General features: G+C 41.3%; 60 protein-coding genes, 3 pseudogenes and 1 riboswitch (2 of these 64 cut by a window edge). Of the genes and pseudogenes, 26 read left to right on the top strand and 37 right to left on the bottom strand.

What is annotated here, in order from left to right; all coding sequences use genetic code 11:
• The 3 genes from MAE_RS08420 to petC all read right to left on the bottom strand — a co-directional run.
• Nucleotides 1-981 carry the 5' portion of a mannose-1-phosphate guanylyltransferase gene (locus MAE_RS08420; protein WP_012265195.1) on the bottom strand. The gene continues 81 nt to the left of window position 1, outside the view, so 981 of the gene's 1,062 nt are visible here — the first part of the coding sequence; it begins with the start codon at nt 979-981; its stop codon lies beyond the left edge, outside the window.
• Between the two features lie 132 nt (nt 982-1,113).
• Nucleotides 1,114-2,100, bottom strand: coding sequence for a cytochrome f (gene petA, locus MAE_RS08415; RefSeq protein ID WP_012265194.1), 987 nt, complete (start codon nt 2,098-2,100; stop codon nt 1,114-1,116).
• Between the two features lie 43 nt (nt 2,101-2,143).
• The gene (gene petC / locus MAE_RS08410; RefSeq protein ID WP_002781457.1) at nt 2,144-2,683 is read right to left on the bottom strand and encodes a cytochrome b6-f complex iron-sulfur subunit; all 540 of its coding nucleotides are present in this window, start codon (nt 2,681-2,683) and stop codon (nt 2,144-2,146) included.
• Nucleotides 2,684-3,047: 364 nt separating this feature from the next.
• Between petC and MAE_RS08405 the strand changes: the two genes are divergently transcribed.
• From MAE_RS08405 to MAE_RS08370, 8 genes and pseudogenes are all read left to right on the top strand, one after another.
• On the top strand, nt 3,048-6,347 hold the full coding sequence (locus MAE_RS08405) for an HsdM family class I SAM-dependent methyltransferase (protein WP_012265192.1): 3,300 nt from the start codon (nt 3,048-3,050) through the stop codon (nt 6,345-6,347).
• 4 nt (nt 6,348-6,351) lie between these two features.
• Nucleotides 6,352-7,062 (top strand): hypothetical protein, encoded by a 711-nt coding sequence (locus MAE_RS08400; protein WP_002798333.1) that lies wholly within the window; start codon nt 6,352-6,354, stop codon nt 7,060-7,062.
• 301 nt (nt 7,063-7,363) lie between these two features.
• Nucleotides 7,364-7,477: pseudogene (locus MAE_RS08395) on the top strand (nucleotidyltransferase family protein); the annotation flags it as partial.
• 14 nt (nt 7,478-7,491) lie between these two features.
• Nucleotides 7,492-8,763 (top strand): annotated as a pseudogene (locus MAE_RS08390) (HsdM family class I SAM-dependent methyltransferase); the annotation flags it as partial.
• 277 nt (nt 8,764-9,040) lie between these two features.
• A complete protein-coding gene (locus MAE_RS08385; protein WP_012265190.1) occupies nt 9,041-9,346 on the top strand; it encodes a hypothetical protein in 306 nt (101 codons plus the stop codon).
• A gap of 239 nt (nt 9,347-9,585) precedes the next feature.
• The gene (locus MAE_RS08380; protein WP_002756830.1) at nt 9,586-9,855 is read left to right on the top strand and encodes a hypothetical protein; all 270 of its coding nucleotides are present in this window, start codon (nt 9,586-9,588) and stop codon (nt 9,853-9,855) included.
• A gap of 428 nt (nt 9,856-10,283) precedes the next feature.
• Complete coding sequence (locus MAE_RS08375) at nt 10,284-10,952, top strand: energy-coupling factor ABC transporter ATP-binding protein (protein ID WP_012265189.1); 669 nt, start codon at nt 10,284-10,286, stop codon at nt 10,950-10,952.
• A gap of 73 nt (nt 10,953-11,025) precedes the next feature.
• On the top strand, nt 11,026-11,586 hold the full coding sequence (locus MAE_RS08370; RefSeq protein WP_012265188.1) for an NYN domain-containing protein: 561 nt from the start codon (nt 11,026-11,028) through the stop codon (nt 11,584-11,586).
• 219 nt (nt 11,587-11,805) lie between these two features.
• Here MAE_RS08370 and sfsA read toward each other — a convergent pair whose 3' ends face one another.
• The gene (gene sfsA / locus MAE_RS08365; RefSeq protein WP_012265186.1) at nt 11,806-12,525 is read right to left on the bottom strand and encodes a DNA/RNA nuclease SfsA; all 720 of its coding nucleotides are present in this window, start codon (nt 12,523-12,525) and stop codon (nt 11,806-11,808) included.
• An 863-nt stretch (nt 12,526-13,388) separates the two neighbouring features.
• On the opposite strand from sfsA, the gene aroC reads away from it, so the two are divergent.
• Together aroC and MAE_RS08355 are read left to right on the top strand one after the other, a co-directional pair.
• Nucleotides 13,389-14,489: a chorismate synthase gene (gene aroC / locus MAE_RS08360; RefSeq protein ID WP_012265184.1), complete on the top strand. Its 1,101-nt coding sequence runs from the start codon at nt 13,389-13,391 to the stop codon at nt 14,487-14,489.
• 13 nt (nt 14,490-14,502) lie between these two features.
• Nucleotides 14,503-15,705: a glycosyltransferase family 4 protein gene (locus MAE_RS08355; RefSeq protein ID WP_012265183.1), complete on the top strand. Its 1,203-nt coding sequence runs from the start codon at nt 14,503-14,505 to the stop codon at nt 15,703-15,705.
• A gap of 259 nt (nt 15,706-15,964) precedes the next feature.
• Here the strand turns inward: MAE_RS08355 and MAE_RS08350 are convergent, their stop codons facing one another.
• A complete protein-coding gene (locus MAE_RS08350) occupies nt 15,965-16,555 on the bottom strand; it encodes a Uma2 family endonuclease (protein WP_012265182.1) in 591 nt (196 codons plus the stop codon).
• Nucleotides 16,556-16,631: 76 nt separating this feature from the next.
• Here MAE_RS08350 and MAE_RS08345 point away from each other — a divergent pair, with 76 nt between their 5' ends.
• The 4 genes from MAE_RS08345 (at nt 16,632) to MAE_RS08330 (ending at nt 19,352) form a co-directional block, all read left to right on the top strand.
• On the top strand, nt 16,632-16,916 hold the full coding sequence (locus MAE_RS08345) for a hypothetical protein (RefSeq protein WP_002756821.1): 285 nt from the start codon (nt 16,632-16,634) through the stop codon (nt 16,914-16,916).
• The gene (locus MAE_RS08340; RefSeq protein ID WP_002799496.1) at nt 16,913-17,332 is read left to right on the top strand and encodes a type II toxin-antitoxin system VapC family toxin; all 420 of its coding nucleotides are present in this window, start codon (nt 16,913-16,915) and stop codon (nt 17,330-17,332) included. Before MAE_RS08345 ends, MAE_RS08340 begins: the two co-directional genes overlap by 4 nt.
• Before the next feature lie 79 nt (nt 17,333-17,411).
• Nucleotides 17,412-18,968 (top strand): AAA-like domain-containing protein, encoded by a 1,557-nt coding sequence (locus MAE_RS08335; protein WP_012265180.1) that lies wholly within the window; start codon nt 17,412-17,414, stop codon nt 18,966-18,968.
• A gap of 111 nt (nt 18,969-19,079) precedes the next feature.
• A complete protein-coding gene (locus tag MAE_RS08330) occupies nt 19,080-19,352 on the top strand; it encodes an AbrB/MazE/SpoVT family DNA-binding domain-containing protein (protein ID WP_012265179.1) in 273 nt (90 codons plus the stop codon).
• Nucleotides 19,353-19,534: 182 nt separating this feature from the next.
• On the opposite strand, the pseudogene MAE_RS08325 reads toward MAE_RS08330, so the two are convergent.
• A pseudogene (locus tag MAE_RS08325) lies at nt 19,535-19,913 on the bottom strand (Uma2 family endonuclease); the annotation flags it as partial.
• A 387-nt stretch (nt 19,914-20,300) separates the two neighbouring features.
• Nucleotides 20,301-20,795, bottom strand: coding sequence for a hypothetical protein (locus MAE_RS08320; protein WP_012265177.1), 495 nt, complete (start codon nt 20,793-20,795; stop codon nt 20,301-20,303).
• A 455-nt stretch (nt 20,796-21,250) separates the two neighbouring features.
• Here MAE_RS08320 and MAE_RS08315 point away from each other — a divergent pair, with 455 nt between their 5' ends.
• Nucleotides 21,251-22,081 (top strand): hypothetical protein, encoded by an 831-nt coding sequence (locus MAE_RS08315; protein ID WP_002798321.1) that lies wholly within the window; start codon nt 21,251-21,253, stop codon nt 22,079-22,081.
• Between the two features lie 129 nt (nt 22,082-22,210).
• Here MAE_RS08315 and MAE_RS08310 read toward each other — a convergent pair whose 3' ends face one another.
• Nucleotides 22,211-22,894, bottom strand: coding sequence for a DALR anticodon-binding domain-containing protein (locus MAE_RS08310; RefSeq protein WP_012265176.1), 684 nt, complete (start codon nt 22,892-22,894; stop codon nt 22,211-22,213).
• Nucleotides 22,895-23,117: 223 nt separating this feature from the next.
• Between MAE_RS08310 and MAE_RS28930 the strand changes: the two genes are divergently transcribed.
• A complete protein-coding gene (locus tag MAE_RS28930) occupies nt 23,118-23,240 on the top strand; it encodes a type II toxin-antitoxin system HicB family antitoxin (protein ID WP_002798318.1) in 123 nt (40 codons plus the stop codon).
• Nucleotides 23,241-23,342: 102 nt separating this feature from the next.
• On the top strand, nt 23,343-23,561 hold the full coding sequence (locus tag MAE_RS08305; RefSeq protein WP_002798317.1) for a hypothetical protein: 219 nt from the start codon (nt 23,343-23,345) through the stop codon (nt 23,559-23,561).
• A 293-nt stretch (nt 23,562-23,854) separates the two neighbouring features.
• On the opposite strand, the gene MAE_RS08295 is transcribed toward MAE_RS08305, so the two are convergent.
• From MAE_RS08295 to MAE_RS08240, 12 genes are all read right to left on the bottom strand, one after another.
• Nucleotides 23,855-24,631: a type II restriction enzyme gene (locus tag MAE_RS08295; protein ID WP_012265173.1), complete on the bottom strand. Its 777-nt coding sequence runs from the start codon at nt 24,629-24,631 to the stop codon at nt 23,855-23,857.
• A gap of 29 nt (nt 24,632-24,660) precedes the next feature.
• Nucleotides 24,661-25,575, bottom strand: coding sequence for a DNA adenine methylase (locus MAE_RS08290; protein WP_012265172.1), 915 nt, complete (start codon nt 25,573-25,575; stop codon nt 24,661-24,663).
• A gap of 73 nt (nt 25,576-25,648) precedes the next feature.
• On the bottom strand, nt 25,649-26,164 hold the full coding sequence (locus MAE_RS08285; RefSeq protein ID WP_012265171.1) for an alpha/beta hydrolase: 516 nt from the start codon (nt 26,162-26,164) through the stop codon (nt 25,649-25,651).
• Nucleotides 26,165-26,331: 167 nt separating this feature from the next.
• A complete protein-coding gene (locus MAE_RS08280) occupies nt 26,332-26,721 on the bottom strand; it encodes a hypothetical protein (protein WP_002798313.1) in 390 nt (129 codons plus the stop codon).
• Between the two features lie 166 nt (nt 26,722-26,887).
• Nucleotides 26,888-27,850, bottom strand: a complete 963-nt coding sequence (locus tag MAE_RS08275; protein ID WP_012265170.1) for an orange carotenoid-binding protein — start codon at nt 27,848-27,850, stop codon at nt 26,888-26,890.
• 301 nt (nt 27,851-28,151) lie between these two features.
• Nucleotides 28,152-28,910 (bottom strand): ABC transporter ATP-binding protein, encoded by a 759-nt coding sequence (locus MAE_RS08270; RefSeq protein WP_012265169.1) that lies wholly within the window; start codon nt 28,908-28,910, stop codon nt 28,152-28,154.
• Nucleotides 28,911-28,980: 70 nt separating this feature from the next.
• Nucleotides 28,981-29,796 (bottom strand): ABC transporter permease, encoded by an 816-nt coding sequence (locus tag MAE_RS08265; RefSeq protein ID WP_012265168.1) that lies wholly within the window; start codon nt 29,794-29,796, stop codon nt 28,981-28,983.
• A gap of 205 nt (nt 29,797-30,001) precedes the next feature.
• The gene (locus MAE_RS08260; RefSeq protein ID WP_012265167.1) at nt 30,002-31,042 is read right to left on the bottom strand and encodes an ABC transporter substrate-binding protein; all 1,041 of its coding nucleotides are present in this window, start codon (nt 31,040-31,042) and stop codon (nt 30,002-30,004) included.
• 151 nt (nt 31,043-31,193) lie between these two features.
• Complete coding sequence (gene hypB / locus MAE_RS08255) at nt 31,194-31,883, bottom strand: hydrogenase nickel incorporation protein HypB (protein ID WP_012265166.1); 690 nt, start codon at nt 31,881-31,883, stop codon at nt 31,194-31,196.
• A gap of 58 nt (nt 31,884-31,941) precedes the next feature.
• Nucleotides 31,942-32,298 carry a hydrogenase maturation nickel metallochaperone HypA gene (hypA, locus tag MAE_RS08250; RefSeq protein WP_012265165.1) on the bottom strand — a complete coding sequence of 119 codons (357 nt, stop codon included), beginning with the start codon at nt 32,296-32,298 and terminating at the stop codon, nt 31,942-31,944.
• 15 nt (nt 32,299-32,313) lie between these two features.
• Nucleotides 32,314-32,670 (bottom strand): hypothetical protein, encoded by a 357-nt coding sequence (locus MAE_RS08245; protein ID WP_002791437.1) that lies wholly within the window; start codon nt 32,668-32,670, stop codon nt 32,314-32,316.
• Between the two features lie 51 nt (nt 32,671-32,721).
• The gene (locus tag MAE_RS08240) at nt 32,722-33,900 is read right to left on the bottom strand and encodes an agmatinase family protein (protein WP_002791436.1); all 1,179 of its coding nucleotides are present in this window, start codon (nt 33,898-33,900) and stop codon (nt 32,722-32,724) included.
• Between the two features lie 68 nt (nt 33,901-33,968).
• A riboswitch (guanidine-I (ykkC/yxkD leader) is annotated at nt 33,969-34,103 on the bottom strand.
• 475 nt (nt 34,104-34,578) lie between these two features.
• Between MAE_RS08240 and MAE_RS08235 the strand changes: the two genes are divergently transcribed.
• The 3 genes from MAE_RS08235 to MAE_RS08225 all read left to right on the top strand — a co-directional run bounded on the left by MAE_RS08235 (nt 34,579) and on the right by MAE_RS08225 (nt 36,026).
• Nucleotides 34,579-35,184, top strand: coding sequence for a PEP-CTERM sorting domain-containing protein (locus tag MAE_RS08235; protein WP_012265164.1), 606 nt, complete (start codon nt 34,579-34,581; stop codon nt 35,182-35,184).
• A 381-nt stretch (nt 35,185-35,565) separates the two neighbouring features.
• A complete protein-coding gene (locus MAE_RS08230; protein WP_002760925.1) occupies nt 35,566-35,775 on the top strand; it encodes a hypothetical protein in 210 nt (69 codons plus the stop codon).
• Nucleotides 35,772-36,026: a type II toxin-antitoxin system RelE family toxin gene (locus MAE_RS08225; protein WP_012265163.1), complete on the top strand. Its 255-nt coding sequence runs from the start codon at nt 35,772-35,774 to the stop codon at nt 36,024-36,026. Before MAE_RS08230 ends, MAE_RS08225 begins: the two co-directional genes overlap by 4 nt.
• A 192-nt stretch (nt 36,027-36,218) precedes the next feature.
• Here MAE_RS08225 and MAE_RS08220 read toward each other — a convergent pair whose 3' ends face one another.
• The 8 genes from MAE_RS08220 to MAE_RS08185 form a co-directional block, all read right to left on the bottom strand.
• Nucleotides 36,219-37,184: a permease gene (locus MAE_RS08220; protein WP_002798301.1), complete on the bottom strand. Its 966-nt coding sequence runs from the start codon at nt 37,182-37,184 to the stop codon at nt 36,219-36,221.
• Between the two features lie 218 nt (nt 37,185-37,402).
• The gene (locus tag MAE_RS08215; protein WP_012265162.1) at nt 37,403-38,740 is read right to left on the bottom strand and encodes an anthranilate synthase component I; all 1,338 of its coding nucleotides are present in this window, start codon (nt 38,738-38,740) and stop codon (nt 37,403-37,405) included.
• Between the two features lie 129 nt (nt 38,741-38,869).
• Nucleotides 38,870-39,247, bottom strand: coding sequence for a hypothetical protein (locus MAE_RS08210; protein ID WP_002734118.1), 378 nt, complete (start codon nt 39,245-39,247; stop codon nt 38,870-38,872).
• A gap of 36 nt (nt 39,248-39,283) precedes the next feature.
• Entirely contained in the window at nt 39,284-41,002 is a 1,719-nt protein-coding gene (locus MAE_RS08205; RefSeq protein ID WP_012265161.1) for an ABC1 kinase family protein, read from the bottom strand.
• Between the two features lie 147 nt (nt 41,003-41,149).
• Nucleotides 41,150-41,911: a HEPN domain-containing protein gene (locus MAE_RS08200; protein WP_002734385.1), complete on the bottom strand. Its 762-nt coding sequence runs from the start codon at nt 41,909-41,911 to the stop codon at nt 41,150-41,152.
• Entirely contained in the window at nt 41,895-42,959 is a 1,065-nt protein-coding gene (locus tag MAE_RS08195) for a ParA family protein (RefSeq protein WP_012265160.1), read from the bottom strand. Before MAE_RS08195 ends, MAE_RS08200 begins: the two co-directional genes overlap by 17 nt.
• A 172-nt stretch (nt 42,960-43,131) precedes the next feature.
• Nucleotides 43,132-43,815 carry a Uma2 family endonuclease gene (locus MAE_RS08190; protein ID WP_012265159.1) on the bottom strand — a complete coding sequence of 228 codons (684 nt, stop codon included), beginning with the start codon at nt 43,813-43,815 and terminating at the stop codon, nt 43,132-43,134.
• A gap of 159 nt (nt 43,816-43,974) precedes the next feature.
• Entirely contained in the window at nt 43,975-44,214 is a 240-nt protein-coding gene (locus tag MAE_RS08185; RefSeq protein WP_002733166.1) for a hypothetical protein, read from the bottom strand.
• A gap of 126 nt (nt 44,215-44,340) precedes the next feature.
• Between MAE_RS08185 and MAE_RS08180 the strand changes: the two genes are divergently transcribed.
• Nucleotides 44,341-44,607, top strand: coding sequence for a glutaredoxin family protein (locus tag MAE_RS08180; protein WP_002750529.1), 267 nt, complete (start codon nt 44,341-44,343; stop codon nt 44,605-44,607).
• A gap of 68 nt (nt 44,608-44,675) precedes the next feature.
• On the opposite strand, the gene MAE_RS33250 is transcribed toward MAE_RS08180, so the two are convergent.
• Genes MAE_RS33250 through MAE_RS08170 form a run of 3 tightly spaced genes read right to left on the bottom strand, consistent with a single transcriptional unit; the run spans nt 44,676 to nt 46,847 of the window.
• Nucleotides 44,676-44,834, bottom strand: a complete 159-nt coding sequence (locus tag MAE_RS33250; protein WP_158303503.1) for a hypothetical protein — start codon at nt 44,832-44,834, stop codon at nt 44,676-44,678.
• A gap of 3 nt (nt 44,835-44,837) precedes the next feature.
• Complete coding sequence (locus MAE_RS08175) at nt 44,838-46,019, bottom strand: serine hydrolase (RefSeq protein ID WP_012265156.1); 1,182 nt, start codon at nt 46,017-46,019, stop codon at nt 44,838-44,840.
• Nucleotides 46,020-46,046: 27 nt separating this feature from the next.
• Entirely contained in the window at nt 46,047-46,847 is an 801-nt protein-coding gene (locus tag MAE_RS08170; RefSeq protein WP_002798295.1) for an RNA methyltransferase, read from the bottom strand.
• Nucleotides 46,848-46,883: 36 nt separating this feature from the next.
• On the opposite strand from MAE_RS08170, the gene MAE_RS28925 reads away from it, so the two are divergent.
• From MAE_RS28925 to MAE_RS08155, 4 genes are all read left to right on the top strand, one after another.
• Nucleotides 46,884-47,039, top strand: coding sequence for a DUF2256 domain-containing protein (locus MAE_RS28925; protein WP_002731581.1), 156 nt, complete (start codon nt 46,884-46,886; stop codon nt 47,037-47,039).
• 168 nt (nt 47,040-47,207) lie between these two features.
• Entirely contained in the window at nt 47,208-48,356 is a 1,149-nt protein-coding gene (locus tag MAE_RS08165; RefSeq protein WP_002798294.1) for a glycosyltransferase family 4 protein, read from the top strand.
• Nucleotides 48,357-48,365: 9 nt separating this feature from the next.
• Nucleotides 48,366-49,700, top strand: a complete 1,335-nt coding sequence (locus tag MAE_RS08160) for a TrkH family potassium uptake protein (protein ID WP_041803948.1) — start codon at nt 48,366-48,368, stop codon at nt 49,698-49,700.
• A gap of 102 nt (nt 49,701-49,802) precedes the next feature.
• Nucleotides 49,803-50,492, top strand: coding sequence for a potassium channel family protein (locus MAE_RS08155; protein WP_002798291.1), 690 nt, complete (start codon nt 49,803-49,805; stop codon nt 50,490-50,492).
• Between the two features lie 105 nt (nt 50,493-50,597).
• Here MAE_RS08155 and MAE_RS08150 read toward each other — a convergent pair whose 3' ends face one another.
• The 6 genes from MAE_RS08150 to MAE_RS34025 form a co-directional block, all read right to left on the bottom strand.
• Nucleotides 50,598-52,196: a SpoIID/LytB domain-containing protein gene (locus MAE_RS08150; protein WP_012265154.1), complete on the bottom strand. Its 1,599-nt coding sequence runs from the start codon at nt 52,194-52,196 to the stop codon at nt 50,598-50,600.
• Nucleotides 52,197-52,385: 189 nt separating this feature from the next.
• A complete protein-coding gene (locus MAE_RS08145; protein ID WP_012265153.1) occupies nt 52,386-53,435 on the bottom strand; it encodes a hypothetical protein in 1,050 nt (349 codons plus the stop codon).
• A 146-nt stretch (nt 53,436-53,581) separates the two neighbouring features.
• Complete coding sequence (locus MAE_RS08140) at nt 53,582-55,588, bottom strand: PP2C family protein-serine/threonine phosphatase (protein WP_012265152.1); 2,007 nt, start codon at nt 55,586-55,588, stop codon at nt 53,582-53,584.
• Nucleotides 55,589-55,936: 348 nt separating this feature from the next.
• Nucleotides 55,937-56,392, bottom strand: a complete 456-nt coding sequence (locus MAE_RS08135; protein ID WP_012265151.1) for a GNAT family N-acetyltransferase — start codon at nt 56,390-56,392, stop codon at nt 55,937-55,939.
• A complete protein-coding gene (locus MAE_RS34030) occupies nt 56,385-56,549 on the bottom strand; it encodes a hypothetical protein (RefSeq protein ID WP_002760035.1) in 165 nt (54 codons plus the stop codon). The genes MAE_RS08135 and MAE_RS34030 overlap by 8 nt, the downstream gene beginning before the upstream one ends.
• A gap of 154 nt (nt 56,550-56,703) precedes the next feature.
• Nucleotides 56,704-56,865: an arginine synthesis PII-interacting regulator PirA gene (locus MAE_RS34025; protein ID WP_002733724.1), complete on the bottom strand. Its 162-nt coding sequence runs from the start codon at nt 56,863-56,865 to the stop codon at nt 56,704-56,706.
• Between the two features lie 134 nt (nt 56,866-56,999).
• Between MAE_RS34025 and MAE_RS08130 the strand changes: the two genes are divergently transcribed.
• On the top strand, nt 57,000-57,069 hold the beginning of the coding sequence (locus tag MAE_RS08130; RefSeq protein ID WP_012265150.1) for an SAM hydrolase/SAM-dependent halogenase family protein. The gene runs 725 nt beyond the window's last position; 70 of the gene's 795 nt are visible here — the first part of the coding sequence; the start codon lies at nt 57,000-57,002; the stop codon falls past the right edge of the window.

The following is a 57,069-nucleotide window of genomic DNA, read 5'->3' as shown; positions in this document are numbered from 1 at the left end:
AACGAGAGTTGCTTTGCCGTCGCGAACAATTACCAGATCTTTTAAACCAATAGTAACGATCACTTCTTCCTCATCACTAGCATAGATAATAGCCCCCTCCGTATCCAAACCGACATGATTTGCCAGTTCAATATTTTTGCCCTTTGCTTCTAGTAATCTTTCCAGAGCATTCCAATCTCCCAGATCATCCCAACCGAAATTAGCGGGTAAAACGTAAGCGAGTTGGGTTTTTTCCATCAAAGCATAATCGATACTTTTTTTCTCTAAATCCTCATAGGCAGCGATGCCCCGATCGATCAGAGGCTGTAAAATATTATTAGCGTGGGTTTTTAGCTCCTCTAAAACCACTTGTCCCTGAAAGATAAACATTCCGCTATTCCAGCTAAAAAGTCCCGTTTCTAGGAATTTTTCGGCCGTGGTGCGATCGGGTTTTTCCGTAAAACGACTAACTTTATAGACGGGTAAACCATTAAATTCGCCTTGATTTTCTCCCTGTTCGATATAACCGTAACCGGTGGAGGGATAATCGGGTTTAATCCCTAAAGTAACGATCGCTTTTTGGCTGACGGCCACTTCTACGGCCGCTTTTAAAGTGTTAATATAAGCCTCTTGATCACCAATATAATGATCGGCAGGAAAAAAACCGATCGCCACTTCCTTACCATAACGTTTTATCACTTCTAAGGTGGCCCAAGTCACAGCCGGGGCCGTATCCTTGCCCACCGGTTCCACTAATAGGTTACTCTCCGGTAAATCGGGCAGTTGTTCGCGGACACCATCAGCGATCGCACTAGCGGTAATTACCCAGAGATTTTCCCAACCTGCCCCTAAAGATAATAGACGATCAGCCGTTGCTTGTAAAAGACTGCGACCACTACCATCAAGACAGAGAAACTGTTTCGGACGCGCTAGACGACTGAGAGGCCAAAAACGTTCCCCTTTACCACCGGCGAGAATGACTGGAACAAGCGACTGATTCATAAAAATTGACACTTATCGGTTAAGTTGAACCGATTGTATCAGACGGCAGTGAGCGGTGAGCATTTTCCTGCCCCAAAGCTAAAAAGCGGGCAAGTAACCCGCTTTTTAGCAAAAATAACCGAAATATTGCGATTAGAAATTCATTTCGGCCGCTTGTACTGTTTCCACTTGTTTTTTCTTAATAACTAAGAGGATTTGGCAGAGCATAATACCACCGAGGAATAAAACTAATCCTTTGATCCGGCCGGGATTTTGCAGGACAACTTCCGTATCTTTTTGACCAAAACCGCCGACATTGGGGTTACTGGTTAAAAATTGTCCCACTTCGATCGCTTGACCTTCCGAGACGATTAACTCAGGACCTGCGGGAATATTTTCCACCACGGGGCCAGCTTCGGAAGTGATGGTGACTTCATAACCACCGGCTTCGGTTTTGCTGATCTGGCTAATTGTACCTGCGGTAGAAGCTTTGAAAGCGTTATTATTGCTGGGTTCACCGGTGGGGTACACTTGACCGCGACCGCGATTGGCCCCTAAATGCACAGCATATTTACCGAAGTGAATACCCTTATTTTGGCTAGGATCGGGGGCCAGGACGGGGAAAACGATCTCTTTGTATTGATCACCGGGTAAGGGGCCGACGATAACCACGTTATCTTGACCTTCTTTGTAGGATTGGAAATAGACTCCACCGAGTTTTTCCTGCATTTCTTCGGGAATGCGATCGGGGGGCGCGATTTTAAAACCATCCGGTAGCATTAAGACTGCACCGACGTTTAAACCCCCCTTCGATCCGTCTCCTAACACCTGTTGACTGGCGGGATCGTAGGGGATTTTTACTACTGCTTCAAAGACGCTATCGGGTAATACCGAGTGGGGGATTTCAATTTCGGCGGGTTTTTGGGCTAAATGGCAGTTCGCGCAGACAATCCGACCTGTTGCTTCTCTGGGGGTTTCCGGGGCGGTTTGTTGCGCCCAAAAAGGATATGCTTGGGCAGATTGGGGGTTAATGACATCGCTGGTTAGGAGTAGGGAAACGGTAGCGATCGCCACGAGGACAGCTTTCACTAGGGCCTGTCTGTGGACTTGCGGGAAGCTTAAAAAGTTGAATGTTCTCATCTCTATCGGTTGAATAATTCCAAATCTCGTCACATTGAATAATCTAGGACCACCAGGGTTCTTCACCGGTGCGGAAGTCGGTTTCCGTCCAAGTGGAGAAGACGACTTTATCATTATCGGTGACGTTGGCATGGGCGAGGGCTAAGGATAGAGGCGCTGGACCGCGAACTACTTTTCCTTCGGCATTGTACTGGGAACCGTGGCAAGGACACATGAATTTTTCTTCGCTGGCATTCCAAGGCACCACACAACCTAAGTGGGTACAGACGGCGTTAATTCCGTAGTTGGCCAGGGTTTTGTCCTCTTGGACGACTAAATAGGTGGGGTCGCCTTTTAAACCTTGGGCTAAGGTGCGATCGCCAGCGTTATGGCTGGTCAGAAATTGACTGACAATCACATCATTGCCTAGGGCATCTTTTGCGGTGACACCGCCACCCGTACCACCGGCCGAGGGGGGAATAAAATACTTAACAATCGGATACAAAGCCCCCGCCGCTACTCCGGTAATTGTACCAAAGGTCAACAGGTTCATAAATTGACGACGACCCAAATCGGGAACATCTGTACCGGAAACTTGACTCATTGCTCCTTATCTCCAAATGTAAATTTTTGTAAACTAATTCTCATCTAAGGGCGATTTTGTGCATCTCGATCAAGACGAAAACCCAGAGCTTAAAGAAGGTTTACAAGGGCTGTATTAGATTATTACAGATATTGAGTCACGGACAATTGCCACAGCAAAGCTGCCCCCAATGCGATCGCTGTTTGCTCGCTTTCAGTGCTAGAGGCAAATTATTAAAAAATTGACATAATGGCGGCTTGTCTGTTTACTTGACAGTTACGCTTCCTATCAGTCATACTATTAAAAATAGTTCAAAAAAACCAAAGATTAGGTTGTGTGACTCTAACCAACACAATCAACTATTACCAGTGATTTACTCAAGATGATGACAGCTAATTCTGCTTATGAATTGTTAGAATATGCTTATAATAAACTCGATTTTAGTCAAGGCGACTTAGTGAGTTCAAAAGCGTCATTGTCAGAAATAACTTTAGAAGAGTGGATAGAAAAAGGAGATTGGTTAGAATTAGCCCAGCAAGTTGAAGCAGAAAAAGTTTTTTTTATTAATAATAATCCTGTGATTATTTTTGCTAAATGTGATACTCAAGAAGATGAAAAAGTACGTCAAATCTTTAATAAAATATGGTGTATGGCTAGACCAAGTTACCTATTTTTAGCGAAAGAAGGTGAACTAGCTATTTACGATCTAACCAAACCACCTGCTAGAAGTATAGAAGATTGGAAGAAAAATAATAGACCGTTAGAAGTTGCCCAAAACATACTTGAAGTAACTTCAAAACTTTATCAATACAGACGGGAACAAATCGAATCAGGGAAGCTTTTTGAGGATGAGCGTTTTGAAACATCTAATCAACGTGCTGATCAATCACTGATCAAAGATTTAAAAACAGTTCGTTTAGCCTTAATCCGTGAAGGATTAAGCGAAAATAAACGTAAATATGCTCATGCTTTAATTGGTAGATCAATTTTTATTCGCTATTTGGAAGATAGAGGAATTTTAACTCAAGAGTATTTTGAAGCAATAGCACAAAACAATGCAACATGGAAAGCCTTACTTAATGCTCCTGACGATCAGTTAAATATGGAAACTGAAGCTAAACAACATTATATCAAAATATTAAGTGATAAAAGTTTTACCTATGCTTTATTTAATCGGTTGAGTCAAGATTTTAACGGAGATATGTTCCCTTCTGATGAACAAGAAGCGGAATCTGTTGAGCAACGGCATTTATCTCTCTTACAAGAATTTTTACAGGGAGATATTGATCCACAAAAAAAATTATTTTTCTGGGCTTATAAATTTGATATAATTCCTATTTCTTTAATTAGTAGTATTTATGAAGAATTTTATCATGAGTCAAATACAGAAAATATTGATAATGGGACGCATTATACACCGAGTTCATTAGTAGAATTTGTCTTGTCTAAAGTTTTAACGTCAGATTGTTTGACAACTCATCCCCGTATTCTTGATCCTTGTTGTGGTTCAGGAATCTTTTTAGTGGAAGCATTTCGGAGAATTGTGAGACATCGAGTCTATCAAAATCAGCGACAGCGATTAAGTTGGCAAGAGTTAAGAGAAATCTTAAAAAATCAGATAGCTGGCATAGAAATTAATTCAGAAGCTATCAGAATTACTGCATTTAGTCTATATCTTGCTTTATTAAATTATCAAGAGCCTCCAGACATTTTATTACAAATTAAACGAGGTGAAAAATTACCCTTTTTAATTTATCAAGCGAATGGGTTATCTGAGGATAATCACTTTAATAATTTAGTCTGCGATAATGCTTTTCAAGAATTTTCTAACTCAGAGGATGTGATATTATCTAGAAATTTTAGCAGTCAATGTGCTGATGTTGTTGTCGGTAATCCTCCTTGGGGATCTCCTAAAACGAAGGATAAAAAAGGCACAAAAGACTTAAATATCGCTTTACAATGGTGTCAAGAACGTGATTATCCAGTCGGAGATAAAGAACGTTCTCAAGCGTTTATCTGGAGAGTATTTGATTTTTTAAAAGATAATGGATGGTCAGCATTAGTGGTATCAACAGGTATTTTCTTTAAGACCCATGATAAAAGCAAAGAATTTAGACAAAAATGGTTAAACAGTGTCTTATTAAAAGAAGTTGTCAATTTTGCTCATGTTCGTGATATTTTCTTTAAATCTGGTAATAAAAACCAATCTAGTGCCTCAATTTCTCCTTTTGCTTCAATTATTTTTCAGAAAGTCAATCAGACAGAGTTAACCTTAAAAGATCAAGTTGTCACTTATTGGTCTGCTAAAAAAACAGCTATGATTAAAAATGTGCAAGCTGTTATTTTGAGTGTTATGGATCGTCGTGGTATCAGACAAAGTGAACTATTTTATAATGATTCTTTATGGAAAATTTATTATTGGGGAAATCATCAAGATGCTGGTTTAATTAAAGGGATACAATTATCGCAAACTTTAAAAGAATTACATGACTCTAGGAATAGTGGTCAAGGATTTTCAGAAGGGAAAAAGGATCAAAAAGATTGCCAGTTACCGAGATTACTTCCCACAGATAAATTTGAAAGATATGGTTTAATTTCTCCTTCTTGGTTTGAACAAGCACCTAAACAAGCAGCGCGCCCTAGACAACTCGCTCTATATAATGGAGAACGTCTATTAATCAAGCGTGGTATTAGTCAAAGATTAAATAAACAAGGAGAAATTATTGCCCGGTTTGAATCCGAGAAATTTTCTGTTAAAAACTCGATTAATTCTATTAAATTAATCGAACCAGAAACGTGGAAATATAAAGTTATTTTAGGGATTCTTTGGTCTTCTTTACCTCGATACTATTTCTTTTTAACTTCAAGTAACTGGGGAATCTGGCACGATGAAGTCTATACGACTCAATATTTAAGTTTGCCGATTATTTTTCCAAAGGATCAAGGTATTCGGGAAAAAGTTATCGATATTGTTGAGCAATTACAGAATTGTAATCCTATAAAGTATAGTATTGAACATCCTGAAGGAAAAACTCCAGAAAAAATAGAAGCACAACTCACTGAATTAGAATATCAATTAGATGAGGCAATATTTGATGTCTATGATCTCACCATTGCTGAACGGGATCTCATTCGTGATATGTGTGATGTAGGGATAGAGTTTTACTATAATCATATCAACAGTAAAGCAGTAAAACCTGTTGAAAGCTATCCTCAACAAAATCAAGGACTTCTCAACGATATTAATAAAAACCGTCAAACTCAAAAAGGATTAGAAGGTTATTTACAAGCCTTTTTAGATATTTGGAATCGAGAATTAGAACCTGATGGTGAATTCAGTTGGCAGATTATTCGTCCTCAATTTCAGGGGTTAGAAAATCCTATGTTAGCCGTTATTTTCTCTACACAAGAGTATGGAGAAAAACCTCAACCTGTCTCCCAATCAGAGCAAAAACAATGGATAGAAATTATTGATCAATTAGCAAGACAAGAAAACGGTTTATTAGTTCCCTATAATAGCCATCAAATTTATCTTGATGGTTTAGTTCGTTCGGTTTCTGATACAGAAATCATTATTATTAAGCGTAATGAACGAAGATTCTGGACTCGTAGCATGGCGCGTGAGGATGCGGAGGCAACAATGCTTCAAATTATTAACTTACAAGAATCTCAAGAAAGGATCTAAACTTATGACAAAACCAAGTTTATTAAAAAAAGATATATGGGGTAATCATGAAAAGAGAGTTTTAGCTATTTTTAGGCTTGCTTTAGAAATGCTTCAAAAGAACCAAGAATTACCCCAAAGTGAAGATGAACTTAATCGAAAACTATGCTTTTTTGTCCGTTATGCCAACCAACAATTAACTATTTCTAATCAAGGAATAGAATGGCCTTGTATGTATGAAGCCAATAATCAACCTGATGCTGATGATAGCATTCGAGCTAAACGAGAATATAAACGACCTGATTTTCAATGGGGAATCTGTGATACTAACGAAACAAATCCTGAAAGAATGGATAAATTTTACACTTTAGAGGCTAAAAGACTTGGTTCTCCATCAAGTTCTCAATGGATACTTAACAAAAATTATATTCTAAATGGGATTAACAGATTTATATTAGTTGAATGGGGTTATGGAAAATCCGTCAGTTCGGGAGCAATGATTGGTTATATTCAAAATATGGAATTAAGAGAAATTTTAAATGAAGTTAATGAGCATTGTTCACAACTAACCATTATAGATTTAACTTTATCGCCGGAAGGATGGCAAAATGATGTGAGTCGTCTTGACCATCAACTAGAACGTCCTGATGTGCCACCTAGTCCATTTAATTTAAGACATCTATGGGTAGATTTACGAAGTAAAAAAACTGATAACAATGACGATACCTCATCATAAAAATTTATTCAAATTCTCCATTAAACGCTCATGAATCTCATCACCCCAAAACCGAAATAAGGACAACCCTAGACGATTGACCCTTAAAAACGCATCCTCAGCATCATAAACGGCTAATTCTCACTGATTCTGACTCATTAAAATCATCAATCTCCCTTTTAAGTCAACTCTTAGAAATTGCTAAAATAGGAGTAGAAAAAGCAATAGAAACCGACGAAGAAACGGCAACCGCTTGGATAAACCAACAACTAGAAAGCTTGGGAGTAAAACTAATCCGATGAACACAAAAATAGAACTACCAATGGAACAAATTAAAGCATTTTGTCAAAAGTGGCAAGTCACCGAATTGGCATTATTTGGTTCAGTTTTACGGGAAGATTTCCGTTCAGATAGTGATATTGATATTTTAATTACCTTGGGATGTTATTAATGCGTGAGTTAAAATATATAGCTGAAACTCCACTGAATCATAGGAAGGATTACGGTCAGTTTTTTACACCTGTGTGCGTTGCTCGCCTCATGGTACAGTGGGTTTTGAAAGATAATCCAGAAACAGTATTAGACCCAGCGTTTGGCTTAGGCGTTTTTTATGATGAAGCAATAAAAACACCTTCAGGTAATCAAGTACATTTCATTGGATATGAGATTGATAGAAATATATTTGAGTTTCTCAATCGTAATGGTGACAGTCCTTATTTGAGAGTTATCAATAGTGATTACCTCGAAGCTGAAACTGAAAAATTTGACGGTATCATTTGTAATCCACCATATATGCGATTTCAGAAATTTCTTAAGCGTCATGATATATTACCAAAAATTGAAGAAAAAATAGGGAAGAAACTTATCGGTTACTCTAATATCTCTTCCCTATTCCTTGTCAAGTCTTTAAGAGAACTTAAAATCAATGGTAACTTGGCGTATATTATGCCTTTTGAATTTTTTAATACTGGCTACGGAAAAGAAATCAAAAAAAGTCTCCTTGAAAATCATTTATTGAAGCAAATAATAATCTTTGACAATGAAAAAGAAATTTTCCCAGAGGCAACGACAACTGTTTGTGTGCTTCTTTGTAAAAATGACGGAAAAAAAGAAACCATTAAAATTTTACAGATCAAAAAAAGTGATGAAATAGATAAAATATCTGATATTAGTAAATTCTATCAGTGGGAAATCGAACCATCGAATTTACCATACAACCAAAAGTGGACACCTATTATTTCATCATTGTTCACTGAACAAGTATCTCCAAATGGCTTCTGTAAGTTGTCCCTATACGGTACGTTTACGAGAGGTATTGCTACTGGCGCAAATGAATTTTTTGCGTTAAAAAAATCAAAAATTGAGCAACGGAAGTTGAGTGATAACAATATTTGTAAGTGTATTACAAAAAGCTCTCAAATCCGCAAATTAGTATTTACTGAGCATGATTTTAATATACTATACAATGAGGATAAGCCAGTCCATTGTTTAGATGTAAAAGACCACGACAACTCTGAAATACGAAATTACATAAAAGAAGGCGAAAAATTGGGATATCATGGGAGGTATCTTACAAAAACAAGGAAGACCTGGTACAAAATTGAAAATAGAAAACCAGCTCCAATTTTATTCGGTGTCTTTAGCAGGGGCAGGTTAAAAGTAATACGCAATTTCACAACAGCAATAAATTTTACCTGCTTTCATTCCTTTTATCCAAATAGGGTTTGCTGAATAATGGTAAAACCCTTTTAAAATAAGGCTTTTGACCTGTTAAAATCCGATGTTCATGCTGCGAAAATCGGATTGGGACCATCAAAAACCTTGCATTATCCTTAATTTAGTACATCAGTTGGTACAAAAAAGAGAGGGCAACAAAGCCTGAAACTCCCGACGACCGGCTACTGACGACCGGCTACTGACTCCTAACCCCACCAACAAACTTTTTCAGCAAACCCCAAATAAATTAGGACAACAATTTATTAATAAATTGTTTGTGTATTTGCTGAGTGATATTGGACAGGAAATAATAAAAATCAATAAACGAAGTTATGGTGATGAATTAGACAAGTTTGAACCAAGGGATTTGAACGATAGCTTATGTCCAAGCCAGAAACAATTTGAAATGATCAGTGATGAAGATGCTGAAGAAGTAATTAGTATTGCACAAAATGATCACAAAAAAGCAATTCTCATGAGTAATGCTCTGATCAAAAGACTTATGGACTCCCAACAATGCGCTGCACCGGACGGCAATTCCGCTGCGCTCCATAGCGCGATCGCTATCGATGCAGGGTGCGTTCCCTAATCTGGCTCCTACTGCTGCACCGATAGATTTTTGGGGAACGCACCATGCTCATTCATTCAAACAAGTGATTTCCAGCTAACAACGCCTCTGCACACCAACTGCCGAGAGTTAATCGGTGATAGTGAACAGCAATCAGTGAACTGAAAACTCACATCTGATCACTGATAACTGATCACTGACTTCTCAACCCCTGCTATACAATGGTTTTTGACTTGTTTTTTGGAAGGGAACGCTAAACCATGTATTCGATCGATATTACCCTGAAACTCTCGCCCATCCCCATTTCCGTGCAGCGCAAGGAAGAAGCAGCAGCAGACGCTTTGTATCAAACAATTATTAACGCTATGCGATCGCCTAATCCCGAATTATTAGAATTAACCTGCGAAAAACAAACCGATAAAAAGGTGGCGGTTTTGAGCGATCAGATCAGTGCGGTGATTGTTTCACAAAAATCCGGGGCTGCCTCCACCGGTAGAGCGCCGGGGTTTGTCGCTTTAGCCACAGAATAGTTCTTTAATCAGTTATCAGTGAGCAGTAATCAGTAATCAGTGACAAGAAAACGGCAAGCGCCTACATAACACTTTCTACTCAAAACTCAAAACTCAAATCTGATAACTGAAAAGGCTGACAGCTAAAAAACTGATAACAAGGGCCGAATCTAAAACCCAATTGGTTAAGCTAAAAGCTTTGATGCACTTAGTTTCTAACCTTCTTTTTAGGCAGGAGAATTGCCAGATTCTTTCTGGGAGCCTCTTGCCGTCAGAAGCTGATAACTGATAAGTAGTCGGACATAAATTCTGTTGTCTATCTTAAGAAATGTAAATTGCCGCAATTCCTACTGACGACCGGCTACTGACTCCTGACTCCTTACCCCACAGTTAACTTTACTTTTGTCCAACTATTTAACTGATAACTGATAACTGATAACTGATAATTCATGACTATAAAAGTAACAGACCTCTGCTTTAGCTGGCCGAATGGGAAATCAGTATTAAATGGCTGCTCTTTGCAAGTTCCCAGAGGAGAATTTTGGATGTTGTTGGGGACAAATGGCAGCGGTAAATCAACCCTGCTGCGGCTCTTAGCGGGATTATTAAAACCTAGTCGCGGGGAAATAGAGATACCTAACCCCCTCGGTTTTGTTTTTCAAAATCCCGACCATCAGTTAGTGATGCCAACAGTGGGGGCAGATGTGGCTTTTGGGTTGGTATCCGAGGGTTTATCCACGCCGGCAATTCGGGCGCGGGTGCGGGAATCCCTAGGGGCGGTGAATTTATTAGAAATGGAAAAACGACCGATCTATGCTCTCAGTGGCGGACAAAAGCAAAGAATCGCCATTGCGGGGGCTTTAGCTCGTCATTGCGAGGTTTTGCTCTTTGATGAACCCACCGCCCTTTTGGATGGTGATACCCAGCTAGAATTAGTCTCTCAAGTGCAGAAATTGGTCAAAAACCGGGGGATTACGGCCCTTTGGGTGACGCATCGCCTGGAGGAATTGGATTACAGCGATGGAGCATTTTTATTAGAGGGGGGCAAGGTAACGGATCGGGGAAATCCCCTAGACTTAAAAGCGAGATTATTGGCCAGTGCGGCGGGAGAATCCTAAATTTTTTGTTAATATCATTAAGATGCTGTTTTTTAGAACTGCCCTTAATGCCACACGAATTACTCTCAAAGCCATGCTTAATTCTTCTGATCGTTCCCTTCTGCTGGTTGACGGCTACAACGTCATCGGCGCTTGGCCGTCCCTGAAAAAAATCAGCGATCGCCACGGTCTCGAACCGGCGCGAGACAAGTTAATTGAAACCCTAATCGGTTACACCCACCATCAGGGTTATCAAACCCAAATCGTCTTCGATTCCTACCTTCAAGACACCCCCGGCAGCCAAGAACGCTACACTAACCATTTATCGGTTTATTTTACCGCTCACGCTCAAACCGCCGACACCTATATCGAGAAAACCTGTGCCGATTTTTGGCACGATCGCGCCCCAGCTATCGGACGCATTATCGTCGCTACTTCTGATAATGCCCAAAAAATGACCGTTATGGGTTATGGGGCCCAGTGGATTTCCGCTCAACGTCTGGAAATCGAGGTGGATTTAACCGGTCGTCGTCTGAGAAAATCCCAGAGTTCTTCTCAAAGTCCCAAAGGGCGTTTTTTATTCCATTCTCTCGATGCTCAGGTGCAACAGAAATTAGAGAAAATGCGCCACGGAATTAGTTATCAAAAACCTTGACAAATTACCTCAAATATGTATCGACAAAATCCCCATTAGAGGCACAGGTAACTGTGTCTCTAAGCTTTTCAAGGTCAGTTGCGGTCTGGGGGATTTTGTCAAAAGCCGGCCGATCTAATACCATTTTTCTTTATTCGCGTCACAACGAATACAGGCTTGGCAAGCATTCGAGCGTGGATGTCTGTCATGGATTTAGAAATTTGGTATAAACTACTCGTTTCACAGCTGCAATTCTGCTAAACCTAAATAATAAATTCCCGTGGGTGTCACTTGGAAGCGACAGGGTAAAACTTTGACTCCTTTAGCCACTGCTTGACGCAATAACTGCCCGTATTTAGTATCCTTACTATCCCCCGGAGCAAATCGGTAACAATCACCCCGATTAATAAAGTAGAGCATAATCGCCTCCGCTGCCGGCAATAAAGCCATTAATTCCTGTAAATGCTTCTGTCCTCGCGTGGTGACAGTATCGGGAAAAAGTGCCGTTTCTCCCTGATTCCAAGTGGTATTTTTGACCTCGATATAGGTGAGGGAATTATCCCCATGGGTCAAAAGAAAATCAATTCTACTGCCATTATTTTGACCGTAGGCCACTTCCGATCGCACCTCGGTTTCATTTTTGACCAAATCGGGAAAAACTCCTTGCAACAGGGCATTTTTCACCACCTGATTAGGAAGATTGGTATTAACTCCCACCCAAGTCTCCCCCAGTTGAATCATCTCCCAGGTATAAGCTAATTTTCGCTTCGGGTTATCACTACGGGAAAGATAAACCGGTTGACCCTCTACGCATACATCCGTCATCGGTCCGGTATTAGCGCAATGGGCCGTAATTAATTCTCCGTTGTCCAGTTGTATGTCGGCAAAAAAGCGTTTGTAACGTTTAATTAAAATACCCTTGACAAGAGAAGGATAAGTGTGAACCAACAAGGAAGTCATCAAATTTCTGCCGAGGAATATAAGGTAAAGAATAGCCTTTTTTTGGGAGCTTAACCTGAAGACAGGAGACCTTTCAGTTATCAGTGAACAGTGATCAGTAAACAGTAATCATCGGAAATTTTGGGTCTGAAACCCCGCCGTTCTAGGTTGGCTTTACGTTAGAATTAAAAGGCCAGTCTCGAAAACCAAGTGGACGGCGCAGCACCTTGAAAACTCGGCTTAGGGGGTTCCGACCAGAAAAGCTTGGCCGGGTAAAAAGTCGCGCGCAACAAGTACAAGAAGCTATAGGCGGTCAACGTACCGTGGGACACACGGAATCGGGCTTCTGAAATGGGGCGAAAGTCTGTGGACTCTGTGTAAGACAGTACATGGTTTTTTAACTGTGGTATGCGACGGTGGTGGAAGCAGAAACTTAAATCGTGAGGTTTAGGAATCGCCGCACTTTTAGGGCGGCGAGGATGTCAAACTATTTTCCTTTATTCGTAGCAGGCATTTTACTCTCTTGGGTTTGGTGGGTAAAATGTATTCTAAAATACATTCCTGCTGGCGAGCAAATGGAACGAACCACAAAGACACAAAGGACACAAAGATTGATCGGTCTTATATAAGTTAAACTTATCACACAAAGAATAAGAGAGCCGGCATTTTACTCCCCTCTCCCTTTGGTTGTGGGGGTAAGGGAAATTAACCATCTCTGCGATTACTTTTGAAAAATGGCATCAGTGACAAGAAAACGGCAATTTTCTACTTAAGACTGTCCACTAAAAACTCACATCTGATCACTGATAACTGATAACTGATCACTGATAACTGATAACCGCTCAGGTACAATAAAACCTTGAGGCTTAATAGACATTGAGATTATGGGTAACACTTTCGGACGACTATTTCGGGTTTCCACTTTTGGAGAATCTCACGGGGGTGGGGTAGGAGTGGTTATCGATGGTTGTCCCCCGCGCTTAGAAATTTCCCAAGAGGAGATTCAAATCGATTTAGACCGTCGCAAACCGGGACAAAGCAGAATCGTGACCCCGCGCCGAGAAAATGACATTTGTGAGATAATTTCGGGCGTTTTTGACGGCAAAACCCTCGGTACACCGATCGCTATTTTAGTGCGGAATCAGGATGCTCGTTCGCAAGATTACAACGAAATGGCCGAGAAATTCCGACCTTCCCATGCGGATGCCACCTACGAAGCAAAATACGGCATTCGCAACTGGAAAGGAGGAGGCAGATCTTCGGCCCGGGAAACCATCGGCCGGGTGGCCGCAGGAGCGATCGCTAAAAAAATACTTAAATCTGTCTATAATGTCGAGATTATCGGCTATGTGAAGCGAATTAAAGATCTTGAGGCAATCATCGACCCCAACACCGTCACCCTCGACGAGGTGGAAAGTAATATAGTGCGTTGTCCCAACGGGGAAACGGCCGCCAAAATGATCGCCCTGATCGACCAAATTCGCCTGGATAAGGACTCGATCGGCGGTGTGGTGGAATGTGTAGCCAGAAATGTGCCGAAAGGTCTAGGAGAACCCGTTTTTGATAAGCTAGAAGCCGATTTAGCTAAGGGGATGATGTCCTTACCCGCGAGTAAGGGATTTGAAATCGGATCGGGATTCGCGGGAACCTTCTTAACCGGCAGCGAACACAATGACGAGTATTTTATCGATAATAACGGGGAAATTCGCACCACTAGCAATCGTTCGGGGGGCATCCAAGGGGGAATCAGTAACGGTGAAAATATTATTATCCGCACCGCTTTTAAACCGACCGCGACTATCGGTAAAGAACAAAAAACCGTGACGCGCAGCGGAGAAGAAACCACCCTGGCAGCCAAAGGAAGACACGATCCTTGTGTTTTACCCCGAGCGGTCCCCATGGTCGAAGCGATGATGGCTTTGGTATTATGCGATCATCTGCTCCGTTTTCAGGGACAATGTACGATTAGCGATCGCTTTTTCTAAACCTTTACCTGCGATGAAATTTTTATTCCTTCATTCCAATTTTCCCGCCCAATTTCGCCATTTAATCACGGTTTTGGCTCAAGACCCCGGAAATCAAGTGATTTTCGGCACTACCAGGCAAGAGGGAGAGATAGCGGGGGTAAAAAAATTTATTTACAAGGAAAGTCGCGCTGTTTCTCCCCAAACCCATCATTATGTCCGTCCCCTCGAAAGTGCGGTTTTGCAAGGTCAAGCGGTTTATGCTGTTTGCCAACAACTGAAAAATCAAGGATTTTATCCCGATATTGTCTATGCACATTCTGGCTGGGGGCCAGGCCTATTTATCAAGGATATTTTCCCGAAAACTAAGTTTTTAGCCTATTTTGAATGGTTTTATCATGCCCATGGTTCCGATGCTGATTTTGATCCGGCGGATCCGCTTAATGCTGATGCCGAGGCCCGGATTAGAATTAAAAATGCCCCGATCCTCATCGATCTGGTCAGTTGCGATCGAGGTTTATCGCCGACTATCTGGCAAAAACAACAATTTCCCCGCGAATTTCACTCTAAACTCACGGTTTTACACGATGGCATCGATACGGACTATTTCTGTCCCCGTCCCGATGTGCAGTTAGTCATTCCAGAGATAGGTTTAGATTTATCCGGTGTTAAGGAGATTGTCACCTATGCAACCCGGGGAATGGAACCCTATCGCGGTTTTCCCCAATTTATGACGGCTGTTTCCCTAATTTTAGCCCGTCGGCCTAACTGTCATGTGGTGATTGTCGGGGAGGATCGGGTTGCTTATGGGAAAACTCTACCGGACGGCAAAACCTATAAACAATTGATGTTAGAAAGCCTTTCTTTGGATTTATCCCGGGTGCATTTTACCGGTTCTCTGCCCTACGGTCAATATAAACAGGTTTTACAGGCATCGGCCGCCCATATCTATCTTACTCGTCCTTTTGTGCTTTCTTGGTCAATGTTAGAGGCTATGGCCATGGGTTGCGTCGTGATTGGTTCCGATACTCCCCCCGTGCGAGAATTAATTACTGATGGGGAAAATGGTTTATTAGTGGATTTCTTTTCTCCCCAACAAATAGCCGATCGCGTGGATGAAGTGTTAGATTATCCCCAGGGTTGGCAAAATCTGCGTTTAAAGGCCAGGGAAACTATCAAGCAACGCTACGACCTCAAGCAATGTTTACAGGATCATCTAGATTGGTTATTGAGTTGATGAAATGAGAGCATTTTCAAAAAAATACTGTCTTTTAAAGGATTAATATCGCTATTAAATCCTTTCTCTGACAATCCTAATTCCTTCCCAAGCAGGAATATTACCTGCTCGTCTTTCTTCTAATAATACGGAGGCGATGAAACGGTTAAAAACTTGTTCCCTTTCGCTGGAATATTGAAAATTTAATTCTTGGCATTCTGCAACTGTTAAGTTAACCCATAATCTTTAGATAGGCGGAAAAAATCACCATTTTATATTGTTATGTTGATTCAATAATTTTTATCCCTGCTCTAAATTCCCGCAGTGCTTGAGCATGATTTTCTGTATTAATACAGCGCATCAATAAACCTACATCTAAACTCGGTAAAAGTTGCGATTTACTAACAGCTTCATATCCCTCATTTCCTAAACTATAAAACAATAACTCATCATTCATCCAAAACCAAACTTCGGGAATTTGTAAGCGTTTGTATGCTTCCAGTTTATCAATTCCTCCACTACTAACAACCACCTCAATCACTAAATCAGGATGTTTTCTATTGGCTCCCAACTCATAGGATTTATCACCTTCTCTTTTAACCTTTTCAAATTCATTTTCTAAGGTGACAGAACCAGTAGGAGTAAAATCTAATCCCAAAAATTCTAAATAAATTTCTAGTAAAGCACCAATACGTTCTTTGATAGTTTCGTGTTTTTTCCCTGGCATTTTTCTAATCTCCAAAACTCCATCTAAAAAAGATAACCTTAACCCTGGGCGATCGATTAGCTGTTCAACAGCTTTAAATTCTCTCCAGGTTAAGTCACTAATTAAAATTGGTTCTGCTTCTCGTTCGATGAGTGTAGTTATCATAATTTAAACCCAAATTTAGAGCGTGAATTTTGTTCACTATGATATGATATAAAAACAGAGTATCATAAAAAACATCATGCAAGCATACAAACTCAAAGGAAAAATTGATCAATCTGGTAACTTGCTGATTACCGAACCCCTGAATTTACCCCCCGGAAATGTGGAAATTGTAGTTTGGGCAGCCACAGATACCCTTGATCATACCACAACCCCAACCACTGAACCAGCACCAGAAGCACCAAAAAGAAAATCTAGGATCAAAGCATTTCAGGGTTTATTTGAAAATGCCCCTGCCATTCCGGCAGACTTTGATCCAGATCAAGCTAAATATGAATATTTAAAGGAGAAATATAACCTGTGAAAATCCTGATAGATACTAATATCATTATTGATAATGCCTTAGAAAGAGAACCTTTTTGGAATGCAAGTGAACAAGTTTTATCACTAATTGAAAAAGGCACAATTGCAGGTTATATTTCCGCCTCAACTTTTAGTGATTTGTATTATATTATCCGTAAGGCAAGAGGTCGAGATTGGACGCTTACTTATTTAAAGCAGTTAATTACTTTTTGTCAAATTGCTACAGTAAATCAGGATGCAATTATAATGGCTTTCACAACCAATTTTCAGGATTTTGAAGATTCTATTCAATACTCTACCGCGGTAGTTAATAAATTGGATGCAATTATTACCCGTAATCCTCAAGATTTCCCCATTGTCACACCACGAATTATCACTCCTGAACAATTAATTGCCGAATTAACCAACTCTCATTAGCAAATTTAGTGGTTTTAATAATGTATCGGGAGCATAAAAAATGTCTAAACTTAAAGAGTTCATCTATTACCAAAATTCTATGACTCGCTGGTTTAATATTGCAGGTCCCTGTTCAGACGATATCCACTATATGCTCTCTCCCACAGTCAGATTACCAGATTTAGAGGAGTTAATTCAACAACGTAGTTACTTTGTCCTTCACGCACCACGACAAACAGGGAAAACCACAGCAATGTTATCCCTAGCAAAACAACTTACCCATACTGGAAATTATGCCGCAGTCATGGTGTCAGTGGAAGTAGGAAGTGCATTTAATCATGATCCTACTGCCGCAGAATTGGCAATTTTAGGGACTTGGTATAATACAATTCAAGATAGATTACCTACCGAATTACAACCAGCTGCTAAACAATGGCAACAGGAAGAACCAGGAAGCAGAATAAAGGCTTTTTTAAGAGGTTGGTCAAAAGCGATAAATCGTCCCATAGTATTATTTATAGATGAAATCGACTCTTTACAAGACCAAACATTAATTTCTATTTTACGACAGTTAAGAGATGGTTTTCCTAATCGTCCAGAAAATTTCCCGACCTCAGTAGGATTAATTGGTTTACGAGATGTGCGAGATTATAAAGTAGCATCTGGGGGTAGTGATAGATTAAATACATCTAGTCCTTTTAATATAAAAGTTGCTTCTCTGACTATGAGAAATTTTAATCTTGCAGAAGTAGGAGAATTATATCAACAACATACAGCAGCAACAGGACAAATTTTCACACCAGAAGCTATCGAAACAGCGTTTGATTTAACTCAAGGACAACCTTGGTTAGTCAATGCTTTAGCTAAAGAAATTGTAGAAAAAATGGTAAAAGATAGAAACATTGCTATTACCAAAGAACACATTTTAACAGCCAAAGAAATATTAATTGCTCGTCAAGATACTCATTTAGATAGTTTAGCGGAAAAACTCAGGGAAAAACGAGTGAAAAATATTATTGAACCAATTTTAGCAGGGCAAACATTACCTGATACTTTAGCAGATGATAGGCAATATTTAATAGATTTAGGATTATTAAGACGTGATCCAATGGGGGGATTAGTTATTTCTAACCCCATATATCGTGAAGTAATTCCCCGCGTTTTAGTCCAAGGAACTCAGGATAGTTTACCTTTAATTAGTCCTAGTTGGTTGACGGCAAAAGGTGAATTAAATATAGATGCTTTATTAACAGCATTTCTCAAATTTTGGCGACAACAGGTCGAACCATTATTAAGTAGTGCTGCTTACCATGAAATTGCCCCCCATATTGTATTAATGGCTTTTTTACATCGTGTGGTTAATGGTGGGGGAGTTTTAGAAAGGGAATATGCAATTGGTAGTGATAGAATGGATTTATGTCTGCGTTATAAAGATGTAATTTTAGGGATTGAATTAAAAGTATGGCGGGATAAAAAACGCGATCCGCAAGCTGATGGAATTGAACAATTAGAATCTTATTTAAGACGTTTAGGTTTAGATTTTGGTTGGTTATTTATCTTTGATAGACGGAAAAATGCTTTACCAATGGAAGAAAGGTTATCAACTGAGGTTGTGCTGACGGAAAATCAATATAGAATTACTGTGATTCGGGCTTGAGTGTTTCCAAAACTCACTGTTTGCGTTACATTTCATTAACGCACCCTACAGGATTAACTTTTAGAATTTTGCTAAACTAGAAATAGATAGAAAACAAGGAAATATAAAGCTATGACAGTTGCTAATTCATCACTTTCTCAACAATACATACTTGATATTGAACCAGAAGGACGTTTAACTTTACCCCAAGAAATCCAACAAATTCTTAATTTACAATCTGGAGATAGATTAATCTTAACTCTGGAAGATAGCGGCAACCTCCAATTAGTCAGCCTCAAACAACAAGTTAAAAAATTAAGAGGTTTATTAAAAGATAAATCACCTGATAGAAATTTAGTAGATGAACTTATTCAAGAACGCAGACAGGAGTATTTAAGTGAATAAATTTGTGTTAGATGCTGCTGCCTTTTTAGCTTATCTTAGAGATGAACCAGGAGCAGAAATTGTAGAAAATGCCTAATACTTTTTAACAACTGAACATTTGGAACTGCATTCAAACCAGTAATAAGGTAGGTTACATTTGACATTTTACATTGTACTCTTTACTCTTTACTCTTTACTCTTTACCAAAGTTCGGGAATTTGTAAGCGTTTGTATGTTTGTATGCTTCCAGTTTATTAATTCCTCCACTACTAACAACCACCTCAATCACTAAATCAGGATGTTTTCTATTGGCTCCCAACTCATAGGATTTATCACCTTCTCTTTTAACCTTTTCAAATTCATTTTCTAAGGTGAAAAAACCAGTAGGAGTAAAATCTAATCCCAAAAATTCTCAATAAATTTCTACTAAAGAAGCATTTTTCTAATCTCCAAAACTCCATCTAAAAAAGATAACCTTAACCCTAGGCGCTCGATTAGCTGTTCAACAGCTTTAAATTCTCTCCAAGTTAAGTCACTAATTAAAATTGGTTCTGCTTCTCGTTCGATGAGTGTAGTTATCATAATTTAAACCCAAATTTAGAGAGTGAATTTTTCTCAACATGATATCAGATAAAAGTTGTTAGGGTTAGGAGTCAGTAGTCAGGAGAATTAAGAATGAATAATAAGCAATTGAATGGTCTATTTACAGATTTTATGCCATTTAATCCTTATTTTTGAGGTTTTTGAACCCTCAAAAATTAATTATGCAAGAGATCTTATCTAAATGATACTAAATCCCTTGAGTATAGGCTACTTATGAGGAGAGGCACTCATGCAAGAGGCAATCATGCAAAACGGAGAATAAATAATCAGTTTTTAATAACCAGATTTAGTATTACTTGTTAATACTGCACACTTAAAACTCAAATCTGATAACTGATAACTGATAACTGATAACTGATAACTGTCTTACTCAGCCTTTACCAAACCCTGAGAGCGAATACAGGCCTGTTCCCAGCGACAATCGGGATTAACTTCCACCGGTTTGAGTCGCGCCCAGATTTCGCCTTGAGCATCGGCATAAAAACTATCGATAATAGCGGCAATACGATTACCAAAAGGTTCGGTAATGAGGACAGAATCGGTCAGATTAAATACTTCGCCATTGGCTCCCGTCGCTTTTTCGATGACGGGAATTTCTGCTTTGGGAATTGGTTTTCGGAATAGAGGAGCCGAATCGGAACGGGGACGGAAAGGAGATTTTATCTCGCTACTGACTGATTTTACCGTTTCTGCGGCTGGTTTTTCCTCGATGATTTCTGAAGGGGTTTCCGGGGGTTTGGGGGGTACTGCGGCCCTAGAACCCTTTTTAATAATTTGTAGAGGTTGTAGGGGAGGAGTGGCTTTAATTGGCTCTTCGGGGGGTTCAGGGGTGCTAGGGGTTTTCTTCGGGGGACGTGGCATGATACGACAAGGAAAATAAAAACTATAGAATTATTGAAGCACATCGAGCCGCTAACCCGCTCGACCGATGCTGGTAAGCTTAGACGCACTTACATTGCACTTTAATATCCTGGAACGCCTTGTAGATAGGGATACGAGTAGGAAACTTAAATGCGTCTAAGCTTATCAATTTTGCTGTGGCTAATTCTTCCCTGGCCCTAGGGCCAGACACCCGCACTACAGCTATCTACGAATTAGTCGATTCCCCTCTACCCTCCAACTTATTGAAAAAAGTTCTCATTAAGTATTGACAAAAATTCCTAATAAGCTTATAGTTATTTATAGTGTTCTCCTCTTAAGGATCGGCAGTGGAACCGCGCGGCAGTCTCTAACAATGCGGTTCCCATTTTTTTTGGGGAACGATAGAAGGCTTTTAACGTCTCTAAACTTCTAGGTTTCCTCATCCTTTGGCTTTTATGAACGATAATTCCGACCTGTACCTCGATCATCTCACCCATGCGGATACTGTCATTACTGCTGAAATTGTCGAGCATGAGAGTCAATCAACAGATGAGACAGATTGGGCAGCTCTATCCTCTCATTTACGTCAACAAAATCAAGAATTACAAGCGGAGATCTGGCGACGGGAGCAAGCTCTCGGGGAACTGCGATCGCAGTTAGCCGAGCAACATCGTCGCTGGCAAAGTTGTGATACCCTAATCCAGCAGCAAAACGAGGAACTGCAATACGAAAAGCAACAATTACAGCGAGCTTTAGGGGAAATCGAACAGTATCGTCAAGCAGAACAACGGCAACCGATGATTATTGCCAATTTGACCGCAGAATTGACCCGCACGCGTCAACAATTAGCCCGTTTAGAGCGAGAATGTGCCTTAATTCAGGAAAGTTATCAGGAAAAAAGCCAAAAACTCTGCAACTATGACCAGCAATTGCAGGAATTACGCACCCGTCTCCAACGTCAGCAACGCTACACCCTCCAGTATAAAGCGGCCTTGGCCCAGTATTTCCAGCGCGGTAGCGATCGCAATTCTCCCCCGGATTTAGCCATTGTCGCCAAGGCAGCCGCGATCGAGCCTTGGTCTCAGACAGAGAATCAAGAAAGGGATGAAGTGGCTCCCATCGATGAGTTTTTAGCGGAATTAGAGACAATTGAGCCAGTAGAATCCTTAAATAAGAAAGATAGGGATTGGCCCGCACCTATCATCTCCCCTTCCCCGAAATATTCCTCTTTTCGGGTTGATTTGCCCACTTTTATTAAATATCGCCAAGAAGAAAATAATTCCTGAACAACAGAAAGAGAGCCGGCGACTGTCCATGTTTCGTCTCGGCTCTCTATTCTGGTTCGCTCCTCACACTAATTAAAATCTATCATAAGCTGGTGATTTTATCTACTAAATTCATAAAAGTTAATATTTTTATAGTTCCGTCATCGGCAGCAGTTGCCATTTTTGACGGAGAAGACGGTTAAGTAGTTTTTGACTGACGCTAATCAGGATTAATCTCGATCGCTGAATTGGGGACGATTCTCCGATAATGCGACAGTTACGCTCAAAATTGAGCATTGCCTCGCAAAAATTTGCGGTTAGGGGATAGGGTTTCTGGCGTTCCCAACAATCACAAACGGTTAAAATTTGCAGGATTAAGGCTATTTCGGCGGGATGATGCCAGGATAATAGTTCAGACTCGATTAATCTAATTTTTTCCCGATTGAGCAGTTGTAACAAACTAGAATAGCGAGCGTGAGTGTATTGAAATAAAAAGAAAAATTCTCCTCTGGGATGGAGAGGAAGCTCATCCGAGAAAAATTGATCGATTAAATCGTTTAGTTTCAGTAACCAAAAGGACAAAAATTGCTGATCTAATAATAATTCTAGCCATCCTTCCCTAAGCTGAATTTGCGGAAAAAGGACGATTAAATGGTTAAATATGGTTTGACATTGAGCGGACGTAAAATAATAAAACAGAGGTGAACGATAGAGGACACTATCAGTTTTTGAGCAACGATAGAAAGTTAATTTATGGTTGTTTTCTGGAAAAATATTAATTAATTGTTGTTTTAAACAATGCTCGATCGAGGGATGATTGCAGATAAAATTCATACTCAGAAGGGTAAACGTAGTCGTGCCAAATTAATTGCCATTGGCGAGATAAGCACTGTGGTCAAAGCAAATTTTTGGCTTAAGATGGATATAGGCGCTCGGATAGTCTTTCTCTTGTCAGAAACTTCAGACTATCTCTAGGGGCTTACCTCTGTCAATCCAGGGGGTTGCACTTCACTTTTGCATGGGTGCTATATCTAATATATTATCGAAGGAGACTATCATGAAAGGGGAGTTTACTGCTATCATTGAAGCGGCAACAGAAGGGGGATACTGGGCGATTTGTCCTGAAATCCCAGGTGCAAATGGTCAAGGAGAAACCATTGAAGAAGCCAAGGAAAGCTAAAAAAATAGGCACTCATGCAAGAGGTAGTTAGCTCTGTGTAATTAATTTTACTTAGGTACTGATAATAAATTTATTCTTTAATTTGAAAAAGGAAAAGCCACAATGTCACAAACTATTCAATTTCATCAAATTTTAGAAATGATTGACAATCTTTCCTGTGATGAACAAGATGATTTAATCAGTATTATTCGACATAGACAAATTGAAAAAAGACGAGAAGAAATCGCCAAGAATATCCATCAAGCGCGTCAAGACTACCAACAAGGGAAAGTCTTTCGGGGAAACATTGATGATATTATCGCAGAATTAAACAATGACTAAATTAATTCTAAGCTCATCCTTTAAACGAGCTTTTAAGATAATCATTAAAAGCCGACCCGATTTAAAAAGCAAAATTGAGGCTAAATTAAGATTACTTGCTGACGATTTAATTATCTTTTCTATAAGTATGCTACAGGTTTTGAAAAATGTTATTACAAGGGTAAACGAGGCATTTTTTGCAGATCAAAATGGTCGGTTTATTCTAGTGTTCTCATGAGAGACATTCTAGATTTTGATACGCTTAATCAACAATCAGTTAATTGTGTCTAACTGATATGAGAACTACGATAAATTTAGCTTATGATTTCAAATCTCGCTGAGTCCACCAGCTTAATACTATTATAATTGTCTGGATTTTCAAACTCGAATTTCCATAAATAATATATATTTGATTTCTTAGCAAAAAATAGTGTAACAATTTTCTTTTTAGTATGCAGTTGCCATTGTCTAGATGGATAATACAACTGTCTGATAATTACATTGTCTATACTTAAGTTTTTGGCTTCAATCAGGACAATTTGGTTCTTGCCTTCATATCCTGCATCCACCTCTGTTTGTACACCTTTAATTTTAAGAACATGATCATTAATTTTTAGTGTAAATTCAGGGGTATATTTTCTACCACGAATGGTTAATACTAGGCTATTATCTTTGATAAAGTGACGAATTAGACTCGATGCGTAAGCGAAGTCCAGATGTTGCATTTCTGAATCACCTATCAAAGAAGTTTCTAATTGAAAATCTAATAAAGTTTGATAATTTTCTATGGGTGTTTCTATGATAGGAATATCAACATAACCCTCGCCCTTTAAGATCACATACTCTCCATTCTTGACTGGTAAAATAAACAATCCTAGCTTTTTAAAAACTTCTGGACGGCTTTCTCTTGTATCTTGTTTACATAAAATTCTTACTTCTCTTTCCCCTGTAGTTTCAAAATGTTTTGTTGCTGCTTTAATCTGTTCAGCCTTAATAAAATAAGGATGGTTACAAAAATCATGATCGTGCAAGTTGTATCTATCGAATACAGCTTGCCACCCTCGATCTCTTGAAGAAATATTTTTATTCATGTCGTCTTTTCTGTTAGGCTTAATTTTTGTCAATTATTGATCAGTAATTCCCAGATTTCTCCCCTATTATTGCCCTGGGAATTAATATTTCGTCGGGCTTTTACCCTTTGAATATTATAATCTTTATATAAATCATCAAAAAAATTATTGTCAGAGTCAAAGTTTTTAAGGTCGGAATTACTTAAAATAAATTTATAACCGGCCTGATCCACTTGATCGATAAATTGTTTTAATCTTATTTGCTCCTCATCGTTAAAATCTTCTTTAGTATAAGAGGTAAAAGCTGATGTTTTTTTAATCGGTTTATAGGGAGGATCAAAATAAAATAAAGTCTTGTTATTGGCATAATTTAGGGTTTGGACAAAATCCCCTTGTAGGATCGTCACTTTCTGTAAATGATGGTTGACAGCTAATAAGTTTTCTTCATTGCAGATCAATGGTTTGACATATTTTCCAAAAGGGACATTAAAGAGTCCTTTGCTATTGACTCTATAAAGTCCATTAAAACAAGTTTTATTGAGAAATAATAACAAAACTGTTTTTTCTAGATCGTCATCGCAGCTGCGAGAATTAAATTCTATTCTTTTATCCAAAAAAAACTTTTGTTGTTCCTCTAGATTTTTAAGTTCATAAAAATCCTGCTGAATTTTTTTAAGCTTGACTATTAATTCTTTGACATTATTTTTAATAACATTATAAGCCATGATTAAATCAGGATTGATGTCATTAATAATAACTTTTTGGACAGAAGAAAAATTATTTAAGACTGAGAATAAAACTGCCCCACCTCCGACAAAAGGTTCAATGTAGTTAAACTGACAATTTTGAGAAATCTGGGAATTAATCAAAGATAGAATATTGGGAACCAGTTGAGTTTTGCCTCCCGCCCACTTTAAAAAAGGTTTGCCGCTAACTGTTTTCCTTTGAGACAAAGAAGTGGTCATTATTCCTACCAGATTATCCTAATTTATTCAATTTACAGCGCAATTCACGAAAACCTGAAAGGCGGATTTGGTATCAGAAAGGTAAACGGGGCATTTTTTTCAATACTGATTCAATTTGGTTGATTAAATCCAGCAGACGATTGCCATCCACATGAACCTCGCTGGTGGGATAATTGTCGAGGACTTCGATGATTTGAATCTCGTTATCGTTGAGGGCAGAAGTGACTAAGGAACCCCGTAAAGCTTGCCGACTAGCAGCCCGATTGGGGGTGTGGACAATTTCGGCGGCATAATCTAGCAAACTTTCGCCAAAAAAACTATTAAGAAATTTGGAAAGAAAGACGGCATCCACCGCTACCCGACGATTAAGGATTTTACGGAATTCTTCGGGTTTTTGGTTAGCCATCTTTAATTGTGCCGCTAAAGCGGGAGCTAATTCGCCTGTTTCGCTCAATTGCTTTAATTCTGATACCGATACAGACCCTTGGAAGATGTAGTATTTGATGATAGCTGATTCGGCGGCTGACAAAGACTGACAAACACCGAGAAAGATAGATATTCCTAGAGGAAGTAAAAGATTTTTGAACATAAACCAAAGGTGCAAAACAAGCGACAAGCGATCGGGATGATTGACTCATTCTAGCGGAATTGGTTGCCGCTTAGGAAAAACTTAAGACGGGGTTGATTATCTAGAGATGAATTTTTTAGTCACCCAACTAGGAGCAGAAAGCTGATAGCTTAATGCTAATCATTAATTTACATTCGCGAGAGGGCAGCGATTTTCGCTAGTTTATCTTTTTCCAAACCGTTGAGATCCTCTAGCTTTAACCATCCTTCCTTTAACAGTTGGGCAAAGACAAAAATTAGGGAAGTATAGCGATAGTCATATTTACCATCAATCTGATGTCGTCGGGCGCTTAGATAATCGTGCATTTGCCAGATATCATCTAAAACCGTGATCTGACCAGACTGTTCTTTAATATGTTCTATTAAAGTGCTAGTTTCTCGCTGATAGGCTTTTTGGAAAGCAGTTTGAGCAATTTCTTGTTCGGTATCTGACCAAATTATTTCACTCATAGGCATGATTTTAGTTTTAGGGATGATAATTTTGGGTTTTTGAACTACCATGACTCTTTTCGCCGACATCTGTTAAGAATGATTGTTTAGTTATTCTTACCTAGATCAGAGAAGAAACCGGTGTATTTCCCAATTTTTTAAGTCAGCCTTTTAATTGTAGAAAAAAAAGAGTTCACTTGACAAGGAACTCTAATAAGTTTCATCAGAATTTTTAATGATTTCTCTCAGTAGCTATTTAGCCACGGGCAAAGTTTAATAATTCTTTCGGAGAAGCTAATAAATCGATCGCTACGAAGAAAATTTTATTATCAGGAGTTAGGAGGAAGCGCCATGCCATATTCATACCCACACCCGCACCAAACCAGGGGGTTTGTACTTTTCCCGTCACTTTAATCTGAGTAAAACCGTCATCGGCGGGTTCCACTACGCCGCATTCGGGGATTAATTTCAAATTTTGGCATTCTTCGCGGAAAAAGCGATATACTGCCTCTTTACCGACGATGGGACGTTGGAAAGGTGGTTGCAGAGCGCCGTCAGGGGTGAATAATTCAATTAATACATCAAAGTCATTGGCGTTGAGGTTGTCCATATAGTTGAGGACGGTGGCATTGGTAACGCCTTCAATGCTAACTTTGGTCCGTTCGGCAATATTTTGGGGAGGAACCACGGGTTCGGAAATACGGTTATAATCGCCCAGTTTCTTGGGATCATAGCCCATATCGACCACACAATTCCGCAGAACGGTGATTTGTTGTCCAGACTCTAATTTTTTAATCCCGTCTAAAACGGCGCTGGCATTAGCAGATAGTTGATAACCCTTGGGAATTGGGGCAACACTGCCATCTTCCATCCATTGTCCTAATTGATACCAGAATCCCAGTTTGATATTAGCAGACCAAGTGCCGTAGGTACGACAAATCGGGGTGTCAGCATGGTTCGCTAAGTCGCACATCACCTGCGACTGTTGCAGGGGTGACATCTGCCGAATTTCATTCATGGTTTTTTCGGCAAACACCATACTAGCAGCGCCAGGGGCGGCAACGGTGATGGTTTTGCCCATTTCTAGATAGGCAAACCAAATCAAGGCTAGTTGATCTTCGGTATTCAGCTGATTGAAACGCGCAATCGTGGCAGGAACCACATCCGCTGATAGCGTGTTGGGGAAAATGCTCCGCGCTGATTCGATCGTAAACGGCATAGATTCACCTTGAAGTAAAGTTTTGTATCAATTTACCAGCATTCTATCATATTTGCGCCCCAAGGCAGCACCGATGGAGAAACTTTCCCAAAAAAAGCTGTACTTTAGATCACACTTACCCAGGATTATCACAAAATCTTAATGGTTGAACAACTGTTCCATCACTTATTTAGGGTTGGCGGCAGCAGCGAGCGATCGCTGTTTGGCGATGCTAGATAACGGAAAGTATCTCTAGAGGATGATTTTTGCTGCTCTAACTCGTTTTCAACCAGGGACTACTCTTGATGATCCCTAGTTTTTTCTAGGATTTCTCACCCCGTAGCAGGCCGTAAATTTCATCCGTATAGTCATAAAACTGAGCTTGTCGTTTAATTTTATAATTACGATCTACGGGTAAATTAATTGTTAATTCCCGTTGTATAGTCCCTGGCCTAGCAGTCAAAACATAAATACGTTGAGCCAAAAAAACCGCTTCATCCACATCATGGGTAATCATTAAAATACTACACCTAATTTTTTGCCAAATTTCAATTAAATATTCGTGCATTCTTTCTTTGGTTTGTACATCTAAAGCGGCAAAAGGTTCGTCCATTAATAAGACTTTGGGATGACAGGCAAGAGAGCGGGCGATCGCAACCCGTTGTTTCATCCCACCCGATAGTTCTCTAGGGTAAGCATTAGCGAATTGAGTTAAACCGACAATATCCAGATAATAACAGGCCACTTCCCAGCATTCTTTTGTCGATAATCCCTGTAGTTTTAAGCCAAATTCAACATTTTTTTGGATCGTCATCCAGGGATAGAGTGTATAATTTTGAAAAACCATGCCGCGATCGGCTCCTGGCCCTGTCACTTCAACACCATCAACGGTAATTTTGCCGGAAGTGGGCAGCTCTAAACCCGCAATCATTCGCAACAAAGTTGATTTTCCCGAACCAGAGGCCCCGACCGCACAGACAAATTCAGCACTTTCAACGTGTAAATTAATATCTTTCAGAGCGACCACAGCACCTCGTTTAGTGGTGAAAATTTTATTGAGTTGAGTAATTTCTAAGTGCATTAAGGTTCTTCTCTTATCATTAAAATAACTTTACTGGTGACAGAATAAACTCTGTTATTGAGTTTTTAAGTTAACGAGTAATTGACCATTTACAAGTCCACTGCAAAAACAAACGAAAACTTAAATCTAGGGCAAAGCCAATAATTCCCAGGACAATTAAACAGGCAAAAATTTCATCGGTTCTCAGAAATTTCTGGGCCAATAAAATCCGTTTGCCTAATCCATTATCGGCCGCCACCAATTCCGCCACCACTACCAAATTCCATGCGGCCGCCATATTAACACGAAAAGTATCGATAACATTAGGAATAATATAGGGAGTAATCACTTTAAATAAAACCTGTTTTCGAGTTCCTCCAAGGGTATAAGTTACTTCGATCAATTCACGGGGAATGAACTTAACTGCATCCATAATCATCAGGGTATTAAAGAAAATTGTCCCGATAAAAATCAGCATAATTTTTGATGTTTCTCCAATACCCAAATAAATAACCAATAGGGGAATAAAAGCAGGAGCGGGCATATAACGGACAACGCCAATGATCGGTTCCATTAAACTACGAATACTCGGAAAAGTTCCCATTAAAATCCCTAGGGGAATAGCAAACAATCCTCCTAAAAAAAAGCCTCCAACTACTCGTAAAAAACTGGTAATAGTATCTTGAATTAAAAAGCCCTGTTCTGCCAATTTTCCTAAGGCCTGAATAACGGCTAAAGGAGAAGGCAAAAATACGGATTCAATGCCCGCAAAACTAGAGATTAGTAACCATAAAATCAGCGGGACAATAATAGAGGAAACCATTAAAGTCCATTTGAGGGATTCGGGAATATCCTCGGTAATCCGCCAAAAAGTGCTTTGAGGAAGCGTTTTAGGTGTTGTGGTCATGGGATTTGCCAAAGAAAAGAATAATTTTGATAGCCAATATCACCCAGTTAAGTAGTCGTGCAAAATTAATTTCTTGGTTAGGATAGGCACTCATGCAAGAGGTAGTTAGATATGTGTAATTAATTTTTCTTAGGTACTTATCAAACAATTCTTGAAGTCAACTTATCTCCCTAATCAATCTTGTAGATAATGATCGAGGGACTAATTAGGATTTTTTGTCTTGATTTGCCAACGCCTTGACAAATTGGGCATCTAGAATGGTTGTTAGATCGGGGACTTTTTTAATAAAGCCAACTTCCATCATAAAATCAGCCATTTTTTGAGCGGCAAAGGGCATATTTTTCATGGTTTTCCCCGGACTAAAGGCTTCTAGGTTTTCTTCTAAGGTGAAAAACTTCGTTCCCTCTTTATATAAGGCCAATTCTTCTGGGCTAATGCCCGCACGCTTGGCCATAATCTCATCGGCTTTTTGGGGATTTTTAGCCATAAACTCTCGAACCTCAAACCAGGTTTTGACGAGAGCCTGAACCTGTTCTGGTTTTTCTTTGATTAATTTGGCACTGACAACTAATAAATCAGGAATAGCACCTGGAAAAGCTTTAGAACTAATTAATTCTTTAGAACCTTTTCGTTTAAGGGCCGTTGACCAAAAGGGTGGAAAAGCGGCCACTGCATCGACTTTTCCCGATGCAAAAGCGGCGGCAGCAGCCCCTGTTTCCATGGGGACAATTTGCACATCTTTACGGCTCATTCCTTCTTTTTCTAGGGCTAAACTGAGGAGAAAGTCACCGACAACGCCTTCTTCAACAGCAACTTTTTTGCCTTTTAAATCTTGAATCGTTTTAATCTCTTCTGTGACAATAACTTTGTCATTTCCTGACGAGTTATCATTGACTAAAACAGCAACTTGACCATTCACTGCATCTCCCGCAAAAGCGATTGTATCGTTGAGAGTTTGACTATTTCCATCTAATTGTCCGGCGGCCAAAGCTTGTAAGGATTCAAGATAACCATCAAACCATTTCATTTGAACATTAGCCCCATTTTTAGCAAATAATCCCTCTTCTTCAGCGATCGCCCATGGCCACCAACCGGCCCAGTTACTATAACCAATGACAATGGGGGCAGTATTACTCAGAGAACTACTTGCATTGGGGGTTTGCTGAGGAGCTTGATTACAACTAACGGTCAGTAGTAAGCTACTAAAAAAAACGAGAAGTAAGGAGAAAAAATTGCGCCGTTTCATAGGTAATAGCCTTTAGAGATGACAGCTAGTAAGTAAGAAGATAGATTTTGCCTTTGATCCCCCCTTAATCCCCCCTTATCAAGGGGGGAATCTGAGAATTTTTAACACCTACCTAATTAGAACAGAAATAAACCTCAAAAACTGTTACTGATTAACAATTCAAAAATCTCGGAATATTGACTTGGCTTTTTAGCCAATTTAACCACTCTTCTAAACCTTCTCCTGTTTGAGCAGAAAGAGCAATAATCTTTACATCGGGATTCATAGAACGAACATTTGCTTCTAAACGTTTTAAATCAATCTCTAAATAAGGAGCCAGATCTAATTTGGTAATAATCAGACAATCCGCTTCTTGAAACATAATTGGATATTTGAGGGGTTTATCTTCTCCTTCAGTAATACTTAATAGAGCAACTTTAGCGTGTTCCCCTACCTCAAATTCGGCGGGACAAACTAAATTTCCCACATTTTCCACCAACAATAAATCAAACTCTTTGGGGTTATAATCTTCTTTGAAACGATGAATTCCCCCGGCTACCATTTTGGAATCTAAGTGACAGGAGCGACCCGTATTAATGGCAATCACGGGAACTCCATATTGTCTCAGGCGCTCTGCATCTAGTTCTGTAGTCATATCACCTTCAATAACAGCCATTTTTAATTGATCTTTTAAGGCTGCGAGGGTTTTTTCCAATAACACAGTTTTACCCGCACCGGGACTACTCATCAAGTTTAAACAGGTAATGCCCCACTCGTCAAAATGTTCCCGGTTGTGATCGGCTCCTGTTTGATTGGCATGAAGTAGATTAATTTCTAGGGCTGCGTCAAAAGTTTGGTGCATTTTAGTTGAGAATGAATAATTGATCATCGAACTTTTATAAGCGATCGCCTAACTTTGTTTAAAAAAGTAAAGAATATTCAATGTGGTCAATTTTTAACTCTCGACCTGAACGAATATCCTCCATCGGCGATCGACAAGTTGGGCAGGAATATTGCTGGCCAATTTGGGGTTGATAATCCTTTTGGCAGCAATGACAATAAGCAATTAGGGGAATATTTTTAATAGCTAATTCCACGCCGGCAAGAAAAGTATTGGCAGTTTGAACTTCAAAGGCAAATTGTAAACTGACCGGTTCGACACAGGTAAATTCACCAACCATGAGATGAATTTTTTCAATTTTGAGCTTTTCAGGTTGGCTATCATACCAATCTCGAACTGTCATAATTAACGCCTTGGTCATATCAGTTTCGTGCATAATATGCTGAAGTGGCTACTCCTTTTCTACTCTCTCTAGCTGCATTTTTTGGGCAATTTCGGTCGTTAACTCTCCTTTGTTGTTAGCGTTTAAAGAACAAATTAAAATAGTTAATCTGTCTAAATTTTCATTAGTCATCCAATCCATTAAAAATCCAAGATAATTCTGAACACTTTTTTCTGCTTGTTTGCGACTTTTCCAGACACGCGCCATTGACAAGTCATTAGTAATACCAGCAAAAGGTTCATCTGATTCATCTTGATCAAGATAGGGCAAAGCATTTTCAGCAGCAGCATAAATTTTAGGATCAGATACTAGAGTTAAAACGTAACCTAACCTTTTGTTAATAGGAATTCCAAATCCTTTGGCCATCGGTGTTTCTTCGCGAATGTGTTACCTCTCTAATTATTGCTGCTTTTGTCCTTAAATCCAAGGTTCATCAACCTCCATATTGGCATCAGAATGAATATAATAGGGCTTTTCTTTACGGGGTAATTGACCTGAAATAACCAGATGGGCCATGGCATCACAAATAACACGGGTAGCCATCAAAGAGGTCATATCACTAATATCGTAGGGAGGGGAAACTTCCACCACTTCCATACCACAAATGGGAGCTTTTTGAATAATTTTACCTAATAAAGCTAAGGCTTCACGGGGTAATAAACCGCCAGGTTCTGGCCAACCTGTACCGGGGACAAAACCGGCATCAATGCAATCAATATCGAAACTAATCCAAACGCAATCCGTACCATCTAAAGCTCGTTCTAAGGCAAATTCGGCGGCCGCATCAATGCCTCGTTCCACAATGTCGGTGACGGTCAAAATATTAGTGGCCCGCTCGCGGCAAACTTTAACACCTTGACGGGGAACTTGCCAACCACCAATCCCTAATTGGACGAGATTTTTAGCAGGAGCATTTTTCATATTGGTGGCATGAAACCAGGGGCAAGTGTGCATCCGTTCATCTAAATCCGTTTCCTGAGTATCCACATGGCGATCAAAGTGAATAATACCGACTTTTTTATCCCCTAAATGCCGACAAATACCCCGCACTGTCGGAAAACCAATGGAATGATCACCCCCTAAAATAATCGGCAAGGCGCCAGAACTAAAGACATGGGCAACCCCCTTCGAGATTTGATCGAAGGACTTTTCATTATTAGCAGGAATGGTGAAAATATCCCCCAGATCACAGAGAGTAATTTGTTCGCGCAGATCTACTCCTAATTCAAAATTGTAGGGCGTATAAAGGGCCGAAATCCGCCGAATTCCTTGGGGACCAAAACGAGTTCCGGGTCGGTAAGTTGTCCCCGAATCATGGGGAACACCGACGATTGCCACGTCATAATTGCCCACATTCCGCACATCTTCCAAATAGGGGGCCTTCATAAAGGTGTTAATTCCCGCATAGTGGGGTAACTCACCCCTGGAAAAGGTGGGAATACTGCGATCGCGAATACTATCGGCCGCCTCTAAACCGTAGGTTAACCCCTGGGAAACTTCCTGTTGCCAACCGGTTAGGGGCAAATGGCGTTCTTTTTCTAGGGCCTGTTCAGCTTCGGTTAAATGCGGGGGTTGAAAAGTAGATTCCTCGGACATCATTTCACCTCAAAATACAATAACCCGGGAGTCTTCAAAGACACTGCCTCAAAACAGTTATCCTTAAAGTCTCCCGGGCTTTTATCCCGCCGTGTAGCCAGCTTAGACGGAAAAAATTTTTGATCCGCTCATTTAAGACTAGCTTGCTCCTCTCGGACCTGACATTTAAGCACGCTTAAATCGGAACCCTAGAAGCAATTTCCTTGACCTTAGACGATCTCAATCCCAAAAACAGTATCACAGACTACATAAAAGGGATTTTTCCCGCTTAGATATGGTTTGCTGAAAAAGTCTCTTGGTGGGGGCAGGGTGTGGGGTGTAGGGTTTTTCAGGGGGTCAATTACCTAATTTTCAGGGAAAAAGTGCCTAAATTTTGGCGTTGTCAGATCAGAATATGAAGAATGAATTGCGACACAACGAAAGCCTTGCTCTTAAAGCGTTGTCAAGTCTGCTCTGACGCGCCATAAATAAACTTGACAACGCCGGTCATTTTTGGTAAACTACTGGGCAATTTCAAGCGCAACAACACTTTTAGGAGGCATTTAGTTGTGACATTAGCAAAACTAATCAAAAACTTCGTGGGGGGGGGGGACAATACTTATCAGTCTCTCCGTCGCCAGTGGAGTACAAGCGGCAACTATTACGGTTGCTGGCGAATCTAATCCTTGGCTGGCAGGGATGCCAAATGGCTCTACAGCTTCCTTCATAGATGCTGCTCCCGCTCAATCTCCTGTACAAGTGTCGGGACTTTCCCTTATTCCAGGACAAACGCTCAATTTCTCCGTGACCGGGGCAGTCAGCAATACTCCCTTCCTACCCCCACCCACTGCTACGCCAGATGGGGGAAGTTTTATTAGCCATTCGCCTGGGAGTCAAAATGGAATTTCCAATATTACCGCTCCGATTAATTCTCTTGTCGGTGTCTTTTTAGATAACAGCCAGCCAGATTCGACTTCTGCACCTGCAGCTCTTAACTTTTCTTCAATTGGACTTAATTTTTCTTCGTTAGCTCCACAACTTAAGCAAGTTTTCTTCATTGGCGATGGACTGACAGGAACCGGCACTGGTGCTGTGCAGAATTTCATCGTTCCTACTGGTGCAACTCGCCTCTTCCTGGGTCCAATGGATGGTTTTGGATGGAAAGGCAACACTGGAAGTTTTAGCGTGACAGTTCAAGCAGTACCTGAACCCAGCACAATTTTCGGCTTAGGTGTATTAGGATTTGGTGCTTTCTTCAAGCACAACCTAGCTAAATCTAACAAGTCGAATAAACAGGACAACTAAACGGGTTAAATTTTGGGCGCAATGTTTGCGCCCCTACATTGCACCTGGTGTAATCGGTAGTGGCCTATAGTGTACTGCCTTTCTTCGATAATCCTTTCTTATCACCATAACTCCGGCAAGCAGAATCAAGATGAGTTAGAGTTTAAATGCTTGGGAAAATAGGACTTGTAGGCGCACGGATTTTCCATTATGAATATAATATCATGTCAAGGGGCTTTTGTCAAGAGAAAATTTTGACAACATCCAGAAAAACCTAGCCAATTGTAGGGGTAATTCATGAATTACCCCTACACCTATTACCTAGTCCAGTAACCCACCACCTAATCATCGACTATGATGGAATTAATCACTGATAACTGATTACTGATAACTGATAAAGCTATGACACTCAAAGAACAACTAATTAAAGAAATCGAGCAGACACCTGACACCCTTTTGACTGAATTACTTGACTTTTTGCTCTTTATCAAAGAACGACATACTGCAATAGAAATTACAGAAGAAGAGCAAGCTAACATAATCGCTTCTGAATCAGCTTATCAAGCAGGAGACTATCTAACCCTCGAAGAATATGAGGCAACTCAAGCGTGAACTACAGAGTTATTATTCCGAAACCCATTCAAAAACAACTAAACAACTTACCCAAACAACAACGCGAACGCTTAATTACTGCCATTAGACTACTTACTGATACACCTCGTCCTAGCGGAGTCAAGAAACTCAAAGGATATGATGAAACCTACCGAATTAGAATCGGGGATTATCGCATCATTTACAAAATTCAAGATCAAGAAATGCTGATTATCATATTGAGTAGCATTCATCGAAAAGATGCTTATTGAACCTCTCAGTAGGTGGGTGGAGTGAGAACTATAAAGCTATGTTGTCGCAACTCCGGCAAGCAGAATTAAGATGAGCTAGAGTTTAAATGCTTGGGAAAATAGGGCTTGTAGGCGCACGGATTTTCCATTATGAATATAATATCATGTCAAGGGGCTTTTGTCAAGAGAAAAATTTTTTGACCCGGAAGGAATTCAACCTAGATAAAAACTGAGGATCAGAGCCACTAAAAAACTCATTAACAGGCATAAAATTCCGAAATAAAGGACGATTTTAGCACGGAAAGCTGATAGGAGGAGGATAAAAGCTTTAATATCAATGAGGGAAGCGACCAGTAAAAAAGCTAGAGTGGAACCGACGGACAGATTAGTAATTAAAGAACCGGGGACAAAAGTGCTAAGACTGGCATTAACAGCGAGAGTGAAACCAAAAAACAACTGCACGAGAATTTGAGTAGCGGGAGTATTCCCCCAGGCAATTAATTGACTCTGAGGTAATAATAGCTGAAAGACACTAGAGAGCGCACAGCCTATAATTAATAATCCCCCTAATTCCAGTGCTTCATCGATAAAGTTATCGAGAAATAACTGCACAGAAATTGGCCAAGCTTGCCTATCTCTAGTTTTATACTCATAAACAAGACTGCCGACTCTTTGCAGGGGTTGACTGGCTGCTTCCTCCGGTAAAAAACTACCGGAAAGAACTAAACTTGATTCTAGGGGAATTTCGCTATCTGTGCGGGGTTTTTCCCGATAGAAACTAAAGAGAGTGCCGATAAAAATTGCCATTAACCAGACCGAAAGCGATCGATAGAAGAAAATACTAGAATAGGTGAAAGTCTGCCAAGTTAGCCAAAGAGTGACGATATTTAGGGTAGGTGCAGCGGTGAGAAAGCTAAACACCACCCCTGGGGGTACTCCCTCTAATAAGAATCTTCTAGCGACGGGAATCGTGCCGTATTGTCCGACGGGTAAGATTAATCCGATGGCACTGCCAACGATCGCTCCTAAGACTCGATTACGGGGAAATATCGCCGCTAATCGCTGTTTATTGACGAAAACCAGCAAAAAACTGGAAACGGCCGTCCCCAAAAGTAAAAAGGGAAGCGAGGTCAAGACTAAACTAAGAAAAAAAGTAACAGCGATAGAAATTTGATTCATGAATAGGGTTCAAGATCGGAAGCTATCCTACAAAATAGCAGATAAGGTAAAAAGTAAGTAGTCGTGCCAAATTAATTTCTTGGTTAGGATAGGCAAAAGGCACTCATGCAAAAGGCACTCATGCAAGAGGTAGTTAGATATGTGTAATTAATTTTGCTTAGGTACTTAAAAAGAGCGGTTTTAGATGCAACAATAGGTTAGTTTGTTGAAATCAAAAATTAAAAAGAACGTAAAGCGATTAATTGTGCCTCAGCTTTATGAAGGGATTCTAACCATTCTTTTTCGGGATCACTATCGGCAACTATTCCCGCTCCCACTTGTCCCCAAACGGTGTTTAAATTCCCTTGATTAGTCATTAATAGGGTACGGATGAGAATATTCAAATCTAAATGACCTCGTAGGTCAATATAGCCACAGGAACCATAGAATAAATTGCGTCGCACCGGTTCCAATTCTTCGATAATTTCTAGACAACGAACTTTCGGACAACCGGTAATTGTTCCCCCGGGGAAAAGAGCTTTAATTAAATCAATAGCATGATACTTTTTATCTAATTTTCCTCGAACATTACTGACCAAGTGCATAACATGACTATAACGCTCGATCGTCAGTAATTCATCCACATCAACCGATCCCCATTCACAAACTCTACCTAGATCATTACGTTCTAGATCCACTAGCATAATATGCTCGGCCCGCTCTTTTTTATTAGTTAATAGTTCCTCGGCCAATTGTCGATCGAGTGCCTCGGTTTTACCCCGGGGACGGGTTCCAGCGATCGGTCTAGTGCTGGCTATTCCCCTTTCTAATTTTACCAATCTTTCGGGAGAACAACTAATCATTTCTCCCCAAGGGGTGCGCCAATAACTGGCAAAAGGAGAAGGGTTAATCTGTTGTAAACTGCGATAAATTTGCCATCCTTTTGCCTTAGTTGTGCTTTGAAATCTTAGGGATAAATTTGCTTGAAAAATATCACCTTTTCTGATATGATCTAAGGCTTTTTTAACAGCTTTTTCGTAGTCGAGTTGAGAAGTATAAAAGATTAAGGGAGAGGGATGGGGATCGATAAACTCAAAATCGGGGTTAGTGGTTAAAGATTGTTCGTATTTATCTAAATCTTCGGGTTTGCTGGCAGCTAACCAGAGAATTTGTGCTTGGTGATCGAGAATGGCAAAACTATCCGGTTCATACCAATAAGCGACGGGAAAAGGGAGAGTATCAGCTTTCCTGTCGGGTAATTTTTCTATTTCCCAAGCTAAATCGTAGCCTAACCACCCCAACCAACCACCATGGAAAGGAAGATGATCGGGAAGAACATCAGATCGGGTTTGGGGGAGTAAACTGCTTAAAAAGGGTAAAATTTCCCCTAGTGCGGGGGTCCAAAGCTGACGCGGGGAACCAGCACAAAGAGAGTAACGGGAGAGGGAATTACCCGGATAGGGACTTTCTAGTAAAGTAGCGATCGCATCTTGGGAGAATAAGCAGGCAAAAACCTCGGAACCGGTGCGCTGATGCAGAGGAAGCGATCGCCAATGCCATGCTAAAGGTTTTTGCATCTAAAATCGCGGGCCAAAATAGCTGGGAAATTGGGTATAACTAGGGGTTTGGTGTTAGTTGTGGGGTAGTTGATCTTTCCTATCTGCTAACACCTATTCTCTTAGTCCTAAATGTTTGCTGCCTCCTAATTATCCCCGATAATCGAGGTCAATTTCTTTAGAACCGCCGCGCTGTAATTGGCCTAATAATTCCCCTAACTGACTCCAAACCAAACCACCGATAAAGATAGTCATCGGGAGAGAGATAGCGTAGGCAACCCAACCATTGAGAATAAATATATCTAATCCCGAGGCAAGGAAAAGACAGATTCCTACACAAATACCGATAAAAGGAATTTGTAAGGAACTAGATTTTAAAAGATTTTGATCGTCTGAACCCTTATTTTTATACCAATTGTTAACCACTTGCTTGAGACTAGCTTCAAAAGCGGCCCCGCAGGTAATACCGATAAATAAACCGGCAAAAACTAGAAAATAGGGCGGTTGGGGCAGAAAATAATAATCCATAGAAAAAGTGATTAACCGATGATGACCTTAAACACTTTAACGCGAACTGGTTTCTCGCGGAAGGACAGCGGCCACACCTTGGGACGATAATTCCCGAAAAGCGCTCATGGCCACATCCAAGAGTCGCCGCGGTTGCAATTCTCCTTGAATTAAACCCCAGAGACGTTGCACTTCGGCAGTATGGAGACGGTCATCTTCCGTCAAAGCTAATAGCAATTGACGACGCAGATAACGACCTTCTTCCGAGAGAAGAAAAGTGATGCCTAATTGCGCGGTGGGCAGTAAATCGAAGTTACTTTCCGAGCGAGCCATTGTAATCATGTTTTCTAGGCGTTGCCACTGGAATTTACCGTCTTTGAACAGGACATCCAGTAAACGCCGCCGCAGTTGGGGTGATTCCCCGGTCAGGAGACGTTTAGCAACGTAGGGATAGGCCACTTGGACGATTTTGAAGTTAGGATCGAGGGTGAGGGCCAAACCTTCTTGGGTGACGAGGGAACGAATAATCAGGGCGAATTTGGCGGGAATCCGGAAGGGATACTCGTACATCAATTCGGAGAAATCATCGGTAATGGTGCGGAAATTGAAGTCACCGACCCTTTGACCGATGGCATTGCCTAAAACTCGTTCTAGAGCCGGAATAATTGGTTTTATATCCGTTTCTGGGGTTAAAAATCCCAGTTTGACAAAGTTGCTGGCCAGGTTTTCGTAGTCTTTGTTAATTAAATCGACGACGCAACTAGCGAGGGTTTCTTTAGTTTCCTCCTCTAACTGGTCCATCATGCCAAAATCGATATAGGCCATGCGACCATCAAAAGTGGCGAAAAGATTACCCGGGTGGGGATCAGCGTGGAAAAAGCCGTGTTCGAGGAGTTGCTGTAATCCGGAGGTGACGCCGATTTTAACGATATTATTGGGGTCTAATCCTAAAGCTTTGATGTTCTCGGTATCGGTGAGTTTATAGCCATCAATCCATTCTAGGGTGAGGACGCGGCGACCACTATAACGCCAGTAGATACTGGGAACTTTAACTTCGGGGTTATTTTGGAAGTTGGTGGCGAATTTTTCAGCGTTGCGACCTTCGTTTTGATAGTCGATTTCCTCAAAGAGTTTGGTGCCGAATTCATCGACAATCAGGGTGAGGTCGTGGCCGAGATTGAGGGGTAATAAACGACCGAATTTTTGGGCGGCCCAGCGCATTAGGTATAAATCGAGGCTTAAAAGCGCCCGCAGCCCGGGCCGTTGCACTTTAACGGCTACTTCTTCACCGGTGGGGAGTATCGCTTTGTAAACCTGTCCTAAACTAGCGGCAGCTACCGGGGTGGGGGATATTTCTCGATAGGCTTTTTCTACAGGCATCCCCAATTCTGTCTCGATAAGGGCAAAAGCGACGTCGTTATCGAAGGGGGGAAGTTGGTCTTGCAGTTTAACTAATTCGTCTAAAAAGTCTTTGCGAACGAGGTCGGGACGGGTAGAGAGAGCTTGACCGACTTTGATGAAGGTCGGACCCAAACGGGTGAGAATTTGCCTAAGTTCGCTGGCACGCCTGTATTTATTGGCTTCTTCTTGCTTTGTCCATTTGTCCCAGAGGAGACTGAGCAGAAATAATCCTAAAGACCAAATAATCACGAAAGCGCGACCAAACAATTGCCAAGGTTTGTAACGGTATTGTTGAGCGATCGCTTCTGCACTGTAAGGAGTGAACTGTGTTTCTTCTCGTTTCCGGTCAGTTTGACTGTCTTGATGCCGACTCACTAGCTAATCTCTATATATCTTACGCCACTTGATATTGTAGCTAAGTTCTTGACATCAGTATACAAAACTACACATTATTTAATAATTGTTATAATTCCCTGAGAAATCAATAAGTATTGATGGCTGGACTGCCGGGGAAATTCTCGGCTAGTGGATGTCCTCAAGTACCTGATGGATATTTTCAACAAGCTGTTCTATAAAGGTAACGGCATCATTAACGAGATTTTCATCGATATTCCAGCGACTGCCAATGCCATAACTCGGGTCTATATCAGCTTCGTGGGCGATTTTGTTCCTTCGATCAACAATTATGCTAAGTTGGCTTTTAATATCTTTGGCTGGTTTATTTAGTTTGCTGGCCACTTCTTCCCACAATTTCTTGGCTGAAATTAATCTAATGGCCTCCGCTATCTTGTCCGGTTGTTGAAAGCTTTTATATCTGAGGTTTTCTCTAATTTCAGTCTCTAGCCAATAATTACTATTAAGTTTGTTGGTGAGGAGATTTTCAATCATTGGTAGTACCTCGGAAATTGAGCGAGATTCTTGATCAAAAAAAGAACCGTAGTTTTGTTGAATTTCGTTCTCTAACCAAGAGCCAATACTAATAGCTATCAATCGTTCTTGTCGTGCGCCATTCAAGGAGACTTGAAAACGAGAAAAGGCAGATTGAGAACTGTTAGGAGTGGGAGAAGGTTCTGAACGTTGGCCTCGATAAATTTCTAGCATTCCTAGAGTAACCACTTCGTGAATATAATAATCTAAAGCGCTCACAGTCAGGACTAAAGCGGCTCTGAGGATATCCGATACATCTAGGGCGGAAGTAGTCTGAGATTTGAGGGAATTGTGGATAGCGATCAAGTCACGAACGCGGGCAAGACTAAGGCGAAATTGTTCAATGGCTAACTGCATAAATCTCGGAGGTAAGACCGATAACTTTGTCTGCTAAGTCAGAAAAAATATCTTTAAATTTTTGTTGTTTTTCTTGGGCTTGATCTAACACTGTACCTTGCCATCCTAATTGTTCAGCAGTTAGCGCAAAAACGGGCGTTTGATGCTCTTGAGATAAGGCAATAAGACTATTAAAATCAGGTATTTTTACTAGAGTACAGCAAGCCGGTACACCATTCTGATCGTAGATAAATTTCGGTAGCATCATGCCAGTTCTTTCTAAAGCTGGAATCATTTTATTGCCGATATTTTCCTCGATTGTGTTAATCCAGTTTTGAAAAGCTTTTGTTTCTTGGCCACCTATGATTCGATATTTCTGAACAATAGTTCCCAAAAAATGTAGGTCAACTTCGGGAAAGGGATAGTTGGCTGTTTTGAGAATTGGTAAAGCACTAGCTGCCTTAGCCCATTGGTGCCACTTAGGCAAGATTTTAGTTAAAGAATCGATAGCCATAACCGAGAAAAAATCCGCTGTGGTTGGCACAATAAAAAAGTTGCTGGTCATCAGTATATTTTGATTGATTGACCCCAAACTGGGACTCATATCGATTAAAATATAGTCAGCTTCAAATCTTTCGGCAGTTTTGTCTAATAAATATGTAATCGCACCGGGGAGATTTTTTAAAGCCTGAATTGACCCACTAAGTTCTTGAGCAATACCTAGGATAACTTCATATTCAGCTAATCCCACATGACCGGGCAATAGAAATAAACGATCACGACCATCAATAGGAATACAGTCCACAGCTTCAATTAATCTCGGTTGAGACTCAAAAGCAGGTGCTAAAGCTGTTTTAATATTAGAGTAAGTATTGTAGATGGCTTGTAGTCTTTCCTCCCTATCTTCACTTTCTTTAGCCAAAGCCATACCAGTTAAGTTACATTGGGGATCGGTATCGACAATAATTACTCTTTTACCCTTCTCAGCAAGCATCCAACCAAGGTTAAAAGTGGTTGTAGTTTTGCTGACTCCACCTTTATGATTAAAAAAAGCTATTTTTTGCACCATGGCATTAATTATATTTGAAGATTGTTGCCCTTGGTCATTATTGTAACATCAGTGTGGAGATTTTGCCATGATTTCTAGGCTAGAATCAGAGTTTCGGATTACTCGTTTTAATGCCTAGCAATTAAGGAAAAATTGCGCCATGGTTTCCACCCTAACACCTCCAACAGGATATTTAAGCAATTTCATCGGGATTAATGCCCAATTCTCGCAGCTTTTGGGCTAATTTTTCCGCCCGTTGTTGTTCTCTTTCTTTGGCTAATCTTTCCTGTCGGGCCGACTCTTGAGGGGTGGGAACCAATTCACCTGATTCGGTGAAATAGCGCAATTTATTGGCAAAAATTCCTAAATATAATCCTAGTTGCTTACTCCATAAATAACCGTTTTCATTGGGGGTAATCGGTTGGTATTGTCCCTCGATTAAAGTGAATCCTTGCCATTCTAAAGTATTAGGATCAAACCAAAAATATTCAGGAGTCCGGAAAGTATGCTGATATAGTTCCTTTTTGGCTTTTCTGTCCACATTAGTGGTGGAATCGGAGAGAATTTCGATGATTAGATTGGGATATTTACCCCCTTCTCCCCAGACAACCCAACTTTTCCGGGGACGTTTCTCTGTATCTAAAACCACGAAAAAATCTGGGCCACAAAAATCTCGCTGTTTTAGTTGTCTTTCGTTATAATAAATAGTCAAATTGCCCGAGGCATAGTAATCGTTTCTATCTTGCCAGAGCCAATCAAGACAAGATAATAATAAAATAATTTGTTGTAAATGCAGATCACTTTCCAAGGGTGGTTCATCACTCCATAAATCGGTGGGAGGACAGACAATATCGGTAGCAATATCTAGGGTTGTCATCGTTTATAAACCCATTGAGTCAATTTGGGGTGATTCTAGCAACAAGCCACAATCAATACAATTATATTATAAGTCCGATCGTTTTGCTTGTATATAGGGTGTTAGGAGTCGGTTGGGGAAGTCAGAATATCATGACCTCAATCCCCTTGGTTGAAGGACTTATAAAAACCAGAAGAAAGCAACTAAAATAGCAGTGAGAGTGGCGGCAAAAATGAGAGCGTATTCAATTTTTTGATTGATAATACCAATAACCATGACTAGGGTAATTGCCAGAAGAAACACACCGATATAGACTAGATTTTGAGAACCTGAATTAACTAAATTATTATTTAAAGTCGGTGTGGGTGTGGGAGTTTGTAGAATTGTTGATGAGAGACTAATCGTGGAGGTAATGAACATAAGTAAGTAGTTATAATTAAATTGAAGATAGATTTTGCCTCTGATCCCCCCTGCCCCCCTTAATAAGGGGGGTGCCGATAGGTGGGGGGATCTGACAACTTTTAACACCTACCTACTTAAATATTTATGACTACCATAGAACTAATTTTATACAGTAAACCGGACTGTCATCTTTGCGAAGGGTTGCTAGAAAAACTAGAAAAAATCCGTCAACCGGAGTGGCAGTTAGAAATTAGGGACATTACCAGTCGAGAGGATTGGTTTAACGCTTATCAGTACGAAATCCCCGTCCTCTGTCAAAAACTGGCCACGGGGGAAAAAATCCTTCCTCGTCTTTCCCCCCGGGCAAATGCCGAACAATTGGCCCGTCTTTTAGCCAATAATTTAACCTAGGGGCTAATTAGGGTTTGCTTAATAAATCTAAAAACCTTGTTGGATAAGACTTTTAGACTTTTTTGACCTCAAAAAGTGCCAGCCATTGCGGGGATCGGGGGCAAAATTCCTGGACTTTTTCCCTGAAAATTAGGTAATTGACCACCTGAAAATGGGTAAAACCCCACACCCCACACCCCACACCCCACACCCCACACCCTACCCCCACGAAAAACTTTTTGCCGCAAACCCTAATTACCCGGACTAGGACTAAGGACCGGACTAGGAGAGGGAGAAGATTGGGCGACCGGTTGCGGTTTGGCTGCGGGTTGAGTTTGATACCATTTAAAGTGTTGGTAGGCCGTGCGCGATATTTGTTGAATCAGAGTCCTAGCGTTACTATCATTGTGGGGACGTTTCACCATCACTGCTCCTAGATAGCGTTTCCCGTTAGGCATATCAATAATCCCCGCATCCGCTAACATCGAGCCAATATCACCGGTTTTATGGGCAATATCGGCGGATTTCTCGATACCTTGCGGCAGCAGGGTGCGAGTGCGCGTTTCCTGCATAATATTCAATAGACGATCGCGGGAACGTAAACTGAGTAATTCCCCTTGATTAACTTTTCCTAAGATTGTCACCAAATCTCTCGGACTTGTGGTATTGGTTCCTTCCAAGTCAGGTAAAGCGTTATTAATTACCGTACTGGTCAAACCCCAAGCTTGAAAACGCTGATTAAGAGCCTCTTTGCCGCCCATACGCTTAATTAACATATTAGTAGCGGTATTATCGCTAATTACGTTCATTTTAGTGGCGGTTTCTAGGGCAGTATAGGTTTTATTCACTCCTAGATACTGCATATCCCCGGACCCACTGGCCAGGACATCCTTAGTGGCCACAAGGGGTTCATCGAGACGAATTTTTCCCGCATCCACATCCTCAAAAAAGGCGACCAGAATCGGGATTTTAATCGTACTAGCGGCGGCAAAAATAGTATCTCCGCGAAAATTAGCGTAAGCACCGTTATCGAGGTCAATAAATAAAGCTCCCGCCTGTAATTTCGGATATTTGACCGCTAAAGCCTGTAATTTCTGGTTGAGGCTGCTGAGATTTTCGTTGAAAACTAACGTGGTCGGTTTTGGGGTGACGGGTTTGGGAGTCGGGGAATTAGTAGCGGTGGGTTTTGGATGTAGGGGTAATTTGCTCGGATCCACCACCGTTAAAACCGTACCAGCGATCGCACCTAAACCGACACCAAGGATAGAGAAGCGAAGAACCTGAAGGAGAAAAGAAGCGATTAGGTTAGGTTTACGCTGTTTTTTTGCCCTTTTAACCGGTAAAGACTTTTTTTTGTTGTTTGAGTCCATGGACTTAGGGGACCCAGGGCCAGATTGGACTTTAGTAGGACGACGAGTTACTTGACGAGTCACGGTTTTCCTCAAGGGTATCCAGATTTATTATCGATCGCTAGGAGAATTTTTTTTCTTGCCCTTGAGACTATCAAGACCGAGAAAAAGTTGCCCGATACTTTCAATATGACCGATAATACCCCGCAGCAGGGCTAATTCCTCCACCGTGGGCCGGGCCCGATGATAAAATTGCCGGAATTTCTCCATCCTAGCGGCGGCGGTGTGGGGGTAAAGATAGCCAATTTTGAGCAAAAAGCTCTCCAAGTGCTGATAATAGCCTTCTAGAGCCTCAAAAGTGGCATTAGGGGGCGTTTCTAACGGGGGTTCGAGCCTATTTTCCGTCGCCCTTTGGTACAGTTCGTAGGAGCAAACCGCCACCGCTTGGGCGAGATTGAGGGAGGAATATTGAGGATTAGCGGGAATACCGACAAAACGCTGGGCGTGGTTCAGTTCGCTGTTACTTAAACCCCGGTCTTCTGGCCCGAAAATTAAGGCCGATTCTAGGTTAGGGGTGAGTAACCAGGGTAAAGCGGCCCGGGGTGTTTCGAGGGGAGTATTCAGGTGACGGGGTTTCGAGGTGGTGGCAATGATGCGATGACAACCCTGCAAAGCTTCCCCAAGGGTGGCTACCCGTGAACAGTTTTCTAGGACTTCAATCCCGTGTACTGCCATGCGTCGCGCTTCTTCTCCCAGGATATCACAGGCGGGATTGACGATAATTAAGCGACTTAAGCCCATATTCCGCATAATTCTGGCGGTGGAACCCACATTTAAGGCTCCTGCTGGTTCGACCAAAATAATTCTCAGGCGATCGAGTGGGGAACTCTGATTATTTTCATCTACACTCATAGATAAGGCGCAGTTTTTGACTTTTTAATTTTAATCATGGCACGTCAGCTCTCGAAGTCCGATCTTCCCAGTAAAATTTGTCCCGTTTGCGGTTTATCCTTTACTTGGCGCAAAAAGTGGCAAAACTGTTGGCATGAGGTCAAATACTGTTCAGAACGTTGTCGTCGTCGCAAGTCCTCGGCCAATCAGTAAAAAGCCGAGAATTTTAACTATCAAATAGGCACTCTTACAAAAGGCAATTTTTGGCTGAGGACTTAGATGGGTAATTAATTGTTTTAGGTACTCTATTAGCTTTTAATTTTACGGCTAATTTAGTAAGCTGATATTTGGCTAAATTAACTTTTTCTTAAGAGAATCTCAATGCACATTGCCTGGTTAGGAAAAAAATCTCCTTTTTGCGGTAACGTTACCTATGGGCGAGAAGTGACTAATTCCCTGCTCGATCGAGATTATCAAGTCAGTTTTCTGCATTTTTCTTCCGAAAAACCCACCGTAAGCGATTGGCCCGACTTTTACGACGAAATCACCCTGCCACGTCTCTATAGTTCCCAAGTCTATACTATTCCCACCCTGAAATCGAGTCGGGTTCTACAGGATAAGCTCAGGGAACTGAAACCCGATCTAGTTCATGCGTCCTTACCCCTGTCTCCCCTCGATTTTCTGCTACCGGAAATTTGTGAGTCTTTAGATTTGCCTCTGGTGGCGACTTTTCACCCGGCTTTTGATAGTAAAATTCGCAATCTCATCTCTAGTACCCAATTATTAACCTACCAACTACACGCCCCTTTTTTAGCTAATTACGATAAGGTAATTATTTTTTCCACCTCTCAACGGGATTTTTTAGTTAAATTGGGGGTTCCCGAAGAAAAATTAGCAATTATTCCCAATGGGGTTGATGTTAATAAGTATTGTCCAGGTCCCTCGAATATTAAAGCTCAATATAATGCCGATTGTTTATTTGTTTATCTCGGTCGGATCATGCCGGAGAAAAATGTAGAATCTTTATTGAAAGCTTGGAAAAAAACCAATTTAGGGAGTAGATGCAAACTGCTCATTGTTGGCGATGGTCCGTTAACTCCTTCCCTCAAACCTTTTTATGGAGAAGAAGATGGTATTATCTGGTTAGGTTTTATCGGCGATGAAAATAAACGAATTGAAATTTTGCGCGGGGTTGACTGCTTTATTTTACCCTCATTAGTGGAAGGTTTATCGATTTCCCTCTTAGAAGCGATGGCCTGCGGTGTTGCTTGTATGGCTACGGATGTGGGGGCCGATGGGGAAGTGTTAAAAGGTGCGGGAATAGTTCTAGATACTAAAGGACTAATTACCCAATTAAAAACTTTCTTGCCCGTATTACGAGAGCATCCTGAATTAACAACAATTTTAGGACAAAAAGCCCGTCAAAGAGTTTTAGACTCTTACACTCTCAGTAAAAATATTGATCGCTTACAGTTAGTTTATCAAGAAGTGTTAGCCAAAAAACAATCTTCTCTTAGCTACTTTCACTAAGGAATTTATATGACGATTGCCCGGACAATTTGCTTGGGATTTATTGCGGTAATTTTAGCGGGAACTTCCCTGTTGATGTTGCCTGTTTCTACCACTAGCGGCACTTGGAATGACCCAATTGTTGCCCTCTTTACCTCCACTTCTGCTGTCTGTGTCACGGGTTTAGCAGTAGTAGATACGGGTACTTATTTTTCTTTTTGGGGTCAATTATTTATTGCTTTATTAGTGCAAGTGGGGGGTTTGGGATATATGACCACTACCACTTTTTTAATGTTATTAGTTGGGCGAAAATTTGACCTGAGACAGAAGTTAGCGATTCAAGAATCCTTTGATCGACCTTTCCTACAAGGTAGTCAAAGTTTAATGAAATCAGTGATTGCTACTACTCTAGTTTTTGAGTTAACAGCAACTTTGGTTATGTTAACTGTCTTCGCCCAAAAGTATGATTTTAGATATGCGGTGTGGTTATCTTTATTCCATAGTATTAGTGCTTGGAATAATGCGGGTTTTGGCTTGTTTAAAGATAACTTAATGTCCTATCAGTCTTCAATTATTATTAACTTATCTATCACAGGATTGATCATTTTTGGAGGTATCGGTTATCAGGTAATTATCGAGTTTTACACTTGGTTTATTTACCGCTTTCAATATAAACGAAAAGGCTTTGTTTTTTCTCTTAACTATAAAGTTGCTATCAGTACAACTATATTTTTATTAGTGATGGGAACATTGGCTTTTTTATTTACTGAACAGGGAAATGGTGACACTTTGGCTAATTTATCAATTAAAGATAAATTGCTGGCTGCTTGGTTCCAATCGGTAACATCGAGAACAGCAGGATTTAATACTATTGATATCGGTAAAATTTCCGTAGAAGGTTTATCAATTACCATGGCTCTCATGTTTATAGGAGCCAGTCCTAGCGGTACAGGCGGCGGTATTAAAACCACAACCTTTAGGATTTTATATAACTGTACCCGCTCGGTTTTAAGAGGTCGTGAAGAAGTGACTCTCTATCAAAGACGCATTCCCACGCCGTTAATTTTAAAGTCAATGGCGGTGGTTTTTGGTTCGGTTATAGCGATTATTATCTCCACCCTAGCCATCTCATTTGTGGAGACAGATTTTCAAATGATTCAGCTGTTTTTTGAGGTAGTTTCTGCCTTTGGAACTGTCGGCCTATCTATGGGTATAACTGCCGCTTTATCACCGATTTCTAAGTTAATTATTGTTTTTATGATGTATTTGGGACGGGTGGGAGTTATACTTTTAATAGCGGCTATTATCGGCGATCCGAAACCAACAGTTATTAATTACCCCGAAGAAAACCTTTTAGTGGGATAATTAATATCAGTTATCAGTTATCAGTTATCAGTTATCAGTTTCTCCTGTCTCCTCACTCATTGACACTAGCATTTTAAATGCGTAACAGTTTAACTTAAAATTATGCAATCAATTAAATTTTTTAGTAGTATGCGTCCCCAAAATCGTCAATTTGCCGTCATCGGATTAGGCAGATTTGGGCGCGCCGTCTGTGAAACCTTACGCAAACAAGGTTATCAAGTGGTAGCGACAGATATTGACGAAGGATTAGTAGCACAAGCGTTATCCGATCGAATAGTAGATAATGCGATCGAGCTTGATTCTACCAAACCTAACGCCCTGCGAGAAGCGGGAATTTTTGAAACCGATACGGTGATTGTCGCTATTGGTAAATACGTGGAAGAAAGTATCATTACTACTCTCAATTGTAAGGAAGCAGGGGTTAATTTTGTCGCCGCTAAAGCCTCCACAGAAATCCATGGAAAATTACTCAAAAAAGTTGGTGCAGATTTAGTAGTTTTTCCCGAATACGATGCCGGTTGTGAGTTAGCGCACCGTTTAACTAGACCATCAATTTTAGAACGATTTGATCTCGATCCCGAACATAGTATTGTCGAGTTAAAAGTCCCGGAAGCTTTTCACGGTAAAACCCTAGCAGAGTTAGAAATTCGTAATCGTTATGGGTTAAATATTGTCGCTGTCGGTAATGCGGAAAAATTCAAGATTAACCCCAATCCCCAAGAAAGATTATACAAGGATTTAGCCATGGTGGTGATTGGTTCTAACCGAGATATTCAGCGTTTACCGATGTAAATTTTAGTCAAATAGATGAAGGCGATTTTTTAGCCGTCAGCAGTCAGCTTTTTTCTCCTGATATCCCTGTTCACTGATAACTGATGACTGATAACTGATAACTGCTTAATTTCCTCGCCAAAAGACAATCGAATTATTGAGAGGTTGAATGGTGGTGCCGGGATAATAGAAAGCGAGAATTTGTTCGGGAGACCAACCCAAACGGGCTAAATTATAGGAACCAAATTGACTTAATCCCACCCCGTGGCCAAAACCGCCACCAATAAAGTTATAACCCTGGATCTGTCGATTGGTATCGTAGATAGGATCGATGTAGAATAGGGTACTGCGAGGCGGTCCCAAAGCACTACGCACCTCATTTTTATGCAGTTCCAAAATCCCCTTATCGGTTTGAATAGTCATAGTCAGAATCCGACCGGAAGGAGAGCGCTTAGTCACTTCCATCCATTGGATTTTCTGGAAATGGGCGAGGGGATGTTTTCTGCGTTTTAGATAGGTTTCTAGGTCTTGACTCAAATCAGCTAAAGAAGCTTGTTTTTGCCAGCGAAAAACCCGTCGGCCCGTCTCATTAAAACCATCTTTAAGATTAATAAACTGGCGAAAAGTTGTCTCATTAGCGAGAGATTGTTTCGAGAGATCCCAGACTCGATTGGGGGAGTCCACCACTGCCCGGAGATAAGGTCTTTCCTCCCCATCCCAAACATCACTAAAGAGAGCAGTTATTCCGCCGGTGGTAGAGGAATAAAGGGCATCCACTAACTCATTTTGGTAGGTTAAAACCAGGCCTCGCGTGGCTGCGATCGCTTGATCAGCCCGGGGATTAGTTCCCGTCAATCCATAATAAACTTGACAATGGGTATCGGCACAGAGTTCGTAATTATCGGCTTGAAAACGGCGGAGATTGCGGAGGGCGTAGGTGCGGGCGATAATAGTTTGCGCCCGGGTGGCACTTTCCGGGGCATCATGACCGATTTCGTGGGGTACAACCCCACGCAGGTAGGTTTCGAGGGGAACGTTATTAACTAGGGTAAAAGTGCCGTAGGCGTTGGGCTGTAGGCGCATGGTTCCCCCGTACAAACGTACCTGATCGGGGCTATGGGTGACTTGAATCAGGTTTTTTTGGCTCTCGATTTCTAATTCTTTGGGAAAATAGCGCACCCCGTTGATCTGGAAAGAAACTTGCGGCTTTTCTTTGAGTAAAACACTATTAATATAGGGTTGATTGTGGCCTTTGGTTTGCAAACTGGTCAGCAACCAACGTCGCACTAGGGGATTTTCATAAACTTCTCGCTTTGCCCAGACCTGCCAGCGTCCGGGTTGGGTAATTTCCACTTTAATGCCCATTTTTGCCCAATTTTTGGCACTATTTTCGGCGGTTTCAAAGGTGGCGTGGTCGCTCAAAATGACTTTTTCTTGGAGGATGGGAGAAGCGAGGGGACGGGGAATAACTTCTAATTGTAGGCGATTGGTTTGCAGGGTTTGGGATTGGCCATCTTCTCCCACCACCCGCAGGGTGAGATGATCACCACTGGTACTGCCCAGGGTTAATTTTTCCTTGGCTTCATCGCCAAAACGTTGGACAATGCCCACTCTCAGAAGGACATCCTTGGCTATAGCGGCAGGAATTAGGGTTAAACTGAGCAAGATCGCCGCAGTTATGGAACCGATGCTAATTATTGGTTTTTTTTCCTTGATTTTTAGCATAAAGTCAAGTATCTGTTAATAAGTTTTCATAAAAGTTGAGGATAATCAGAGATTATAGCAGCAAGCCGTTAGGGGAATGGGGGAATAGGGTAATGGGGGGGATAGGGGAATTTCCACTAAAACCCTAAAACCCTAAAACCCCAACACCCTCAAACCCCAACACCCAACACGCAACCACCAACAAAGCATCTAACTTCCCCCATCGCTGATAATGCGTAAACGTACCATTTTCTGGCCACCTTCATCCAGTTCTACTTCGATCACTTCACTGGTTAAACTTTCCAAACAGGTTAACATCGATCGCAGATGGGGATTACTTGCTCCCGTATCCACATAGAGGCGATCGGACAAACTACCTAAACGTTTCCAAGTAGTATAAAGTTTAGCTACGGCCTGCTCTAATTGTGTGGCTTGTTTAACCAGATCCGCCGCCGTATTTAGACAATCAACGCGCAAAGCTTCTTCTAGAGCCATTTCGATATCTAAATTACCCCGTCGGAGAGTTTGTACTTGGGCCGCCGCATCGAGATATTTGGCTAAGCTGCGTGCTTCCGAGGTGATTAATTTTACCGTGTCCACATCGGGATTAGCGGCGATTTCTTGACGGAGAGTGTCGATATGAGTATCGGGTAACTTTTCTAATTCTTTCACTAAGGGAGCGAGATGACGCGCCGGTAAACTGCCGTCGCTGGCTTTTTCTTTCACTTCATCGGGTAGTAAATCTGAACTCATCGCTGTCCATTCATCGGCCAATTGCTTCACCTCCCGACGGGTAATTCTCTCCCCTTGTCGGGCTGCATCACTGACTAATTTTTGAATTTCGGGGGCAGATTTGGCCGTTTCTACGAAGGCGCGTTTACTAAAATTATTGATACTATCGGGATCCAGTTGTCCTTCCGCCAGGAGAGTATCGGCACTATTAGCCAATTGAATCAGAGCATAAGCTTGACTTTTAGTGATTTCTCGCTGTTTTAACCAGTTTAAAAAGCCTGTACCGCGACTATCACCGCCTTGCTTTTCCCGGTCGCGAATAGCTCGCAAAATTCGCCCCCGCCAGATTTCCGTTTGCAAATCAAAGCGATCGCAAACTTGCCAAAAAGAATCCAGTTGCTGCTGAAAGTCATGATCTTGGATGGTTTCATCTTCGGGATCCGGCAGTTGAAAGTTAAACTCTAGAGGCGTTTCAAAGGCATCAATGATCGCGGAGGTGTCGGAGGAGAATGTCGCAGCATCAACCATATATGATAGACTCGGCAGTTAATCGGGCATTTTATCTTAACTCGCTCTGGCAACCCCCGACAAGCCGATTAATCATCAGGTAAAACCCCACACCCCACACCCCACACCCCACACCCTGTCCCCACGAACAACTTTTTCATCAAACCCTAGTTAGGAGAAGCATTGGGGGGAGTGGGACTGGTGACAGGTGCGGAAGGTGTCGTCCCGGTCGTGGGACTGGTGACAGGTGCGGAAGGTGTCGTCCCGGTCGTGGGACTCGGACTGGTGACAGGTGCGGGAGAAATCGATGGATTGGAAGCGGGATGACGACTCAGGAATTGCCAAGCGATCGCAGCCAGCAAACCGAGAACACCGACAGCGATCGCTACTACGACTAGGGGTGAAACCCTAGTGAGCGCGGGGGGAGAAGTACGACTAGAAACCGAAGAAGATGCAGGGGGGGGAGTGGGTATTGCTGTCACCACTTCTTCTCCGGGGTAGGTGTCCCCGCTGTGATCAAAATCTTGGTCATTAAGATCGGGAATAATCCGTTCTTTGGCCTCAGCATAAACTAAAGGCGTGACAGGTTCAGCCGCAGGAACTACCCGACAATAAACTAGGGCGATGGTGGAGTTATCGTGACCGTTTTTCTGGTTAGCTAGTTGTAATAAACTTTCCCCCACGGCGGTTACATTTTTCTCTCCTCGCAAAAGAGGCACAATTTCACTGTCCCAGTATTGTTCTACCCGATCGTAATCACTTAAACCATCGGAACAGAGGAGAAAAACACAATCTTGATCAATAATCAACCTCTGAACGGTGGGATGGAGATTATTGGCGCTACTCATGCCCAAAGCTTGCACCAAGACCCCCGCGTTGGGATACTGTATGGCATCACGATAGAGGAGATAGCCTAATTTCACTTCCCTGGAAGCGAGATCGTCATCCACCGTCACTTGATGACAACTGTGGGCAGTAATCCAATAGATGCGGGAATCCCCCACATGGGCCGCGTACATTTCCTGGGCCTGGGCAAAAGCCATAACTAGAGTCGTACCCATGCGCTGACGATCTTGTCTTGACTCCTGATCATTGCGTTGACTGATCAGATCATTGATGACACGAATCGCCTGTTCGAGGACAAGACTGTGACTATCGGGATAGACTTCCATATCAGTGGTGGCACTGCGATTAATTTCCCTAGGCAGGGTTTCGATCGCCAATTGAGCAGCGATTTCGCCCCCTTCCTGACCGCCGATGCCATCACAGACAATCGCCAGGGGATTTTGACCATGAGCGAGGGTTATGGCCTGATTAGTCGGGGGATAACAGGCATCCTCGTTGTGTTCCCGCATCAGACCGGTATCAGTGCAGGTAAAAATCTCATAGGTGCGTTCTTGACCTCCACCGTAGTGCTGTAGTGCATAATCGAGGATAGCGATCAGGGATTCCGGGCGATCGAGATCACCGGATTCTAGCTCTTGGGTCAGGGATACGAGAAAATCTTGAATATTAGCGGCTGCCGTCGGGATCAGACCGGTCCAGAAAGCTCCTAAATCTTTTAAATTGGGAGCGGTGGCCTCATCTTTGCTTAATTCTAGCAATTGCAGCAGCTGATTATTCACTCTCGTCAGAAAAGGGTTAAGCAGACTAGAAACCAGAGCTTTTTTCTGGAGGGGATGCCAGAGTTTGGCCATTTGCCATAACCAGTGAATTTGTCTTAAATCGGAAGCTTGCGACCAAACCTCGGCTAGAGTGGGCAATAGTTCTGGATATATTAATTCTCCCGTTTGATCGAGGGGAATAGTGCCGTACTCCAACAGCCAGATGTCCATATTTAGGGGTTCATCGGGACTGGGAATATAGCCATAGACTTGGGGAATGTGGAGATGGAAGGGTAACAATTTTAGGTAGAGGGAAATCCAGCTAGGAGGTTCGTCCGGTGCTTGGGGTGCTTGAGCGGGTTTAGTATCAAGAACAATTTGTGGTTGTTTGACCAAATAACGATTATCAATTAGCTCGCCAACATGATAATAGGTTCTCACCCAATCACCCATCATCCATAAATAGCGCTTAACTAAAGGAGTACCGCATTTTTCACAGAATCTATTAGTAAGAGCGTTCGGGGATAGACAGGTTAGGTTTTGACATTGGAGGGTTGTCACGGAATCCATGAAAACTGCTGACTCCTAAAGCGCGGTTAGTATAGGTTAATAAAATAGCGTGTTTTTATCCACGATGACTGCCAGTGTATTGCAGTGTTTCCCAAATTTTACCCTTTGTGGCTCGATCAGGAATAATTAATGCTGACAGTGCCATCTCTATAGGTATGTCTGGGGTTGGGGAAGTGGGAATTATAAATTATAAATTATGAATTGGGGAGATGGGGAAGCGGGGAAGTGGGAATTATGAATTATGAATTGGGGGGGTGGGGAAGTGGGGAAGTGGGGAAATTGAACTAAAACCCCAAAACCCTATCACCCCAAAACCCTATCACCCTATCTCCTGTCTCCTGACAGTTTTTAAATATTTTTCAACATCAGCAAAGAGCGAGTTTGAAAGCCGAGATTTTGGTAGAGATTGAGAGCATTGTCGTTATTGATGAAGACTTGTAAACCGATGCGGGTTTGTCCGCGACTTTTTGCCCAATCCTTAGCTCGATCGATTAGTGCGCTGGCGATACCTTGGCGACGATGCTGGGGATCGACATAAATTAGAAAAATATGACCATAGCGATCGCCTGTCACCTGATCGACGGCGCTCCCCATCCAGAGACAAGCGATCGCCGTTTGTTGTCCTTCGACGATCCACAGGGGAGTATCAAGGCCAAAAAACTGTCTGACTGTATCAGCTAGATGGGAGAGGTTTTTTTGTTCGGGAAAAAATTCTTCATAGGTGCGGGTGAGAAAATTAATGAGTAGATAGCGATCACCCATTTTTCCCAGTCGCAGCCGATAATCTTCGGGAAGGTTAGCCATGCCAAGGATAAGAGAAAATTATGCCCAGGGATGGCTCGATCGGAGCGGGTGCCGCTAAATCTGCCGGTAAAAAAATCCGGATGCCGGTGGCAACCAGAGCAACTAAAAACACGAAGATAGTCAGGAGCGGAGCGATATATTGCCGAAAAAAAGCCATAATTATTTGATCTCTAAACTGCTGTTCCTTCTATTTTAAGGATTGCCAGTGGAGATATCAGCAATTTTTTTAAAAAAATTCGCCCAAAAAAAAGTGATCGGCATACCGATCACTAGAAACCGACAACTAGACTTTGACTAAACACCGATTAAATCTAACGAAGGTGCAAATAGGCCGCCTCTGCTTCCAATTGACGCACTAGAGCCTCATTTCCCTGCGCTCTAGCTACTTCCAGTCGGTGTTGTAAATTTCTACGGAGTGTTTCCCTATGGGCCACGGTGGCCTGTGTTAGGACTTGCTGACGATTTTTGTTCATGGTGGACAGACTTTTGAGCGACTTAACTTACCTTATATCTAAATCATAACATTCTCCTTAGGAAACTGTATCTTTAGCTACTGAATTTAGCGTTAAGATTTATTAAAGCTGTTGGCAACCTTAGTGACAAGTCAATGACGGAACAGGCACTGATAACCCTTACTAGCGATTTTGGACTACGAGACGGTTATGTGGGCATTATCA

The organism is Microcystis aeruginosa NIES-843 (assembly GCF_000010625.1).
Classification (GTDB): Bacteria; Cyanobacteriota; Cyanobacteriia; order Cyanobacteriales; family Microcystaceae; genus Microcystis; species Microcystis aeruginosa.
Note: the sequence above shows the minus strand (reverse complement) of the source record. Positions and strands in the feature narration are given on the sequence as shown.

What these genes read in the sequence shown, in the direction of transcription:
- MAE_RS08145 (WP_012265153.1), bottom strand. Translation starts at nt 53,435, where the DNA reads ATGGTTGATGCTGCGACATTCTCCTCCGACACCTCCGCGATCATTGAT.
- MAE_RS08190 (WP_012265159.1), bottom strand. Translation starts at nt 43,815, where the DNA reads ATGACAACCCTAGATATTGCTACCGATATTGTCTGTCCTCCCACCGAT.
- MAE_RS08285 (WP_012265171.1), bottom strand. Translation starts at nt 26,164, where the DNA reads ATGTTCAAAAATCTTTTACTTCCTCTAGGAATATCTATCTTTCTCGGT.
- MAE_RS08140 (WP_012265152.1), bottom strand. Translation starts at nt 55,588, where the DNA reads ATGGATTCCGTGACAACCCTCCAATGTCAAAACCTAACCTGTCTATCC.
- MAE_RS08305 (WP_002798317.1), top strand. Translation starts at nt 23,343, where the DNA reads ATGTCACAAACTATTCAATTTCATCAAATTTTAGAAATGATTGACAAT.
- hypB (WP_012265166.1), bottom strand. Translation starts at nt 31,883, where the DNA reads ATGCACCAAACTTTTGACGCAGCCCTAGAAATTAATCTACTTCATGCC.
- MAE_RS08290 (WP_012265172.1), bottom strand. Translation starts at nt 25,575, where the DNA reads ATGACCACTTCTTTGTCTCAAAGGAAAACAGTTAGCGGCAAACCTTTT.
- MAE_RS08180 (WP_002750529.1), top strand. Translation starts at nt 44,341, where the DNA reads ATGACTACCATAGAACTAATTTTATACAGTAAACCGGACTGTCATCTT.
- MAE_RS08345 (WP_002756821.1), top strand. Translation starts at nt 16,632, where the DNA reads ATGCAAGCATACAAACTCAAAGGAAAAATTGATCAATCTGGTAACTTG.
- petC (WP_002781457.1), bottom strand. Translation starts at nt 2,683, where the DNA reads ATGAGTCAAGTTTCCGGTACAGATGTTCCCGATTTGGGTCGTCGTCAA.
- MAE_RS08275 (WP_012265170.1), bottom strand. Translation starts at nt 27,850, where the DNA reads ATGCCGTTTACGATCGAATCAGCGCGGAGCATTTTCCCCAACACGCTA.
- petA (WP_012265194.1), bottom strand. Translation starts at nt 2,100, where the DNA reads ATGAGAACATTCAACTTTTTAAGCTTCCCGCAAGTCCACAGACAGGCC.
- MAE_RS08210 (WP_002734118.1), bottom strand. Translation starts at nt 39,247, where the DNA reads ATGGATTATTATTTTCTGCCCCAACCGCCCTATTTTCTAGTTTTTGCC.
- MAE_RS08170 (WP_002798295.1), bottom strand. Translation starts at nt 46,847, where the DNA reads ATGAGTGTAGATGAAAATAATCAGAGTTCCCCACTCGATCGCCTGAGA.
- MAE_RS08330 (WP_012265179.1), top strand. Translation starts at nt 19,080, where the DNA reads ATGACAGTTGCTAATTCATCACTTTCTCAACAATACATACTTGATATT.
- MAE_RS08155 (WP_002798291.1), top strand. Translation starts at nt 49,803, where the DNA reads ATGCAATCAATTAAATTTTTTAGTAGTATGCGTCCCCAAAATCGTCAA.
- MAE_RS08295 (WP_012265173.1), bottom strand. Translation starts at nt 24,631, where the DNA reads ATGAATAAAAATATTTCTTCAAGAGATCGAGGGTGGCAAGCTGTATTC.
- MAE_RS08350 (WP_012265182.1), bottom strand. Translation starts at nt 16,555, where the DNA reads ATGATAACTACACTCATCGAACGAGAAGCAGAACCAATTTTAATTAGT.
- MAE_RS08335 (WP_012265180.1), top strand. Translation starts at nt 17,412, where the DNA reads ATGACTCGCTGGTTTAATATTGCAGGTCCCTGTTCAGACGATATCCAC.
- MAE_RS34030 (WP_002760035.1), bottom strand. Translation starts at nt 56,549, where the DNA reads ATGGCTTTTTTTCGGCAATATATCGCTCCGCTCCTGACTATCTTCGTG.
- MAE_RS34025 (WP_002733724.1), bottom strand. Translation starts at nt 56,865, where the DNA reads ATGAACAAAAATCGTCAGCAAGTCCTAACACAGGCCACCGTGGCCCAT.
- MAE_RS08320 (WP_012265177.1), bottom strand. Translation starts at nt 20,795, where the DNA reads ATGCCACGTCCCCCGAAGAAAACCCCTAGCACCCCTGAACCCCCCGAA.
- MAE_RS08315 (WP_002798321.1), top strand. Translation starts at nt 21,251, where the DNA reads ATGAACGATAATTCCGACCTGTACCTCGATCATCTCACCCATGCGGAT.
- MAE_RS08215 (WP_012265162.1), bottom strand. Translation starts at nt 38,740, where the DNA reads ATGCAAAAACCTTTAGCATGGCATTGGCGATCGCTTCCTCTGCATCAG.
- MAE_RS08230 (WP_002760925.1), top strand. Translation starts at nt 35,566, where the DNA reads ATGACACTCAAAGAACAACTAATTAAAGAAATCGAGCAGACACCTGAC.
- MAE_RS08310 (WP_012265176.1), bottom strand. Translation starts at nt 22,894, where the DNA reads ATGAATTTTATCTGCAATCATCCCTCGATCGAGCATTGTTTAAAACAA.
- MAE_RS28930 (WP_002798318.1), top strand. Translation starts at nt 23,118, where the DNA reads ATGAAAGGGGAGTTTACTGCTATCATTGAAGCGGCAACAGAAGGGGGA.
- MAE_RS08380 (WP_002756830.1), top strand. Translation starts at nt 9,586, where the DNA reads ATGTATTCGATCGATATTACCCTGAAACTCTCGCCCATCCCCATTTCC.
- MAE_RS08355 (WP_012265183.1), top strand. Translation starts at nt 14,503, where the DNA reads ATGAAATTTTTATTCCTTCATTCCAATTTTCCCGCCCAATTTCGCCAT.
- MAE_RS08235 (WP_012265164.1), top strand. Translation starts at nt 34,579, where the DNA reads ATGCCAAATGGCTCTACAGCTTCCTTCATAGATGCTGCTCCCGCTCAA.
- MAE_RS08245 (WP_002791437.1), bottom strand. Translation starts at nt 32,670, where the DNA reads ATGGCCAAAGGATTTGGAATTCCTATTAACAAAAGGTTAGGTTACGTT.
- MAE_RS08150 (WP_012265154.1), bottom strand. Translation starts at nt 52,196, where the DNA reads ATGCTAAAAATCAAGGAAAAAAAACCAATAATTAGCATCGGTTCCATA.
- MAE_RS28925 (WP_002731581.1), top strand. Translation starts at nt 46,884, where the DNA reads ATGGCACGTCAGCTCTCGAAGTCCGATCTTCCCAGTAAAATTTGTCCC.
- MAE_RS08165 (WP_002798294.1), top strand. Translation starts at nt 47,208, where the DNA reads ATGCACATTGCCTGGTTAGGAAAAAAATCTCCTTTTTGCGGTAACGTT.
- MAE_RS08135 (WP_012265151.1), bottom strand. Translation starts at nt 56,392, where the DNA reads ATGGCTAACCTTCCCGAAGATTATCGGCTGCGACTGGGAAAAATGGGT.
- MAE_RS08195 (WP_012265160.1), bottom strand. Translation starts at nt 42,959, where the DNA reads ATGGTGCAAAAAATAGCTTTTTTTAATCATAAAGGTGGAGTCAGCAAA.
- MAE_RS08280 (WP_002798313.1), bottom strand. Translation starts at nt 26,721, where the DNA reads ATGTCGGCGAAAAGAGTCATGGTAGTTCAAAAACCCAAAATTATCATC.
- MAE_RS08200 (WP_002734385.1), bottom strand. Translation starts at nt 41,911, where the DNA reads ATGCAGTTAGCCATTGAACAATTTCGCCTTAGTCTTGCCCGCGTTCGT.
- MAE_RS08220 (WP_002798301.1), bottom strand. Translation starts at nt 37,184, where the DNA reads ATGAATCAAATTTCTATCGCTGTTACTTTTTTTCTTAGTTTAGTCTTG.
- hypA (WP_012265165.1), bottom strand. Translation starts at nt 32,298, where the DNA reads ATGCACGAAACTGATATGACCAAGGCGTTAATTATGACAGTTCGAGAT.
- sfsA (WP_012265186.1), bottom strand. Translation starts at nt 12,525, where the DNA reads ATGACTTCCTTGTTGGTTCACACTTATCCTTCTCTTGTCAAGGGTATT.
- MAE_RS08160 (WP_041803948.1), top strand. Translation starts at nt 48,366, where the DNA reads ATGACGATTGCCCGGACAATTTGCTTGGGATTTATTGCGGTAATTTTA.
- MAE_RS08400 (WP_002798333.1), top strand. Translation starts at nt 6,352, where the DNA reads ATGACAAAACCAAGTTTATTAAAAAAAGATATATGGGGTAATCATGAA.
- MAE_RS08270 (WP_012265169.1), bottom strand. Translation starts at nt 28,910, where the DNA reads ATGCACTTAGAAATTACTCAACTCAATAAAATTTTCACCACTAAACGA.
- MAE_RS08265 (WP_012265168.1), bottom strand. Translation starts at nt 29,796, where the DNA reads ATGACCACAACACCTAAAACGCTTCCTCAAAGCACTTTTTGGCGGATT.
- aroC (WP_012265184.1), top strand. Translation starts at nt 13,389, where the DNA reads ATGGGTAACACTTTCGGACGACTATTTCGGGTTTCCACTTTTGGAGAA.
- MAE_RS08375 (WP_012265189.1), top strand. Translation starts at nt 10,284, where the DNA reads ATGACTATAAAAGTAACAGACCTCTGCTTTAGCTGGCCGAATGGGAAA.
- MAE_RS08260 (WP_012265167.1), bottom strand. Translation starts at nt 31,042, where the DNA reads ATGAAACGGCGCAATTTTTTCTCCTTACTTCTCGTTTTTTTTAGTAGC.
- MAE_RS08240 (WP_002791436.1), bottom strand. Translation starts at nt 33,900, where the DNA reads ATGTCCGAGGAATCTACTTTTCAACCCCCGCATTTAACCGAAGCTGAA.
- MAE_RS08370 (WP_012265188.1), top strand. Translation starts at nt 11,026, where the DNA reads ATGCTTAATTCTTCTGATCGTTCCCTTCTGCTGGTTGACGGCTACAAC.
- MAE_RS08405 (WP_012265192.1), top strand. Translation starts at nt 3,048, where the DNA reads ATGACAGCTAATTCTGCTTATGAATTGTTAGAATATGCTTATAATAAA.
- MAE_RS08185 (WP_002733166.1), bottom strand. Translation starts at nt 44,214, where the DNA reads ATGTTCATTACCTCCACGATTAGTCTCTCATCAACAATTCTACAAACT.